Annotated in this window: 56 protein-coding genes and 1 pseudogene (1 of these 57 cut by a window edge); 33 read left to right on the plus strand and 24 right to left on the minus strand. The window is 69.0% G+C overall.

The annotated features are described in order from the left end of the window. The first annotated feature begins 111 nt into the window (after positions 1-111). Together Aco04nite_RS30180 and Aco04nite_RS30185 are read left to right on the plus strand one after the other, a co-directional pair. Positions 112-954, plus strand: a complete 843-nt coding sequence (locus Aco04nite_RS30180) for a transglutaminase family protein (RefSeq protein ID WP_244876409.1) — start codon at positions 112-114, stop codon at positions 952-954. Continuing rightward, on the plus strand, positions 954-1,460 hold the full coding sequence (locus tag Aco04nite_RS30185; RefSeq protein WP_213000635.1) for a TetR/AcrR family transcriptional regulator: 507 nt from the start codon (positions 954-956) through the stop codon (positions 1,458-1,460). The genes Aco04nite_RS30180 and Aco04nite_RS30185 overlap by 1 nt, the downstream gene beginning before the upstream one ends. A gap of 18 nt (positions 1,461-1,478) precedes the next feature. Here the strand turns inward: Aco04nite_RS30185 and Aco04nite_RS30190 are convergent, their stop codons facing one another. After that, positions 1,479-3,221, minus strand: coding sequence for an acetyl/propionyl/methylcrotonyl-CoA carboxylase subunit alpha (locus Aco04nite_RS30190; RefSeq protein ID WP_213000636.1), 1,743 nt, complete (start codon positions 3,219-3,221; stop codon positions 1,479-1,481). 68 nt (positions 3,222-3,289) lie between these two features. Here Aco04nite_RS30190 and Aco04nite_RS30195 point away from each other — a divergent pair, with 68 nt between their 5' ends. Genes Aco04nite_RS30195 through Aco04nite_RS30205 form a run of 3 tightly spaced genes read left to right on the plus strand, consistent with a single transcriptional unit; the run spans position 3,290 to position 5,550 of the window. Next, complete coding sequence (locus tag Aco04nite_RS30195) at positions 3,290-3,838, plus strand: PadR family transcriptional regulator (RefSeq protein WP_244876410.1); 549 nt, start codon at positions 3,290-3,292, stop codon at positions 3,836-3,838. A gap of 33 nt (positions 3,839-3,871) precedes the next feature. Then, positions 3,872-4,801, plus strand: a complete 930-nt coding sequence (locus tag Aco04nite_RS30200; RefSeq protein ID WP_213000637.1) for an ATP-binding cassette domain-containing protein — start codon at positions 3,872-3,874, stop codon at positions 4,799-4,801. After that, on the plus strand, positions 4,801-5,550 hold the full coding sequence (locus Aco04nite_RS30205) for an ABC transporter permease (RefSeq protein ID WP_213000638.1): 750 nt from the start codon (positions 4,801-4,803) through the stop codon (positions 5,548-5,550). The genes Aco04nite_RS30200 and Aco04nite_RS30205 overlap by 1 nt, the downstream gene beginning before the upstream one ends. Before the next feature lie 284 nt (positions 5,551-5,834). On the opposite strand, the gene Aco04nite_RS30210 is transcribed toward Aco04nite_RS30205, so the two are convergent. Continuing rightward, positions 5,835-6,038: a hypothetical protein gene (locus tag Aco04nite_RS30210; RefSeq protein ID WP_213000639.1), complete on the minus strand. Its 204-nt coding sequence runs from the start codon at positions 6,036-6,038 to the stop codon at positions 5,835-5,837. A 63-nt stretch (positions 6,039-6,101) separates the two neighbouring features. Further along, complete coding sequence (locus Aco04nite_RS50385) at positions 6,102-10,133, minus strand: serine/threonine-protein kinase (RefSeq protein WP_498370768.1); 4,032 nt, start codon at positions 10,131-10,133, stop codon at positions 6,102-6,104. Positions 10,134-10,234: 101 nt separating this feature from the next. Here Aco04nite_RS50385 and Aco04nite_RS30220 point away from each other — a divergent pair, with 101 nt between their 5' ends. The 6 genes from Aco04nite_RS30220 (at position 10,235) to Aco04nite_RS30245 (ending at position 14,967) form a co-directional block, all read left to right on the plus strand. Then, complete coding sequence (locus Aco04nite_RS30220; RefSeq protein WP_213000640.1) at positions 10,235-10,420, plus strand: acyl-CoA carboxylase subunit epsilon; 186 nt, start codon at positions 10,235-10,237, stop codon at positions 10,418-10,420. 127 nt (positions 10,421-10,547) lie between these two features. Then, on the plus strand, positions 10,548-10,958 hold the full coding sequence (locus Aco04nite_RS30225) for a hypothetical protein (protein WP_213000641.1): 411 nt from the start codon (positions 10,548-10,550) through the stop codon (positions 10,956-10,958). Then, positions 10,958-12,454 (plus strand): hypothetical protein, encoded by a 1,497-nt coding sequence (locus Aco04nite_RS30230; RefSeq protein ID WP_213000642.1) that lies wholly within the window; start codon positions 10,958-10,960, stop codon positions 12,452-12,454. The genes Aco04nite_RS30225 and Aco04nite_RS30230 overlap by 1 nt, the downstream gene beginning before the upstream one ends. Continuing rightward, on the plus strand, positions 12,451-13,578 hold the full coding sequence (locus Aco04nite_RS30235) for a S8 family serine peptidase (RefSeq protein ID WP_213000643.1): 1,128 nt from the start codon (positions 12,451-12,453) through the stop codon (positions 13,576-13,578). The genes Aco04nite_RS30230 and Aco04nite_RS30235 overlap by 4 nt, the downstream gene beginning before the upstream one ends. A gap of 23 nt (positions 13,579-13,601) precedes the next feature. Continuing rightward, on the plus strand, positions 13,602-14,210 hold the full coding sequence (locus Aco04nite_RS30240) for a Maf family protein (RefSeq protein WP_213000644.1): 609 nt from the start codon (positions 13,602-13,604) through the stop codon (positions 14,208-14,210). Between the two features lie 58 nt (positions 14,211-14,268). Then, positions 14,269-14,967, plus strand: coding sequence for a M50 family metallopeptidase (locus Aco04nite_RS30245; RefSeq protein ID WP_213000807.1), 699 nt, complete (start codon positions 14,269-14,271; stop codon positions 14,965-14,967). A 133-nt stretch (positions 14,968-15,100) separates the two neighbouring features. Here Aco04nite_RS30245 and Aco04nite_RS30250 read toward each other — a convergent pair whose 3' ends face one another. From Aco04nite_RS30250 to Aco04nite_RS30260, 3 genes are all read right to left on the minus strand, one after another. Beyond that, the gene (locus Aco04nite_RS30250; RefSeq protein ID WP_213000645.1) at positions 15,101-16,666 is read right to left on the minus strand and encodes an acyl-CoA carboxylase subunit beta; all 1,566 of its coding nucleotides are present in this window, start codon (positions 16,664-16,666) and stop codon (positions 15,101-15,103) included. 1,879 nt (positions 16,667-18,545) lie between these two features. Next, the gene (locus tag Aco04nite_RS30255) at positions 18,546-18,815 is read right to left on the minus strand and encodes a hypothetical protein (protein WP_213000646.1); all 270 of its coding nucleotides are present in this window, start codon (positions 18,813-18,815) and stop codon (positions 18,546-18,548) included. A gap of 553 nt (positions 18,816-19,368) precedes the next feature. Beyond that, positions 19,369-19,602, minus strand: coding sequence for a hypothetical protein (locus Aco04nite_RS30260; protein WP_213000647.1), 234 nt, complete (start codon positions 19,600-19,602; stop codon positions 19,369-19,371). Positions 19,603-20,070: 468 nt separating this feature from the next. On the opposite strand from Aco04nite_RS30260, the gene Aco04nite_RS30265 reads away from it, so the two are divergent. From Aco04nite_RS30265 to Aco04nite_RS30275, 3 genes are read left to right on the plus strand one after another with little or no spacing between them, the layout of a single operon-like run. Continuing rightward, a complete protein-coding gene (locus Aco04nite_RS30265) occupies positions 20,071-20,598 on the plus strand; it encodes a hypothetical protein (protein ID WP_213000648.1) in 528 nt (175 codons plus the stop codon). Positions 20,599-20,624: 26 nt separating this feature from the next. Next, a complete protein-coding gene (locus Aco04nite_RS30270) occupies positions 20,625-21,491 on the plus strand; it encodes a biotin--[acetyl-CoA-carboxylase] ligase (protein WP_213000649.1) in 867 nt (288 codons plus the stop codon). Between the two features lie 4 nt (positions 21,492-21,495). Next, positions 21,496-22,104 carry a PH domain-containing protein gene (locus tag Aco04nite_RS30275; protein ID WP_213000650.1) on the plus strand — a complete coding sequence of 203 codons (609 nt, stop codon included), beginning with the start codon at positions 21,496-21,498 and terminating at the stop codon, positions 22,102-22,104. Here the strand turns inward: Aco04nite_RS30275 and Aco04nite_RS30280 are convergent. The 3 genes from Aco04nite_RS30280 to Aco04nite_RS30290 all read right to left on the minus strand — a co-directional run bounded on the left by Aco04nite_RS30280 (position 22,031) and on the right by Aco04nite_RS30290 (position 24,061). Next, positions 22,031-22,594: a GtrA family protein gene (locus tag Aco04nite_RS30280; RefSeq protein ID WP_203838336.1), complete on the minus strand. Its 564-nt coding sequence runs from the start codon at positions 22,592-22,594 to the stop codon at positions 22,031-22,033. The genes Aco04nite_RS30275 and Aco04nite_RS30280 overlap by 74 nt on opposite strands. Before the next feature lie 62 nt (positions 22,595-22,656). Then, a complete protein-coding gene (locus tag Aco04nite_RS30285) occupies positions 22,657-23,295 on the minus strand; it encodes a GtrA family protein (RefSeq protein WP_213000651.1) in 639 nt (212 codons plus the stop codon). Then, complete coding sequence (locus tag Aco04nite_RS30290) at positions 23,276-24,061, minus strand: sigma-70 family RNA polymerase sigma factor (protein WP_213000652.1); 786 nt, start codon at positions 24,059-24,061, stop codon at positions 23,276-23,278. Before Aco04nite_RS30290 ends, Aco04nite_RS30285 begins: the two co-directional genes overlap by 20 nt. A 284-nt stretch (positions 24,062-24,345) precedes the next feature. On the opposite strand from Aco04nite_RS30290, the gene Aco04nite_RS30295 reads away from it, so the two are divergent. From Aco04nite_RS30295 to Aco04nite_RS30310, 4 genes are all read left to right on the plus strand, one after another. Continuing rightward, on the plus strand, positions 24,346-26,151 hold the full coding sequence (locus tag Aco04nite_RS30295; protein ID WP_213000653.1) for a phosphoenolpyruvate carboxykinase (GTP): 1,806 nt from the start codon (positions 24,346-24,348) through the stop codon (positions 26,149-26,151). 76 nt (positions 26,152-26,227) lie between these two features. After that, complete coding sequence (locus Aco04nite_RS30300) at positions 26,228-27,085, plus strand: hypothetical protein (protein WP_213000654.1); 858 nt, start codon at positions 26,228-26,230, stop codon at positions 27,083-27,085. Then, complete coding sequence (locus Aco04nite_RS30305; RefSeq protein ID WP_213000655.1) at positions 27,082-28,200, plus strand: NAD(P)/FAD-dependent oxidoreductase; 1,119 nt, start codon at positions 27,082-27,084, stop codon at positions 28,198-28,200. Before Aco04nite_RS30300 ends, Aco04nite_RS30305 begins: the two co-directional genes overlap by 4 nt. A gap of 32 nt (positions 28,201-28,232) precedes the next feature. Beyond that, entirely contained in the window at positions 28,233-29,003 is a 771-nt protein-coding gene (locus Aco04nite_RS30310; protein WP_213000656.1) for an isoprenyl transferase, read from the plus strand. Positions 29,004-29,061: 58 nt separating this feature from the next. On the opposite strand, the pseudogene Aco04nite_RS49170 reads toward Aco04nite_RS30310, so the two are convergent. Further along, positions 29,062-29,847 (minus strand): annotated as a pseudogene (locus Aco04nite_RS49170) (EamA family transporter); the annotation flags it as partial. A gap of 68 nt (positions 29,848-29,915) precedes the next feature. Between Aco04nite_RS49170 and Aco04nite_RS30320 the strand changes: the two are divergent. After that, positions 29,916-30,776, plus strand: coding sequence for a LysR family transcriptional regulator (locus Aco04nite_RS30320; RefSeq protein ID WP_213000657.1), 861 nt, complete (start codon positions 29,916-29,918; stop codon positions 30,774-30,776). A 67-nt stretch (positions 30,777-30,843) separates the two neighbouring features. Here the strand turns inward: Aco04nite_RS30320 and otsB are convergent, their stop codons facing one another. Further along, a complete protein-coding gene (otsB, locus tag Aco04nite_RS30325) occupies positions 30,844-31,656 on the minus strand; it encodes a trehalose-phosphatase (RefSeq protein WP_213000658.1) in 813 nt (270 codons plus the stop codon). Positions 31,657-31,913: 257 nt separating this feature from the next. Between otsB and phoH2 the strand changes: the two genes are divergently transcribed. The 4 genes from phoH2 (at position 31,914) to Aco04nite_RS30345 (ending at position 35,973) form a co-directional block, all read left to right on the plus strand. Continuing rightward, positions 31,914-33,326 (plus strand): RNA 5'-3' helicase PhoH2, encoded by a 1,413-nt coding sequence (phoH2, locus tag Aco04nite_RS30330; protein ID WP_213000659.1) that lies wholly within the window; start codon positions 31,914-31,916, stop codon positions 33,324-33,326. Between the two features lie 313 nt (positions 33,327-33,639). Further along, positions 33,640-34,368: an aggregation-promoting factor C-terminal-like domain-containing protein gene (locus Aco04nite_RS30335; protein ID WP_213000660.1), complete on the plus strand. Its 729-nt coding sequence runs from the start codon at positions 33,640-33,642 to the stop codon at positions 34,366-34,368. Between the two features lie 75 nt (positions 34,369-34,443). Continuing rightward, positions 34,444-35,217: a S1 family peptidase gene (locus tag Aco04nite_RS30340; protein WP_213000661.1), complete on the plus strand. Its 774-nt coding sequence runs from the start codon at positions 34,444-34,446 to the stop codon at positions 35,215-35,217. 90 nt (positions 35,218-35,307) lie between these two features. Next, positions 35,308-35,973: a rhomboid family intramembrane serine protease gene (locus tag Aco04nite_RS30345; RefSeq protein ID WP_213000662.1), complete on the plus strand. Its 666-nt coding sequence runs from the start codon at positions 35,308-35,310 to the stop codon at positions 35,971-35,973. Here the strand turns inward: Aco04nite_RS30345 and Aco04nite_RS30350 are convergent. After that, positions 35,960-36,928, minus strand: coding sequence for a DMT family transporter (locus Aco04nite_RS30350; RefSeq protein WP_213000663.1), 969 nt, complete (start codon positions 36,926-36,928; stop codon positions 35,960-35,962). The genes Aco04nite_RS30345 and Aco04nite_RS30350 overlap by 14 nt on opposite strands. Beyond that, entirely contained in the window at positions 36,925-37,959 is a 1,035-nt protein-coding gene (gene glpX / locus Aco04nite_RS30355; RefSeq protein ID WP_203838349.1) for a class II fructose-bisphosphatase, read from the minus strand. Before glpX ends, Aco04nite_RS30350 begins: the two co-directional genes overlap by 4 nt. Positions 37,960-38,062: 103 nt before the next feature. Here glpX and Aco04nite_RS30360 point away from each other — a divergent pair, with 103 nt between their 5' ends. Both Aco04nite_RS30360 and Aco04nite_RS30365 read left to right on the plus strand, forming a co-directional pair. Then, positions 38,063-38,602, plus strand: coding sequence for a DUF4245 domain-containing protein (locus tag Aco04nite_RS30360; RefSeq protein WP_213000664.1), 540 nt, complete (start codon positions 38,063-38,065; stop codon positions 38,600-38,602). A 73-nt stretch (positions 38,603-38,675) separates the two neighbouring features. Beyond that, the gene (locus Aco04nite_RS30365; protein WP_213000665.1) at positions 38,676-39,500 is read left to right on the plus strand and encodes a hypothetical protein; all 825 of its coding nucleotides are present in this window, start codon (positions 38,676-38,678) and stop codon (positions 39,498-39,500) included. Positions 39,501-39,503: 3 nt separating this feature from the next. On the opposite strand, the gene Aco04nite_RS30370 is transcribed toward Aco04nite_RS30365, so the two are convergent. From Aco04nite_RS30370 to Aco04nite_RS30385, 4 genes are read right to left on the minus strand one after another with little or no spacing between them, the layout of a single operon-like run. Beyond that, the gene (locus tag Aco04nite_RS30370; protein ID WP_203838352.1) at positions 39,504-39,707 is read right to left on the minus strand and encodes an exodeoxyribonuclease VII small subunit; all 204 of its coding nucleotides are present in this window, start codon (positions 39,705-39,707) and stop codon (positions 39,504-39,506) included. Continuing rightward, positions 39,704-40,927: an exodeoxyribonuclease VII large subunit gene (gene xseA / locus Aco04nite_RS30375; protein WP_213000666.1), complete on the minus strand. Its 1,224-nt coding sequence runs from the start codon at positions 40,925-40,927 to the stop codon at positions 39,704-39,706. The genes Aco04nite_RS30370 and xseA overlap by 4 nt, the downstream gene beginning before the upstream one ends. 58 nt (positions 40,928-40,985) lie before the next feature. Further along, the gene (locus Aco04nite_RS30380) at positions 40,986-41,534 is read right to left on the minus strand and encodes a hypothetical protein (protein WP_213000667.1); all 549 of its coding nucleotides are present in this window, start codon (positions 41,532-41,534) and stop codon (positions 40,986-40,988) included. Positions 41,535-41,562: 28 nt separating this feature from the next. Next, the gene (locus Aco04nite_RS30385; RefSeq protein WP_213000668.1) at positions 41,563-42,024 is read right to left on the minus strand and encodes a hypothetical protein; all 462 of its coding nucleotides are present in this window, start codon (positions 42,022-42,024) and stop codon (positions 41,563-41,565) included. A 22-nt stretch (positions 42,025-42,046) separates the two neighbouring features. Here Aco04nite_RS30385 and Aco04nite_RS30390 point away from each other — a divergent pair, with 22 nt between their 5' ends. Continuing rightward, positions 42,047-43,093 (plus strand): 4-hydroxy-3-methylbut-2-enyl diphosphate reductase, encoded by a 1,047-nt coding sequence (locus Aco04nite_RS30390; RefSeq protein WP_438874956.1) that lies wholly within the window; start codon positions 42,047-42,049, stop codon positions 43,091-43,093. A 312-nt stretch (positions 43,094-43,405) separates the two neighbouring features. On the opposite strand, the gene Aco04nite_RS30395 is transcribed toward Aco04nite_RS30390, so the two are convergent. Next, positions 43,406-44,206: a hypothetical protein gene (locus tag Aco04nite_RS30395; protein WP_213000670.1), complete on the minus strand. Its 801-nt coding sequence runs from the start codon at positions 44,204-44,206 to the stop codon at positions 43,406-43,408. Between the two features lie 54 nt (positions 44,207-44,260). Between Aco04nite_RS30395 and Aco04nite_RS30400 the strand changes: the two genes are divergently transcribed. Beyond that, complete coding sequence (locus Aco04nite_RS30400) at positions 44,261-45,460, plus strand: DNA recombination protein RmuC (protein ID WP_213000671.1); 1,200 nt, start codon at positions 44,261-44,263, stop codon at positions 45,458-45,460. Positions 45,461-45,463: 3 nt separating this feature from the next. On the opposite strand, the gene Aco04nite_RS30405 is transcribed toward Aco04nite_RS30400, so the two are convergent. Genes Aco04nite_RS30405 through valS form a run of 3 tightly spaced genes read right to left on the minus strand, consistent with a single transcriptional unit; the run spans position 45,464 to position 49,164 of the window. Further along, positions 45,464-46,006: a hypothetical protein gene (locus tag Aco04nite_RS30405; protein WP_213000672.1), complete on the minus strand. Its 543-nt coding sequence runs from the start codon at positions 46,004-46,006 to the stop codon at positions 45,464-45,466. Between the two features lie 5 nt (positions 46,007-46,011). Next, positions 46,012-46,587: a hypothetical protein gene (locus Aco04nite_RS30410; RefSeq protein WP_213000673.1), complete on the minus strand. Its 576-nt coding sequence runs from the start codon at positions 46,585-46,587 to the stop codon at positions 46,012-46,014. A 45-nt stretch (positions 46,588-46,632) separates the two neighbouring features. Then, the gene (gene valS, locus Aco04nite_RS30415) at positions 46,633-49,164 is read right to left on the minus strand and encodes a valine--tRNA ligase (protein WP_213000674.1); all 2,532 of its coding nucleotides are present in this window, start codon (positions 49,162-49,164) and stop codon (positions 46,633-46,635) included. A gap of 117 nt (positions 49,165-49,281) precedes the next feature. On the opposite strand from valS, the gene Aco04nite_RS30420 reads away from it, so the two are divergent. Next, entirely contained in the window at positions 49,282-49,707 is a 426-nt protein-coding gene (locus Aco04nite_RS30420; RefSeq protein ID WP_213000675.1) for a DUF3307 domain-containing protein, read from the plus strand. On the opposite strand, the gene Aco04nite_RS30425 is transcribed toward Aco04nite_RS30420, so the two are convergent. Next, positions 49,681-50,184, minus strand: coding sequence for a methylated-DNA--[protein]-cysteine S-methyltransferase (locus tag Aco04nite_RS30425; RefSeq protein WP_213000676.1), 504 nt, complete (start codon positions 50,182-50,184; stop codon positions 49,681-49,683). The genes Aco04nite_RS30420 and Aco04nite_RS30425 overlap by 27 nt on opposite strands. After that, complete coding sequence (locus Aco04nite_RS30430) at positions 50,184-51,602, minus strand: DNA-3-methyladenine glycosylase 2 family protein (protein WP_213000677.1); 1,419 nt, start codon at positions 51,600-51,602, stop codon at positions 50,184-50,186. Before Aco04nite_RS30430 ends, Aco04nite_RS30425 begins: the two co-directional genes overlap by 1 nt. Before the next feature lie 100 nt (positions 51,603-51,702). Between Aco04nite_RS30430 and ychF the strand changes: the two genes are divergently transcribed. Together ychF and Aco04nite_RS30440 are read left to right on the plus strand one after the other, a co-directional pair. Next, positions 51,703-52,788, plus strand: a complete 1,086-nt coding sequence (ychF, locus tag Aco04nite_RS30435; protein WP_203838376.1) for a redox-regulated ATPase YchF — start codon at positions 51,703-51,705, stop codon at positions 52,786-52,788. Positions 52,789-52,832: 44 nt separating this feature from the next. Beyond that, a complete protein-coding gene (locus tag Aco04nite_RS30440; RefSeq protein WP_213000678.1) occupies positions 52,833-53,003 on the plus strand; it encodes a hypothetical protein in 171 nt (56 codons plus the stop codon). Between the two features lie 16 nt (positions 53,004-53,019). Here Aco04nite_RS30440 and Aco04nite_RS30445 read toward each other — a convergent pair whose 3' ends face one another. Beyond that, positions 53,020-53,511, minus strand: a complete 492-nt coding sequence (locus Aco04nite_RS30445; RefSeq protein WP_308161705.1) for a Uma2 family endonuclease — start codon at positions 53,509-53,511, stop codon at positions 53,020-53,022. A 136-nt stretch (positions 53,512-53,647) separates the two neighbouring features. Here Aco04nite_RS30445 and Aco04nite_RS30450 point away from each other — a divergent pair, with 136 nt between their 5' ends. The 3 genes in view from Aco04nite_RS30450 to Aco04nite_RS30460 are tightly spaced (at most 33 nt apart) and all read left to right on the plus strand, a layout consistent with a single transcriptional unit that may run on beyond the window. Further along, positions 53,648-53,992 (plus strand): VOC family protein, encoded by a 345-nt coding sequence (locus tag Aco04nite_RS30450; protein WP_213000679.1) that lies wholly within the window; start codon positions 53,648-53,650, stop codon positions 53,990-53,992. Positions 53,993-54,020: 28 nt separating this feature from the next. Next, complete coding sequence (locus Aco04nite_RS30455; RefSeq protein ID WP_213000680.1) at positions 54,021-54,488, plus strand: hypothetical protein; 468 nt, start codon at positions 54,021-54,023, stop codon at positions 54,486-54,488. A 33-nt stretch (positions 54,489-54,521) separates the two neighbouring features. Next, a protein-coding gene (locus tag Aco04nite_RS30460) for an MFS transporter (RefSeq protein WP_213000681.1) crosses the window boundary here: on the plus strand, positions 54,522-54,769 show its 5' end (the start). Its footprint extends 1,048 nt past the window's final position; 248 of the gene's 1,296 nt are visible here — the first part of the coding sequence; the start codon lies at positions 54,522-54,524; its stop codon lies beyond the right edge, outside the window.

The following is a 54,769-nucleotide window of genomic DNA, read 5'->3' on the forward strand; positions in this document are numbered from 1 at the left end:
CATGACCGATTGCACCGAGCTTCGCCGCCCGGAAGTGGCGGACGGCCGTGACGGCGAGGGCCATGAGGGCATGCCGGAAGAGGGCACAGCATGACTGTTGATAGTTGGCGGTTGAGGGTTCAGCACAAGAGTGGGTTCGATTACGCGGGGGCGGTGTCGTCGTCGTACAACGAGGCTCGGATGTGGCCGCGTAACGAGACGCATCAGGCGGTGCTGGATGCTCGGGTGGAGGTGTGGCCGCCGGCGCGGACGTATCGGTACGAGGACTACTGGGGGACCGTGGTTACGGCGTTCGACGTGCATGCGAGGCATGAGGCGCTGACCGTGACGGCTACCTCGACGGTGGAGACGTTGCCGCCCGGGGATCTGATCGAGCCCGGTGAAGGTGCCTCGTGGGCGGATCTCGCGCGGCCCGAGAGCGTGGATCGGTGGTATGAGCTGCTGCTGAGCTCACCGCGTACGGTGATGAACGAGGAACTGAGCTCGATCGCCGCGGACATCCGTGCCGCCCATGCCACCCCGCACGCCGCAGCGCTCGCGGTCTGTGAATTCGTCCGCGGCGAGGTGACCTATCAGCCTGGCTCGACCGGGGTGCAGAGCGACGCCGTGCACGCGTGGAAGCAGCGCAAGGGCGTCTGTCAGGACATCAGCCATCTGACCGTCGGGCTGCTGCGCGAGATGGGGCTGCCCGCGCGCTACGTCTCGGGCTATCTGCATCCGTCGTCGGCCGCGGCCATCGGGGACAGCATCGTCGGGCAGAGCCATGCCTGGGTGCAGTGGTGGGTGGGGCGTTGGACGGCGTTCGACCCGACGAACGGCATCCCGGTGGGGGAGCGGCACGTCGTGGTCGGCCGCGGCCGCGAGTACGGCGACGTGCCGCCGTTGAAGGGCGTCTACGCGGGTCCCGGCAGCACCGGGCAGGACGTGGAAGTCACCATCACCCGGCTGCGCTGATGGCGTACCACCACGGCGATCTGCGGCGGGCGTTGCTGACCGCGGCGGCCGAGGCGATCGTCGAGTCCGGGCCGGCCGCGCTGAGCCTGCGGGACCTGGCCCGGCGCGCGGGGGTCTCGCACGCCGCGCCGACGCACCACTTCGGCGACAAGAAAGGCCTGCTCACCGTCCTGGCGACCGAGGGCTTCGAGGAGTTGTCGGCCGCGCTCAACGCCTCGTGGGAGCGCGACGGCAGCCTCCTGGAGTTGGGCGTCAGCTATGTCCACTTCGCGGTCACCCACCGGGCGCATTTCGAGGTGATGTTCCGCCCGGACCTCTTCCACGACGAGGATGCCGGCCTGGTCGCAGCGCGCGGCGAGGCGCGGGGTGCGCTCAAGGAAGGCGGGCTGAGCGGGTGGTCCATCGCGCACGGCTTCGCCACGCTCTGGAACAGTGGCGCTCTTTCCCACCTCACGGGTACGCCCGAAGCGGCCGCCCGTGAGGTGCTCTGTCAGCTGTCGCCCTGATCTCAGTGCCGTCCCGGGTCAGCCGCCGGCCTGATCGATCGTGCACACGGTCGTCCCGGCGGTGATCGTCGCGCCGACCTCGACGGACAGTCCGTTGACGGTGCCCGCGCGGTGCGCCTGCAACGGCTGCTCCATCTTCATCGCCTCGACCACGACGATGACGTCACCCTCGGCCACGGTGTCGCCATTGGCCGCCGCGACCTTGACGATCGTGCCCTGCATCGGAGCGGTCAGCGCTGCCGCACCTCCGGGGGCTTTGGTCTGGGCGACGGCTCGGGCGCGGCGGGGAGCGGGGGCTGCTTTGGGCGTACCCCTCGTGGGAAGCCGCACCTCCAAGCGCTTGCCGCCCACCTCGACCACAATGGTCTCCCGGGCTTCCGGCTCGACCGGGGCGGAAGCGCCGGTGAAAGCAGGGACCCCGCCCGCCCACTCCGTCTCGATCCATCGGGTGTGGACGGTGAACGGCTCGGCCGTGAATGCGGGATCGCGCACGACCAGCCGGTGGAACGGCAGCACCGTGGCGATGCCCTCGATCACCGTCTCGTCGAGCACCCGCCGGGCCCGTTCGAGCGCCTCCTGCCGGGTGGCACCCGTGACGATGATCTTCGCGAGCATGGAGTCGAAGTTGCCGCCGATCACGCTGCCCGCCTCGACCCCCGCGTCCACCCGGACGCCCGGCCCGTGGGGCCAGGTCAGCGTGGTCACCGTGCCCGGCGCGGGCAGGAAGTTGCGACCGGCGTCCTCGCCGTTGATGCGGAACTCGATGGCGTGCCCACGTGGCGTCGGGTCCTCGGTCAACCGGAGCACCTCGCCGTCCGCGATCCGGAACTGCTCGCGCACCAGATCGAGCCCGGTGGTCTCCTCGCTGACCGGGTGCTCGACCTGCAGCCGGGTGTTGACCTCCAGGAACGAGATCGTGCCTTCCTGCCCGACGAGATACTCGACCGTCCCCGCGCCGTGGTAGCCCGCCTCGCGGCAGATGGCTTTCGCGCTGCGGTGGATCTCGGCGCGCTGTGCGTCGGTGAGGAACGGTGCGGGCGCCTCCTCGACGAGCTTCTGGTGCCGGCGCTGCAGGGAGCAGTCCCGCGTGCCGACCACGATGACGTTGCCGTGCGTGTCGGCCAGGACCTGCGCCTCGACGTGCCGCGGCCGGTCCAGGTAACGCTCCACGAAGCACTCGCCGCGCCCGAACGCCGCAACCGCCTCCCGGGTCGCCGACTCGAACAGCGCCGGGATCTCCTCGAACTCGCGTGCCACCTTCAGCCCGCGACCGCCGCCACCGAACGCCGCCTTGATCGCCACCGGCAGCCCGTGCTCCCGGGCGAACGCGATGATCTCCTCCGCGTCGCCCACCGGCTCGGCCGTACCGGGCACGAGCGGTGCACCGGCCCGCTGCGCGATGTGCCGCGCGGTGACCTTGTCACCCAGGTCACGGATCGCCGTCGGTGAAGGACCGATCCAGATCAGGCCCGCATCGAGTACGGCCTGAGCGAACTCGGCGTTCTCGCTGAGGAACCCGTAACCGGGGTGAACCGCGTCAGCCCCGCTCCGAGCGGCGACTTCCAGCAGTTTGTCGATCCGCAGATAGGTGTCGGCAGCGGTCTCCCCGTCGAGCGCATACGCCTCGTCGGCGAGGCGGGCGTGCGGGGCGTCCCGGTCGCTGTCGGCGTAGACGGCGACACTGGCCAGGCCGGCATCGGCACACGCCCGGAGGACACGGACGGCGATCTCGCCGCGGTTGGCGATCAATACCTTGAGCACGGACCTGAGCCTATCCTCAGGCGCCCCACTTCGCGCGGTAGTCAAACTTGCCTATTACGCTGACCCGTATGTCCGCTACCCGCATGATGATTCTCGGTGTCGTCCAGTGGATGCAGCCCGTGCACGGTTACGACGTGCGCCGCGAGCTGCTGAGCTGGAGCGCCGACAAATGGGCGAACGTCCAGCCCGGATCGATCTACCACGCGCTGCGCAAGCTGGCGGAGGAGGAGTTGCTCCGCGAGGTGAAGACCGAGCAGGTGGGGGCGCGGCCGGCGCGGACGACGTACGAGATCACCGACAAGGGTGTCGCCGAGTTCGACTCCCTGCTGCGTGGCACATGGTGGAACATCTCCGCCGCGCCCGACCCGTTCCTGGCCGGTTTCTCGTTCCTTCCCGCGCTGCCGCGCGAGGAAGCCGTCGCGGCTCTGCGTAACCGGGCGATCCAGCTGGAGGCCGGCAATCAGCAGCTGCGGGCAGCCATCGACGCCGACTGGGCCAAGAACAAGCCGATCCATGTCACGTGGATGTGGGAGCTGGCCATGGAGCGCGCCGCTGCGGAGGTCGCCTGGTGCAGAAGGATCGCCGGGCACCTCGAGTCCTCTGTTAATCAAGTTTGACTAGTAAGACTTGAATAATCTACGCTGCTCCGCGTGATCAAAACGCTAGGTTTGCGTAAGTCGTTCACAACCCGCCACGGCACCGTCGACGCTGTCCGCGGCGTCGACCTCACCGTCGACGAAGGCGAGATCTTCGGCTTCCTCGGCCCCAACGGCGCAGGCAAGACCACCACCCTGCGCATGCTCGCCACCCTGATGAAACCCGACGGCGGCGAGGCGACCATCGCGGGCGTCGACCTGCTCGAGGACCCTGGCGAGGTGCGGCGCCGCATCGGGTACGTCGCGCAGGGTGGCAGCACCCTCGACGACTCCACCGCTCGCGAGGAACTCGTCCTGCAAGCCCGCCTCTACGGCGTCAGCAAGTCCGAGGCCCGCGCCCGCACCGCACGGATCCTCGACAGCTTCCAGCTCACCGAATACGCCGAGCGCAAGTGCAAGACGTACTCGGGCGGCCAGCGTCGCCGCGTCGACATCGCGCTCGGCATCATCCACGAGCCCAAGATCGTCTTCCTCGACGAACCGACCACCGGCCTCGACCCGCAGAGCCGCGCCCACATGTGGGACGAGGTCCGCCGCCTGCGCGACGAAGGCATGACGATCTTCATCACCACGCACTACCTCGACGAGGCCGACGCCCTCTGCGACCGTATCTCCATCATGGACAACGGCGCGATCGTGGCCTCCGGGACGCCTGCCTCGCTCAAGAAAGAAATATCCGGAGATGTCGTACGGGTCGGAGTGGCTCTACCCGCTGCCGCCGCCGCCGCGCTCTCGGATTTTCCACGCGTCGAGCTTCACGACGACAGTGTGCGTCTCTACGTCGAGGACGGCGCCACAGCCATCCCGCTGGTCATCCGCGCCCTGGACAGCGCCGGGGTCGCACTCGGCACGATCGAACTGCACCGCCCCAGCCTCGACGACGTCTTCCTGACCAAGACCGGCCGATCCCTGCGGGAGAACTGATGCTCCGCGACACCTGGTTGATCTTCCAGCACCAGTTCAAGGCCCTGCTCCGCAACCCGGTCTGGATCCTCGTCGGCGTCTTCCAGCCGGTGATGTACCTGCTGCTCTTCGCCCCACTGCTGAAACCCGCGCTGGGAGTGCGGACCAACGCCGAGGCGTACGAGATCTTCGTCCCGGGCCTGCTCGTTCTCCTGGCGATCTTCGGCGGCCTCTTCCAGGGCTTCGGCCTGATCGCCGAACTCCGCGCCGGCGTCATCGAACGATCCCGCGTCACCCCCGTCAGCCGGCTCGCCCTGCTGCTCGGCCGCTCCCTGCGCGACACGGTGTCCCTGCTCGCCCAGGCAGTGATCATCACACTGCTCGCGCTCGCCTTCGACCTGCGGGTCTTCATCGGCAACCTGCTGCTGGCTTACCTGATGCTCGCCCTGATCTCGCTGATGACCTCAGCGGTCTCCTACGGGGTCGCACTCGCCGTGAAGAGCGAGGACGCACTCGCCCCGCTGATGAACACGGTCGCCCAGCCGGTCCTGCTGCTGTCGGGCATCCTGCTGCCGCTCACCTACGCCCCGGGCTGGCTGCAGGGCATTGCCGACTGGAACCCGTTCTCCTGGGCGGTCAACGGGGTGCGCGCGCTGTTCCGAGGGGATCTGGGCGCGCCGGCGGTCTGGCAGGGGCTGGCGATCATGGCGGTCCTGGCCGCGCTCGCGGTCGCCTGGGCCGCCCGGCTGTTCGCCCGCAGCATCCGCTGACCCTGCGTGCGTGCGGGCGTGTGACCCTGCGTGCGGGCGTGCGGGCCGGGCCGGGCCGGGCTTGGACCGGGCTGGGCTTGGGCCGGGCCGGGCTGGGCTGAGTCGGGCCGGGCCGGGCTGGGCTGAGTCGGGCTGGGCTGAGTCGGGCTGGGCTGAGTCGGGCTGGGCTGAGTCGGGCTGGGCTGAGTCGGGCCGGGCCGGGCCGGACGGGCTGGGCTGAGTCGGGCCGGGCCGGACGGGCTGGGCTGAGTCGGGCCGGGCCGGACGGGCTGGGCTGAGTCGGGTCAGGCGCGGCGGCGGGCCGGTTGGGGTTGCGGGGTGGCTCGGCGCTGGGTGATGAGGACCGCGGCGGCCGCGAGCAGGCCCGCTCCGGCCAGCGTGAGCAGGAAAAGGACGGGACCGGCGGCGGCCGCGAGCAGAGCCACGTCGGCGATTGCGACGAGCATCCAAAGGGCGAGCGCGGGTTTGGTTCCGTGTCGGCGAAACATTCGTGCACCTCCATCCGTGGTGAGCGATGAACTACCCGTTCATCGCTCACCTCATGCATGGGGTCACGACTGCGGCTTGAATCCCTTGTAGATGTTCTGCAGATCCGCCTGCGAGGCGGCCCAGTCGCCGGGCGTGACGTACCAGTTGATGCTGTACGCCTTCTTCGGGCTGGTCAGGAAGTTCCGCTTCACGGCATGCTGCTTGTTACCGCTGGACGTCGTGTAGAAGAACTCCCAGTCCGCGGCCTTCTGGAAGTAGTCGACCGACTGCAGCTTCACCCGCGAATAATTCTTGTACGTCCCGTTCGACCGCGACGCCTCCTGCTGCTGCCAGTCCGCGAGCGGATCGGGCTTCGGCTGATCGGTCTGCGCGATGATCAGCAGCCGGTTGTCGCCCCGGAAGTAGATCTCGTCCCCCCGAACCTCAGCCGACCAGTCGCTGGGCAACGGCACAGTGAACCCGGTACCGGAGTTCCCGTAGGTCTTCCATCCCGCCGGCAGCGTGAACGTCCCACTGCTGCTGGCCGGCGCCGACGTCGGCGCCTTACTGGTAGGAGTGGTCCCAGGCGCGGCAACCGGAGCACTGGTAGCCGCCGAAGTGGGCGCCGCCCCACCAGGAGCCGAAGCCCCACCGGACTTCTGCGGCGACACAGCCGCAGCGGTCGGCACAGGTGCGACCCCGCCACCACCCGCGGCCTTCTCATCGTCGTCACCCCCGAAAGCCTTCGGGATCACCAAAATGAGAAGCAGCACCACAACAGCAAGGATCCCCACCCCGATAACCGTCTGCTGCCGAGTGAACGTAATACCGAAAACCGTCACCCCCCGCCGCCCAGCCGAAGGCTCCCGCAACATCATCGGCTGCCACGCCGGCCGGCTCGGCATCCCCGGCGCCCCCGACACGGGAGCTCCCGACACAGGCGCCCCAGAAACCGGCGCAGTCCGACGCGGCGGCTTACTACCTTCCACCGAGTCATCTGACGCCCGACTCGCCTGGCTAGGAAGGTTGCTCGGCTGAGGAAGCACCCTCGTCCGATTCCCCCCGAACTCATCCACCGGCTTGACCACGGTCGGTTCCCCCGCCGCGTCCCGCCGGTCAGCAGCACTCGCACTCCCAGCAGCACTCGCCCCGGCCACCGCACTCGCCCCGGACGAAGCGCCGAACCCGATCCCTGCCCCGCCCTTGCCCGCCGAATCCCCCTGGCTCGCCGCGCCAGCCTTGCTAGCCGAGTCGCTCTGGCTCGCCGCGCCGGCCTTGCTAGTCGAGTCGCTCTGGCTCGCCGCGCCGGCCTTGCTAGCCGAGTCGCTCTGGCTCGCCGCGCCGGCCTTGCTAGCCGGGTTGCCGTCGTTTGCCACGTCGGCCTTACTAGCCGGGTTGCCGTCGTTCGCCGTGCCGGCCTTGCCTGCGGCCCCGCCTTCGCTAACCGTGCCAGCGTTACTTGCCACGCCGGCCTTGTTGGCTGCGTCGCTGGCATTACCGGCCTTGCTTGGCGCGCTGGAACTGCTTGCCGTGGTAGCCGCGCTACCCATACCAACCGCGCTGGCTGCATCGGCAGGGCTTGCCAAGTCGGCTTTGCCCGCAGCACCTGACGCGTCGACCATCGTCGGCTCATCGGTGGTGCGCAGCGGCGCAACCGCAGTCGGCCCGTCCTCGGCGCCCAATTCATCCGCGGCTTCGCTACCCGCCTCAGCTACGGCTCGATCACCCGGCTTGCCCGGGGTGCCTGGCAACACCTCGGCGCCCGGCTCCCCTCCGACCCCCAGCTTGTCCTCAGCGCCGAGCCCGCCCTGAGCACCGCCTTGGCCCTTGGCATCGACCTGGTCCTGAGCGCCGAGCCGGTCCTGAGCACCGCCTCGGTCCTGAGCACCGTCCTGGTCCTGAGCACCAAGTTCGTCCTTGGCGCCGAGCTGGTCCTGAGCACCTACCTTGTTCTCGGCACCCGGGTCGTTCTGAGTTCCCAGCCTGTCCTGAGCAGCCAGCTTGTTTTGAGCACCGAGCTCGCCGAGTTTGTCCCTGGCGCTCAGGTCGTTGTCGACGAGGGGTTCTTCGTGGGCAACCCGGTCGGTCCTGGCGCTCGGGTTGTCTTCGGCGCCTGACCCGTCGGTGGGCTGCTGCTCGGCCCCGCCTTCGCCCGCGGCGTCGGCTTTGTCTGCGATGCCGGGCTCACTCGCGGCATCGGTTCCGCTGTCGGTTGGCTCAGCTTCGACGTCCGAACCGGCAAGCGTCTTGTCACCCGTGCCGGTGACCGTATCGGGTGTGGCGTTCGCCGCCTCGCTCGATGTGTCCAGGTCGGCGCTTGTCACCGCAGCGACCGAAGCGGCCTGGCTCCCGCGAACCTTCTTACCGGACGCCTTACCCGCACCTGCCCGCACCGCGGTCGCAGCCGGCTCGGAACTCGGGATGTTGCCCGGCGTTTCGGTGTCCCCGGCGGGCTCGGTGGCGGGCGGCGTGGCGGTTTCGGCGTCCGGGCCGGCGGCGTCCTGCTTGACCGCAGCATTGTCCGGCGCGGCATCCGCCACGAGAACGCTCTCAGCGTCGTCGGGAGTTGCCTGCGGACCAGCCTTGAGAACCGTGTCCGCATCGGGGACAGCATCCGGGGCTGACGGCGTACCCGTGGATGGGATCGGGGTGATTGCTGTGGGGGTGCTCTCGGGAGTTAGCGCTGGAGCGGAGGCCGCTGCCTGGGGTGCCTTCGGCTGCTGGGGCGGCGCAGGCTGCTGGGGTGGCGTCGGCTGTTTGCGGGCGGCTGCCACCTCGGCGGCTGTGAACGAGCCCAGGGCCGGGCCGGCGCCGCGCATGGTGGCGTCGAGGCCGGATTCGGGGGGCGTTCGCTTGGCTTTGGGCGTACCTGTGTGGTCGACCGCTGGTGAATCCAGGCGGGTCGCGTCCAACGGGGTTTTGGGGTTGTCGATGCGGGTTTCGGCCGGACGCGGCGCGCGACCGACGCTGGCCTTGCCCGGCGCGAAGATCGGGCGGCCCTGCTGGTTCTCGGCGGCCGGTGGCGTCGCCGCAGCACGTCCCTGCGGAGCCGACGCCGAACCACGACTCGGCGGAGTTGCCACATGACCCGGAGGAGTCGCAGCGGCGCGACCAGGCGGCGTAGCCGTTCCACGACTCGGGGTGACAGGCCCCGGGGTGACCGGAGGAGTCGCCGGCGGGCGCGGGCCGGGCACGACAGGCGCATTGGCCGCCGCACCGGGCACGACCGGCGGACGTTCGCGGCCCACACCGGGGCGGCGCATCGTCGGGCTCATCGGGAAGCTCAGCTTCGACCGGCGGCCCGCGGCGCGCAGCAGCAGCCGCTCGGCTTCCTCGGCGTTGATCCGATGCGAGGGATCCTTGCGCAACAGGCCGTTCAGCACCGGCTTCAGCGGGCCTGCGTTACGGGCCGGCGGCGGGTTCTCGGTCGCCAGTGCGGCAAGGGTCGCGATCGCCGACGGCCGCGCGAAGGGAGAAGCCCCCTCCACCGCCGCGTAGAGCGTCGCCCCCAAAGACCAAAGATCAGCGCCGGGTCCGGCTGTGCCGTCCCGAGCACGCTCCGGAGCAATGTACGCGGGGGAGCCCAGCACCAGTCCCGTACGAGTGACGTTGGGGTCACCGGGCACCGTCGCGAGCCCGAAGTCGGTGAGCACGACGCGGCCGTCCTCGCCGATCAGCACATTGCCCGGCTTCACATCACGGTGCACGACGCCGGCCCGGTGAGCAGCCCGCAACGCGCCGAGCACACCCAGCCCGATCTCCGCCGCCCGGATCGGATTGAACGGCCCGTCAGCAGCCAAAATGTCCTGCAAAGACCGCGACGGGACGTACTCCATCACAATCCACGGATCAGCATCCGTACGCAGGACGTCGAAGACACGCACCACGTTCACGTTGTTGAGCCGGGCAATCGCCCGAGCCTCACGCAACGAACGCTCACGCATCTCCTGCCGCTCCTCAGGCGTCAGCCCGGGCGGCGGCACGAGTTCCTTGATCGCAACATCACGATGCAGGACGACATCGGTCGCCCGCCAGACACGACCCATCCCGCCCTGACCGAGCGGCGCGACGAGCCGGTAACGATCAGCGACAACAAGCGGGGGGGAAGTAGACATCACGCAGAAAATACCCGGTCATGTCGAGCCGCAGCGAATCGATCAGCCGAGTGTGGGATCCGTGTCACCGCGTAACCGTCTCAGGACCGTACGCTTGATCAATGGACGAGGAACCGCTGGTCAACGTCGTACACGGAGATCCCACCCCCGCAGAGCTCGCCGCCCTGGTCATAGCCCTGACCAGCACAACACCCCCCACCCACCCCCATTCCCCCAGCCTCTGGACCCGCCGAGCCCGCCCAACCCCAAGATCGGACTCCTGGCGCGAATCGGGCCTCCCCCTCTGACTCCCCCTCCCGCATAGACAGGTCTCGGTACGGCCGCACCTGCCCCACCCCCGGACACGGGGTCGAAACTTGCAGGCCGCACCGTCTACCCTCGAAGCAGATTCGTACGCTCGGGGGAGGGACTCGGATGATTCCTGAGGAGGATCGCGGGCCGGCTTGGCTCAGCGACTACGGCAGCATCGAAGCCGACATCCAACAGATGGAAGACTTCGCCAAGGGCCTCAAGGCAGAGGTCGCGGACGGCTACGCCCCGCATGCCAACCAGGTCGCCGAAGTGATGATGCAGGACCTGCCTGATTCGCTTCCCCTCTTCACCGAGCTGGGCGACTTCATGGCCGAGCACAACAAGGTCAAGAATGTGACGCTCGCAAACACCCTCAACTTCGGTACCGGCACCGGCCAAGCCGCAGCCGCAGCGTCGAAGATCAGCGAGGAATATCGCTCCTCCGACGCGTTTGCGCACGCAACCGTGAAGGACGTCCAAGTCGCCTTCATCAAGTCGGAAACCGGCTCCCAACTGCTGGATGAGGAAAACTGATGCTCACAGCTGAGGGCGGCAGCGGCGGCTACGGCGGCACGAACTGGAACGACAAGGACGTCCGCGCCATGTGGTCCGCAATCGAGGGCCACGACACCGACGCCTACTTCAACGTCGTCACCAAGGGCTGGCAGGCAACCGCCGAACTGATCGGTCAGCACATCTCCAACGTCCAGGATTACCGCGACAACCTTGCCGTAGCCTGGCCGCCTTCAAAAAGCGCGGCCTCAGCCGCCTACATCGAACGCCTCAACGAACTGCTCAAACACCTTGACCAGACGCTGACCGCGACCTCCACAAACATCACAGCGGTCCGAGTGGTGATGCAGGACCTCGCCGTCGCTCAAATCCAGCTGAAGCCGATCCTCGAGCAGTACGAAGCAAACGACAAGCTCAACCTCGCCTGGCAATCACAGCAAAACTCACCCAGCCCGACCCCAACCCCCTCACCTTCTCCTTCAGGCGCCAAGCCCACCCCGCCGGTTTCATCAGCAGAGCAAGAGAAGCTGAATTACCAAGCCCGCTCAATCATGTTCAACCTGAGCAGCACGGTAATGAGCAGCCACGCCTCTCTGCAGGAACCGAAGGCCTATATGCCCGGGAGTGGTGTAGACATTGGTGATTCAGGCGAGAAGCGCGAAGACAACAATGGGACCGCCACACTCGGTGCACCGTTTGTTTCTTCCACCGGCGGGAGTTCAGGAGACAGTCCCCGCTCGGTCGGCTCTACCCCGAACTCGTCCCATGCCGTTTCGCCGGTTTCGCCAACGGCAACCGTGCCGGGGGCTCAGCACCCCGTTGTTTCGACGCCGGGAGTCAATCCCGTCGTTACGACCCCGGGCTCAGGTCCTGTCCTTGGCGGCGTTGGACCAGGTTCAGTCCTGACTCCTCCCGGCGGTGTCTCGGCGCCCTTGCCGGGCGGACTGCCTGCGTCTGGAGCACTGCCCGGAGTGTCCGTGGGTGGTTTGCCGGGAGTCGTCCCGACCAGTGGCTTTCTCCCCGGAGGCGGAGCTATTGCGCCTGGTGGGTTGGTAAAGCCGGGCGCGCTCGGGGCGCCCGCTACGCGCACCGCAATGCCGTCTGGTGGTGTGATCGGCGCAAGGCCAGGTAGCGGAGTTATCGGCCAGATGCCAGGTGCGGGAGGTTCGCCTTCCCGCCTAGGGGGTTCCGGGCGCGTCAACCCTGTGGGCGGAGTTATCGGTCAGCAGGGTTCGACTCCTGGCGCTGGAGCTAATGGGCGGACAGGCGCTGCTGCAGGCGGCCGGCAGGGGGGCGGGGTTCGGTCTGGAGGACCCCAGGGAGCCACCCGTTCTGGTTCAGGCAACATGCTTGGCCAGCATGGTCGGTCGGCTCGTCGTAACGATGATCATGATGAGATGAGCCATTGGGACCCGGATAATCCGTGGGTCACGGACGAAGGCGTTGATCCTGTGTTGATGCCCTCTGCCGAGGCGGGTCCCGTTGATCCTGGACCGGCTATCGGTTACCGGAGATGATTCGACGACTTTCTGCTGCTCTTGCAGTGGCGCTGGCTTTTGCTGGCGCCGCCGTTTTCGGCAGTCCTGCCTACGCCGGAGGGATCCGAGATGAGCAGTGGCACCTCACTTACTTGAAGATCGCAGAAGCGCAGCGGATCAGTTCGGGCAAGGGGGTCGTGGTTGCCGTTATTGATACCGGAGTCAATGATCATCCTGATCTGGCAGGCAGTTTGCTCAACGGCGCCGATTTTGTTGTTCGGGGCGGATCGGGTCAGAACGATCCAGAGGGCCATGGTACTGCTGTCGCCGGGTTAATAGCCGCGCACGGTAAAGGCGGAAATGGGGCTTTAGGGATTGCGCCTGATGCTGAGATCCTCCCAGTCAGAGTCATGCGAAAAGGTCTAGACTATATCGACATCGGCTCCGGTGTTGATTATGCAATCTCTCACGGCGCCAAGGTAATCAATATATCGTTGGCTGTTAATGGAGTTGACCCGAAGGCGCTTGCTGCTGTCGCGAAAGCAGCGAAGGCTGATGTCGTAATCATTGCCGGCGTAGGCAATAGGCCCGAGGCGACAAGCGTGATGGCGCCTGCGAAGCTGCCGGGTGTTGTAGGTGTCGGCGCCACCGATAAGTCCGGAGAGCTTGCCAAGGTGTCGGTCACTGGAAGCGGTGTTGATATCGCTGCGCCTGGTGTAGATATCGCGAGTATCAGCAATGACGGTATCTATATCGATAACGCTGACGGAACCTCGTACTCCTCGGCGATTGTTTCCGGTGCTGCGGCTCTGCTGCGGAGTAAGTATCCGGAGATGAGTGCCAAGGAAGTTGTCGAGCGGCTGGAGTCGACTGCAGTCGACAAGGGTGCGCCTGGTGTAGACGACAAGTACGGGCACGGGGTTTTGGACATCGTTGCTGCGCTCGAAGCTGGTGGGCCTGGTGGGAGTGCGCCGTCCGCGAGTGCGACCACTTCTGCGAGCGACCCCTCCGCTGGTGCCTCGGGATCTGCGGCTCTGCCGGAGGCGGAAAATTCCAGCGGCAGTGGTTCGGGTCTGCTGATCGGCGGTGTGGTGCTCGTCATTCTGCTGGGCGCCGGTGCTCTCTTCTTTGTTCTTCGGGCCAGGTCGCGCTCGACTTCCTAGTCGCGCCCGGTACCTTCCCCTTCATGCCTCGTCTTGTACTAGCTTCCGCCAGCCCCGCGCGGCTTGCTCTGCTCAGAGCGGCCGGCCTGGATCCCTCAGTTCAGGTCAGCGGCGTGGATGAGTCGGTGGTGAAGACCGACGACGCGGCAGAACTCTGTCTGACCCTGGCGCGGATGAAAGCCCAAGCCGTAGCCGCCGACCTCCCCAAAGAAGAAGGCACCCTGATCCTGGGCTGCGATTCGGTCCTGGCCTTCGACGGGGAGATCCTCGGTAAGCCTTCAGGCGAGGATGACGCCAAGGCGCGCTGGCGGGCCATGCGGGGGCGGGCCGGCGTGCTGCACACCGGTCACCACCTGATTGACCAGGGCAGTGGGCAAAATGCCGAGGCCGTGGGGAGCACCATCGTCCATTTTGCGGATGTGAGTGACGCCGAGATCGAGGCGTACGTGGCCACGGGTGAGCCGCTTTATGTTGCTGGAGCCTTCACTATTGATGGGCGTGGTGGGTTCTTCGTGGAGCGGATCGAGGGGGATCACGGGAACGTGGTGGGGTTGTCGTTGCCGCTTTTGCGGCGGTTGTTGATGAAGTTCGAGGTCAGTGTGGGTCAGTTGTGGGGCAAGTCCACAAGCTGATCCGCTACGCTTCCGCGCTGTGGCGATCGAATCGGTGAATGACCTGTGGGACACGCTGATGGGCGCCCAACCTGATCCTCCTGGCCTGCTGGTGCTCGTTACGGCGGTGATCGGGCTGGTTGTTGCCAGTTTCCGGCCGTTGTGGCGGGTTGCTCGCAATGCCGTGACGATTGCTCATGAGGGTGGTCATGCGCTTGCGGCGTTGCTGACCGGGCGGAAGTTGCGCGGGATCCGGCTGGAGTTCGATACGTCGGGGTTGACGCTTTCGGCGGGGCGGCCTACCGGGCCGGGGATGATGTTCACGTTGCTGGGTGGGTACATCGCGCCTTCGCTGGTGGGGCTCGGCGGGGCGTGGTTGCTCGGGGGGAACCGGATCACGCTGCTGTTGTGGCTGGTCGTGGTGCTGCTGCTGCTCATGCTGATCAACATTCGGAATGTGTTCGGTGTGGTGTCGCTGGTGGTTACCGGGGCGATCGTGCTCGGGGTTTCCTGGTACGCGACGCCACAGGTTCAGGCGGCTTTCGCGTACGCCGGCGTCTGGTTCTTGTTGTTCGGTGGGGTTCGGCCGGTTTTCGAGTTGCAGAAGTTGCGCAGCCGCGGGCGGATGCCGGAGTCCGACGCCGATCAGCTGGCCGGGGTGACGCGCATTCCGGCGCTGTTCTGGGTCGGGGTGTTCCTGGTCGTCGACCTCGCGGCACTGGTCGTGGGCGGGTTCATGCTCGCCGGCCAGTGGTTGCCAACCATCAGCGCCACATAAACCAAAGCCGCCCGACCCAAGCCGCCCGACCCAAGCCGCCCGACCCAGGCCGCCCGACCCAAGCCGCCGGAAAAGGCCGCCCAGGGGCAAGGCCGCCCAGGGCAACCCCCACAAATAAAGCAGCAGCAAAAGGCTAGAGCGGAATGTTGCCGTGCTTCTTGGGCGGCAACGTCTCACGCTTGGTCCGCAGCATCCGCAGAGCCCGCGTGACCTGCGCCCGCGTCTCGGACGGTTTGATGACCGCGTCGACATAACCGCGCTCGGCGGCGATGTACGGATTGGCGAGCGTGTCCTCGTACTCCTGAATGAGCGAGGCCCGCAACGCCGCCGGGTCCTCCGCCGCGGCCAATTCGCCGCGGTAGAGAATGTTGACGGCACCCTGCGCGCCCATGACGGCGATCTGCGCGGTCGGCCAGGCGAAGTTCATGTCCGCGCCCAAGTGCTTCGACCCCATGACGTCATACGCGCCGCCGTACGCCTTACGCGTGATCACGGTGACTTTGGGGACGGTCGCTTCGGCGTACGCGTAAATGAGTTTGGCGCCGCGCCGGATGATGCCGTCCCATTCCTGGCCGGTGCCGGGCAGGAAGCCGGGGACGTCGACGAAAGTGAGCACAGGCAGATTGAAGGCATCGCAGGTACGCACGAAACGCGCGGCCTTTTCCGAAGCCGCAATGTCGAGAGTGCCCGCGAAGTGCATCGGCTGGTTCGCGACGACACCGACGGGGCGCCCCTCGACCCGGCCGAAACCGATGACGATGTTCTGCGCGTACAGCGGCTGGACCTCGAGAAAGTCCTCGACGACAGCCTCGACCACGGTGTGGATGTCGTAGGGCTGGTTCGCGGAGTCCGGGATCAACGTGTTCAGATCAAGGTCCGCTTGGTTCGCAACAAGAGAGGCGGGCTGGTCGAAGGTGGTCGGTTCGTCGACGTTGTTGCTCGGGAGGTACGCGAGCAGTGCGCGAACGTAGTCGATCGCGTCCTCCTCATCGCTGGCGAGATAGTGCGCGTTCCCACTGCGGGAATTGTGCGTACGCGCACCGCCGAGCTCTTCCATCCCCACGTCCTCGCCGGTGACCGTGCGGATGACGTCCGGCCCCGTGATGAACATGTGTGACGTCTGGTCGACCATGACCGTGAAGTCGGTGATCGCGGGGGAGTACACGGCACCCCCGGCGCAGGGGCCCATGATGAGCGAGATCTGCGGGATGACGCCGCTTGCTCGTACGTTTCGGAAGAAGATGTCGGCGTAGAGACCGAGGGCGACCACACCTTCCTGAATGCGCGCGCCGCCGGAGTCGTTGATGCCGATCACGGGGCACCCGATCTTCATGGCGAGGTCGAGCACCTTCACGATCTTCTCGCCGAACACCTCACCGAGCGAACCGCCGAACACCGTGAAGTCCTGCGAGAAGACGCACACCTGCCGCCCGTCGACCGTCCCGTGCCCGGTGACCACGCCGTCGCCGTACGGCCGGTTGCGGTCGAGCCCGAAGTTTGTCGAACGGTGCCGGGCGAGCTCGTCCAGCTCCACGAAGGAACCCTCGTCGAGCAGCAACTCGATTCTTTCGCGCGCGGTTTTTTTGCCCTTCGCGCGCTGCTTGTCGATCGCCCGATCGGAACCGGCATGGGTGGCCGCCTCGGCCCGGAGTGCCAGGTCGGCGAGCTTCCCGGCCGTGGTGTGAATGTCGGTCGTCACTGCCCAGCACCTCCAGTAGCCACATCTTCACCACTCGCCGCGCCGGGAGCGAGTCCTGAGGTCACGCTCCGTGTCGCGGCGCTGCTGATGATCGTATCCAGCCCCGCGCGGCACCGCGCTCCCGCCAGTCGTCGGTACGCGTGCGTTTCGTTCCTAATGCACCATTCGTTACAACCCCCGTGACGACATGGATGACCCCCGTCGGGGTGGCGTTGATCGTCGGTGGCATCACCACGCTCATCGTTTTCCGCCGGGCTCTCTTCGGGCTCGGCCGCACCGAAAACGCGGCCGGCGGCCCCACGGAGCTGGGAGAACATGCCCGGCGCCGCAAGGCCGACGATCCGCGGGGTGCGGCCCGCCGCACGGAAGGCTCAGCCGCGAACAAACGCGCAGGTTCCGAACCGGTGAGCGGGCCGGACCATGTCGCCACACCCATCCGCCAGCGCAACGGCCGCGCAGCAATCGCGATGGCCGGCCCGGTCGTCCCGGGCCCCCGCACCTCCAGGGAACTCTGGCCGACCACGAGCCCCGGCCCTGCATCATCCGAACGATCAGCAGCTCAGCACCCTTCCCATCCCACCGACCGCACCGAAGGGCAGCCTCCGATGTGGCCTGCGAGCCAACCCGACGAGCACTGGACCAACCACCCCGACGAGACCTGGCCGCCTGAGCAGCCCGACGAGGCGTGGACCGAGCCCCAACACCTCGAAACCCCACACATCGAACCCGATCGTTTCCCCCAGTGGCCGGCCCGCACCAGGCCGGCAGACCCCTCACCGGTCAATCTCTCAGCGACCGAACCGGTCACCCCTCAAGATCCCTTTTCAGTACGCCCGGAGCGCACCGAATCCCGCCACGGCGACCGAGTCGAAGGCTGGATCCGACCCCACTACCGCGAAGACTCACCATCCGGCGACTACTGGACCCCGATCCCCGAAACCAGCTACGGCTGGCCAACCCCGGTAGAACGCCTCCCCGAACTCTCCCCCTCCACCCCCGACCACGAATCCGAACCAACCCTCGTAGTCCCCTCCTGGCCCCCCACAACCCCCAACACCCCCACAGCCACCCCCCACACCCGCCCGCCGTCCTCCACCCCCACCCCGCCCATCCAGCCCCTACCCCAACACCGCCACCCCGCCACCCCACCCTCCAGCTACCCGCCCACCTCACCCGCGACCTCCCACTTCCCGTCCGACTCACCCTCAGACCCCGCCTTCCCACCCAGCCCGACCACCCCCGCCCGCTACCCCACTGCCTCATCCCCGGCCACCGACCATCCACCGCCCTCTTCTCCGTCCACCTCCTACTCGCCCGGCTCGCCCTTCGACGCCGGCTACCGCGCAGGTCCGTCTTCAACGGCCGGCTTCACCCCCGGCTCGTCCTGGGAGGCCAGCTCCCCGACCGATTCATCCTGGGAGGCGGGCTCTCCGACCAGCCCGTCTTCAGAGGCTGGCTTCACCCCGGGCTCGTCCTCAGAGGCTGGCTTCACCGCCGGTTCGTACCCGGAGGCTGACTTCCCGACCGGCTCGTCCTCGGTGGCCGGCTACCCGATGGGACCGCTGTCGGATGCCGGGTACCCGGACCGCCCGGACGCCGGATTCTCACCCGGCTCCCCTTCGGCCAGCCGCTATCCCACTGATCAATCAGACGACGCGGGTTATCCGGCCGGCCCCGGAAACTCCCGGTTCCCGGCGGACTCCTACTCAGATCCCCGGCACCCGTCCGAACCGTCCACCGCCAGCCAGAACCTGTCCGGACCGTCCACCGGCAGCCGGAACCCGTCCGCGCCACGCGCCGGCAGCCGGAACCCGTCCGCGCCACCCTTCGGTACCCGTCCGCCTGCCGTCCGTCCGCCGGTGGCCACGTCCAGCATCCGTCAACCGATGGACCACCCGCCGGCGAACCGAGGTCCGGCATTCCCCCAGGCCACCAATCGCCAACCGGTGGCGCCACCGCCGATGAACCGCCCCCCGATGGCCCCGGCTCCCGTCAACCGGGCCCCGGTCGCGCCGCCTCCCGTTTCCCACCGTCCCGCGGCTACGCCGTACGCCGGTGACTCGCTGCAGAACTCGCCGTCGTCCGGCTTCTTCTCACCCGTCGAGAACGAGATCGCGCAACCCGGCGAGGAGCCGAAATCGCGATCCACCCGGGCCGACCGTCCCAAGCGCGGTAAGGGCAACGCCGGTAAGCGTGGCCGCAACGCCGCACCCGGGTCCGCCACCGAACCGGACCCGACCGGCGAGCCGCGCTCCGAAGAGGAGCAACGACCCCGCGGCGCCAAGGCCAAGCCGCGAACGATCGCAGGCCAGCTCGTACGGCGTACGTTGGGTGCGGCAGCTCGGTCGAAGCCCATCCCGGACTCACCGCCGGAGGTCGATCCGACCTCTGCGGTGACACCATCCGAGGCAACGCCGCCTTCTGCCGAGAGCACCACCGAGCCGGACGCCGCTACGGACAAAAAGCCCGCAGAAGACGTGGCAGCCGAGAAGCCGAAGAGCGAATCAGCCGCGCCGGCGGTCAAGGGCGGTCTCCCGCAGTGGGCCACCGAGGGCTGGCACGCCCCGAGCTTCGCCCGTCTGGAGCAAGCCCGAAAGGAAGCCCAGGCCACACCACCCGCCGACCCCTCCCCGGCGCAGCAGCCCGGCCCGGCGTCCCTGCTGCCCCAACCGGCAACAGCCCTGTACCTCCCGCAAGCGGGATCAGCCCCGCACCGCCGCCAGATCACCGCCGTCCCCCACCCACCCCAGCCCGACGCGGTCCAGCAACCACCCGCGCCGCTCCAGCAACCTCGAACGGGTTCCGCGCGTCAGCACCCCCCGGCCGCCGTAACCCAGCGCCTCCAGATCAGCCCGGCCCAACTCGGCCGAGCCCTCCAGCGCCCCGACGCCCACCAGGGCACCCAGCCACCCCAGCACCCCACCCCGCCAACCCACCCACCCCGGAACCCCCCGCCCGGCCAGGGCGTCCGGAACTCCCCGCCCGGCCAGGGCATCCGCAACATCCCGCCCGGCCAGGCGCCCCGAAGCAATCCGGTAGGTCAGCCGCCCCGGAATGCTCCATCAGGTCAAGCGTTCAGGAACAATCCGGCAGCTGGTCAGGCGCCGCGGAACGCTCCACCCGGCCAGGGCGGCCAAGCACAGTGGAACGGCCCACCCGGCCAGGGAGGCCAAGCGCAGCGGAACGCTCCGGCAGGTCAAGGACAGCGGAACAATGCGACCGGTCAAGGACCCCGGAACATTCCACCCGGCCAAGCTGACCGGAACATTCCGGCGGGTCAGTCGCCGCGGACCAATCCGGCCGGTCCGGCGTTCAGGAACGCACCAACCGCGTCGGCACCCTGGGCTGCCCCGGTAGAACCGTCCGAGGGACATGACCAGCACCCGCCGACAGGTGGCGGGTCGATGCACGAGCCCGCCAATGGCAGGCCGATGCAGCGGCCACCCTACGAAAGGCCGGCTCCCGACAAACAGGCTCACGACAAACAGGCTCACGACGGACAGGGCTACGACAAGCCAGGCTACGACAGGCGGGACTACGACAGGCCTGGCTACGACAGGCCGGGCTATGGCAGGCAGGACTTTGGCAGGCAGGACTACGACAGGCCGGCTTACGACGCCGGCCGGGGCAATCCGGCCGTCTATCGGGATGAGAGCCGCAGTGCTGGCCGGGGGGCGTATTCGGGGCGGGAGGAGAGTGCGGAAGGGCCGATCTGGACTGTGCCGGATCTTCCTGATGCGGTGCTTCCCGATTTGAGCTGGGCGCCGGGGGAGCCGCCGGTTCGCCGCCAGCGGAGTGCGACCGATGCGCCCACGCAGATGCTGCCGGAGATCGGGAACCGGGGGCGGCGGCAGGCTGATTCGTCGAGCACGGTTTATGTGAGCCGGCATGCGGCTGATCCGAGTAGTGGGGCCGGTGCCGGGGCTCAGTGAAAGTGCTGGCCGGATAGGGTGAGGGAATGGTTTCCTCGCCCTATTCCGACCTTACTCGGCCGCCTCTGGGCGTCCGGGCTCTGCAACGGGCTCTGGTTGTTCCGGGTGGGGTCTGGCAGCGCCTTGATGTGGTGGGGGAGACCGGGTCCACCAATGCCGATGCTGCGCGGGCTGCGCTCGATGGGGTGGCTGAGGGGCTTGTTGTTGTTGCTGAGCAGCAGGTTTCCGGGCGGGGGCGGCGGGACAGGCAGTGGGTTTCGCCGGCTCGGGCGGGGTTGACGCTGAGTGTCGTGTTCCGGCCGGGGGTCGCTGTCGCGGAAAGAGACTGGCCGGCCGCGCCGCAGCGCACGTGGGGCTGGTTGCCGCTGCTCGCGGGGGTGGCGCTGCGGGAGGCCGTGCAGCGCGTCGCCGAGGTGGACGCCGGCCTGAAATGGCCCAACGATCTTCTGACGAGAAGCGACACCGCGTGGGGGAAAGCGGCCGGGATTCTGGCTGAGGTCTCGGGGGATGCCGTGGTGGTCGGGATCGGGCTGAATGTCAGCACCCGGTCCGAGGAGTTGCCGGAGACCAACGGGATGCCGGCGACCTCGTTGCTGCTGTCCGGCGCGAAGAGCACCGACCGTGACCCGCTGTTGCGTGCCCTGCTGCGTAGTTTCGGCCAGTGGTACACGGGCTGGCGGGAGGCCGGTGGCGACGCGGAGATGTGCGGGCTGCTCGCTGCTTATCGAGAGGGGTGCGCCACGATCGGCCGGGAGGTCCGGGTGCTGCTTCCGGATGGCGGCGAGCTGGTCGGCACGGCTGCGGATGTCGATTCCGACGGGCAACTGATCGTTCGTACGGTTACGGGCTCCGAGCGGCGTGTGTCGGCTGGGGACGTCCTGCACGTACGCTGAGGCCGTGCCTTTTCCGGACGACGTCCTGACCGATGAGGAGGAGGTCGTCCTCCATCTTCACCCGCATGCGCGGGCCGCGGTGCTGCCGATCGTGGTGCTGGCCGCCGCCCTGGCCGTGATGATCATGGTGTGGGTGATGTTGCCGCCGAACACCGGTGGGCTGATCGGCGTCTGCGTGGTCGGCGCGGTGGCGTTCTACGTGGCCGTTCGGCGCGGGGTGTGGCCGTTACTGGTGTGGCGGACGACCCATTACGTGATCACCGATGAGCGGATCCTGCTGCAGGACGGGGTCGTGGCCCGGGAGCGGCGGGATCTGCCGCTCAACCGGATCAACGACCACGTTGCCACCCAGTCCCTGCTGGACCGGATGCTGGGGTGCGGGACGCTCACCGTGGATTCGATCGGGGAGCGCTCCGCCGTGCTCGCGTCGGTGCCTCGGGTGCAGCAGGTGCAGACGACGCTCTACGGACTCATCGAGACCGACCGCGAGCTGCGGCCGGACGACGACGACGAAGCGGAAGTGCGGGAGGAACCGGTGGTCACACAGCGCGGCGTTGCGCGTCGATCTCCTGGGCGATCTCCGCGTCCAAGCGGCCCTCCGACTCGGCGCTGAGCTCGGCCAGACCGGCTGCGACGTCCATGCCGGCGACGCTGGCCTCGTGACCGTCGACCGCGGGCTTGAGGAAGACGAACGTCCGGTAGGCCCAGAAGCGGAACACCGTGGCGACCGCGATGCCGAGCAGGGTGACGCCCATGAACAGGACGGCGTCCTTCTCCTCGCTGAGACCGAAACCGTACTTACCGATGCCGACGGCGCCTGACTGGATCACCATGCCCGCGAGGTTGAAGCCGAAGAACAGCGTGTATTCGCGGCGCAACGCGGTGCGGGTGTGGTTGCGGTAGGTCCAGAAGCGGTTGGCGAGGTAGGCCAGCGTTGTCGTGACGACGGTGGCGATGATGCTCGCCTTCACGGCGCCGATGGGCAGCAGTGCCCAGGTGATCGCCATGTAGAGGAGCGTGTTCGCTGCACCGATAACGCCGAACGCCAGTGCCTCGGGGGCGAGGTGGCGGAGGCGTTCCGACAGCGGGCGGGCTGAAGGCATTGGGCAACCTTAAGGGGGGAAGGGATAAGACGACGAACCGAACCGGAAGCTGGGGTTCGTCGTCACATTCGCCGGACGGCGCTCGGCGCCGTCTTGTGGGTGGGGCGCGTCGCCATCTTCGCGGCCGGCGGGGCCGGGTCTGCAGGGGCGGCCGCGGGGGCCGGAGCCGGGACCGGGGCCTCGCCGAAAACGAAGCGGCGGTACGACCAGAATCGGAAAAGGGTGCCCACGGCGGTGCCGACCAGCTGGCCGGAGATGTTGTCCGCGAGCGGGGTCTGGAACTCGGGCCAGATGGAGCCGAGCCCGTAGTGGCTGATCGCCAGGCAGGCCAGGCCGATGCCCAGGCCGACGCCGTTGAGCAGGAAGAACACGGTGTACTGGCGGGCCATGCCGGTGTGCTCGCGGTGCCGCCAGGTCCAGTATCGGTTGCCGGCGAAGGCCACGGACGTGGCGATCAGGGTGGAGCCGGTCTTGGCGAGCAGCGACTCGGCGCCGGTCTGCAGCAGCACGTTGAAGATGACGAGGTCGATGGCGAACGCGATGCCGCCGACGGTGCCGAATTTGCCGACCTCGCGCACCAAAGCCCCGAAGCGTGCCCGCAGAGCGGGCAGGATCGTGGCAGCAGGCACAGCCCCGAGAGTACCGGCGTCAGTCACCCGCTGCTGTTTTCGTGAGCGACTCTTAATCCGCGGGGGTCGCATGGTTCCGTTGTCTGTACGGTCGGTAGTGACGCTGGTTGATTTCGGTCACCTCCGCCAGCCGGGCCCGGCACTCCGCGCACCACGCCACGTGAGCCTCAAGGCGCACCGAGTCACGATGCGCGAGCCGGCCCCGGACCCGGCCGCCCAGCCGGTCGCCGACCCAGCGGCACTCGGGCGGGTCGGCCACGGCGACATGCTGCTGGAGGTAGAGCCGGCGCAAACCCTCACGCGCGCGGTGGGCGAGCACGGCGACGGCGTTGGGGGTCAGGCCGAGCTGTGGTGCCACCTCGGCGGGGCTCGCGCCTTCTATTTCGGTACGCCAGAGCACGTCACGCCACCTGGCCGGCAACGCGTTGTACGCCCGAGCCGCGTACGTCCGCTCGAGCCGTTCCAGCGCGGGGTCGAGAAACGGCTGCCCCTCGTCGTACCGGGTCAGGTCATCGGTGAACTCGAGCCGGCGGTCCCGGCGTGCCCGGTGATAGAGGACGTGCCGCAGGGTCGTGTGCAGGTAGGCCCGGAACGCCACGATGGGACCCCGCCCGGCCCGCAGCGTGGCGAGCACCTTGGCGAACGTCTCGGCGACCAGGTCATCGGCGTCCGAGGGATCGGTGACCAGCCCGTAGGCGAACGCGCGCGCCGCCGACCGGTGCCGCTGGTAGAGCAATCCGTAGGCGTCGGTGTTACCCGCCCGCACCGCAGCCAGCAACTCGGTGTCAGCGTCATCGGCCGACGAGCCTGACAAGCCCGAGCCTGCCGGGTTCGTCATTCCTGCCTCCTGAAGCGGGGGGACCGAGAGGAAAGACCCAAGTACCAGCCAGCTTATGCCCTTTTGTCCACTTTGTGAAAGTGGGAGCGCTCCCTGCTCAGAGCTGCGCTAGGAAGCGAAGAATCAGTCGCTAATGAGCATGACGTCTGAAGATTGTGTGGTCTTCCACAGGATTGGCCGACGAAACCAACGTTTTATCGGCTTAGGCTGACGTGATCCCCGTTACGAGAGGGCCGGACAACCGGCCTGATTCGTCACAGGTCATACCGACCGGAGGGAATCACATGTCCAGCCATCCCACACCGCACGCCCGACTGCGCGCCTGGGTCGACGAGACCGCGGCGCTCACCCGGCCCGACCGCATCGTCTGGTGCGACGGCTCCGACAAGGAATGGACGCGCCTCACCGACGAGCTCGTGGCCGCCGGCTCCCTCGTCCGACTGGACCGCGCCCGCCGCCCCAATTCGTTCTGGGCCCGCACCGACCCCGGGGACGTCGCCCGGGTCGAGGAACGCACGTTCATCTGTTCCGCCGATCCCGCCGACGCCGGCCCCACCAACAACTGGATGGCGCCGGCCGAGATGAAAGCGACGATGACCGGGCTCTACGGGGGCTGCATGCGCGGACGCACGATGTATGTCGTCCCGTTCTGCATGGGCCCGCTCGACGCGCCGAACCCCATGTTCGGCGTGGAGCTGACCGACAGCGCCTACGTCGTGGCCTCGATGAAGATCATGACGCGGATGGGTACGACGGTGCTGAACGCCATGGGTGCCGACGCCGACTTCGTCCCGGCCCTGCACTCCGTCGGTGCGCCGCTCGCCGAGGGCCAGGAGGATGTCTCCTGGCCGTGCAACGAGACGAAGTACATCTCGCACTTCCCGGAGACCCGCGAGATCTGGTCATACGGCTCCGGCTACGGCGGCAACTCGCTGCTGGGCAAGAAGTGCTTCGCCCTGCGGATCGCCAGCGTCGCCGCCCGCGACGAGGGCTGGCTCGCCGAACACATGCTGATCATGAAGCTGACCTCACCCGCGGGCCGGGTCCGCTACGTGGCCGGCGCGTTCCCCTCGGCGTGCGGCAAGACCAACCTGGCGATGCTCCAGCCGACGCTGCCGGGCTGGAAGGTCGAGACCGTCGGTGACGACATCGCCTGGATGCGGTTCGGCGAGGACGGGCGGCTCTGGGCCACCAACCCCGAGTTCGGCCTCTTCGGCGTCGCGCCGGGCACGGATCAACACACCAATCCCAATGCGATGCGTACGCTCGCCCGTGGCAATTCGGTGTTCACCAACGTCGCACTGACCGACGACGGCGACATCTGGTGGGAGGGCATGGGTGAACCGCCCGCGCACCTGACCGACTGGAAGGGCGAGGACTGGACCCCCGATTCGCCCGGCCCGTCCAGCCATCCCAACAGCCGCTTCTGCACGCCCATCAGCCAGTGCCCGATCCTCGCGCCGGAATACGACGACCCGCGCGGCGTACCCATCGATGCGATTCTCTTCGGTGGCCGGCGCCGGACGACCGTGCCCCTGGTCACCGAGGCCCGGGACTGGGTGCACGGCGTCTACTTCGGTGCGACGCTCTCGTCGGAGACCACTGCGGCGGCGGTCGGCAAGGTCGGGGTGGTGCGCCGCGACCCGATGGCGATGCTGCCGTTCATCGGCTACAACGCCGGCGACTACTTCAACCACTGGATCGAGATGGGCAAGGCGGCGTCCGGCGACGCGGAGCTGCTGCCGAAGATCTTCTACGTGAACTGGTTCCGCCGCGGTGACGACGGCCGGTTCCTCTGGCCCGGGTTCGGCGAGAATTCCCGGGTGCTCAAGTGGATCGTCGAACGCCTGGACGGCGAGGGCGAGGCGATCGAGACGCCGATCGGGCACGTGCCGACGCCCGAAGCGCTCGACCTGACCGGACTGGATCTCGACGAGGCCGACGTGCGGGCCGTGCTGAGCGTCGACACCGACGAGTGGCTCGCCGAGATCCCGCAGGTCGAGGAGTGGTTCGCCAAGTTCGGCGACAAGCTCCCGGCCGTGCTCTGGGCCGAGCTCGACGCGCTCAAGTCCCGCCTCAACGCCGCGTGATGCCCCGCGCCCGCCTTGCGTCGCTCTCACGCGCGACAACGTTCGAGGCGGGCGCGGTCTGGGTACCTTCACGGCCATGACGACAGCCGCCGTGTCCGGGACCGTTGATTACGGGCGACCGGTTGCTGTCCGGGTGCTGACCGGGCTGCTGGTCGCGACGGCTGCGGCCACCGCGGGGGTCGAGCTCCTCAATTACTGGTACGCCACCGAGCACGGCTTCGGGCTCGCCGTCCGAACAGGCTGGGCTCTGCTGCGTACGGTCGGCTGGCTGATCCTGATCTGGCATGTGCGCCGCGGCAGGGCAGCGGCCCGTCCCCTCGGTCTGATCCTCGCCGTCACCACGATTTTCGCCGTCGGGCGCCTGCTCGTCCCGCGCGAAGGCACCCCGCCGACCGCCGGCGTGCTCGGGTTCGCCGCGCTGACCGTGCTCTGCGTGAGCGTGGTGGTGATGCTCTACCGGCATCCGGCCGTGCAGGAACACCTGGTCCGGCATCCCAACAAGATCGTGCTGACCCGCGACGGCTTCGAATGGCGCGAGGCGACCCCGAAACGCCCGCCGCTCGCCGCCTGGGCGATCACCGCGCGGGTCTCGTCCTTCACCTACAGCCCGCTGATGCTCGTGCCCGCCCTGATCTCGGTCAGCGAGCTCGGCTCCCGGCCCGAATGGCTGCTCGCGGTCATCTTCTGGTTCGCGGCCGGCATCGGCGTCAGCTACGCGGTCCTCCTCGCGACGTACTTCCTGCTCAAGGGCAAGCCGTGGGCCCGCGCGCACCTCATCTGGATCACCATCGGGTCCCTCGTCATCGACCTGCCGCTCTGCTACCTGTTGCTGGGCACCGACGGCCTGATCCGGGACGGGTCCCCGCTGGTCGCCGCGTCCCTGCTGACCGTCTATTCGTTGTGGCGCGTGGCGCGGGTCGAAAAAGCCGCATGACCTATGACGTGGTGATCGTCGGTGCGGGCCCCGCGGGCTCGGCCGCCGCGATCGCCGCGCGACGGGCCGGAGCCTCGGTGCTGCTGCTCGACCGTTCCGCGTTCCCGCGCGACAAGGTGTGCGGGGACGGCATCGCGGCCGAGGCGTTCGACGTGCTCGACGAGCTCGGCGTCACCGGCATCGCCGACGGTTTCCCGCCGATCGGATCCCTGCGCCTGGTCGCGCCGAGCGGTGCCGAGGTGGCCCGCCCGCTGCCCCGCCCGGCACACACCATCCCGCGTCTCGTGTTCGACGAGCTCCTGGTCGAGGCGGCGATCGCCCACGGCGTGGAGCTGGGCCGGCATTCGGTTCGTGAGTTGCGACACGATCGTGGCGACGTGGTTCTCGACGGGCGGATCAGGGCCCGGGTCGTCATCGGCGCGGACGGCGCGGGCTCTGTCGTGCGGCGGTGGCTCGGGCATCCGGTCAACCCGCCCGGGCATCTGGCGATCGCGATCCGGGGCTACGGGCCCGCCACGGGCGGCGAGCAACTCATCCGGACGACGGGTGCGCGCTGGCCCGCGTACGCGTGGTCGTTTCCGCTCGGGGACGGCACCGCCAACATCGGGTACGGCGAGGTGCTGCGCGGGCGTGCGCTCACGAAGGCGTACCTGACGGGTCGTCTTGCCGATCTGCTGCCCGGCAGCGTCCCCACCGGGATGCGGGCCCACCACCTGCCTCTTTCCACCCACCGCCCGGCGCCCGCCCGCGGCCCGGTGCTGCTCGCCGGTGACGCACTCTCCCTGATCAACCCGTTCACCGGAGAGGGAATCTTCTACGCCGTGCTCTCCGGCTCGCTGGCCGGGACCGCGGCGGCCACCGGTCCGGAGCGGGCCGCCGCGGGATACACCCGGGCGCTGCGGACCCGCCTCGGCCGGCATCTGCGGCACTCCGGAACGGCGGCGCTGCTCACCAGGCAGACACGGGTGGTCGACGCCGCGGTCCGCGCCGCCCGCCGGGACGGCCGGGTTTTCCGCCGGATGGTGGATCTGGGCCTCGGTGACGGGGTCTTCGATCTTCGGACGATCGGCCGGATCGGGGCCGAGATGCTGCATTTCGCCCAGCCGCCCTCTTGAGCCTGAGCGTCCGGTCGCTAGGCTTGGCCGCGATGACTCTGCGGTCCCTGGTCTACTCCCTGTACGAGCGGCGACTCGCCGGCAAGCTGGCCGGCAAGCCGGTGCCTCAGCACGTCGGTGTCATGTGTGACGGCAACCGGCGCTGGGCCCGCGAGATGGGTTTCGTCGACCCCAACGACGGCCACCGCGTCGGCGCGGTGCGCATCAAAGAGCTGCTCGGCTGGTGCGACCAGGCGGGGATCGGGCACGTCACGCTCTACCTGCTCGCCACCGACAACCTCCAGCGCCCGGCGGCCGAGCTCGACCCGCTGGTCACGATCATCGAGGACCTGGCGACCGAGCTGGCCGAGGAGGGCAACCCCTGGCGGCTGCGCATCGTCGGCGCGCTCGACCTGCTGCCCGCGCACACGGCCGCCGTCCTCAAGGCCGCCCAGGAGAAGACCCGCGACCGCACCGAGGGCGTCGAGGTCAACCTAGCGGTGGGCTACGGCGGGCGGCGCGAGATCACCGACGCGGTCCGCTCGCTGCTGCACGAGCAGGCCGCTGCGGGTCGCTCGCTGGAGGAGCTCGCCGAGATCCTCGACGTCGAGCACATCGCCGAGCACCTCTACACCCGCGGCCAGCCAGACCCCGACCTCGTCATCCGGACAAGCGGGGAGCAGCGGCTGTCGGGCTTCCTGCTGTGGCAGTCGGCGCACTCGGAGTTCTACTTCCACGACGCCAACTGGCCCGACTTCCGCCGGACGGATTTCCTGCGGGCACTGCGCTCCTACGCGAGCCGTCAGCGTCGCTACGGCGCCTGAGGTCTTCCCCGCGCCGGCGCGACGGCAGGTTGCTCACCCCCAGGACGCTGATGACGATGGCGATACCGGCCCATTCGTGCGCGTGCAGGTCCTGACCGAGCAGCAGCAACCCGAAGACCGCGGCGAAAACCGGATGCACGCTCATGAACATGCCGAAGACCTGCGCGGGAACGGTACGCAACGCGATCAGGTCCCCCGCATAGGGCAGCGCGCTCAGCACACCGGCGACGGCCGCCCACCCCAGCGCCGCCCCGGTCATCCTGCCCTGTATGAGAAGGATCACTGCAACGGGTAGGTAGCCCATCGCGGAGAGCGACGTTGCCACGGCCAACCCCTCCACCCCCGGCAGTCGAACCCCGATCAAACGATTGAGCAGGATGTACGCCGCCCAGCAACCGGCCGCCACCAGCCCGCACGCGATTCCCACGTAGTCGCTGGACGCCCCGGGCAGCACCAGGACGTAGACCCCGGCCCCGGCGGCAACGGCACAGGCCAGATCTTTACGCGTACGCGACCCGAGCAGTGCCACCGCCAGCGGCCCGAGCACCTCCAGCGTCACCGCCAGCCCCAGCCCGATCCGCTCGACAGCCGAGTAGAGGCTCAGGTTCATCACCGCGAACACACCGGCGAGCAGCAGCGTCGGCCACCACTGTGACCAGGTGAAACGGCGCGGATCGGGGCGGGCCATGGGCAACAGCACGGCGGCGGCGACGAGCTGGCGTACGGCGACGACGCCCGCCGGTCCGACCGCGGCGAAGGCGTGCGCACCCGCCGCGGCGCCGGCCTGATTGGCCGAGGCGCTGGCGAGCATCGTGGCGATGCCGGTCAACCGGCGTGATCTCATGCTCTCAGCCTCGGTCGCGGGCTTCCCGAAGAGAAATACGTCCCACGCCGCACTTATACGCTCTACGTATGGATGTACGGCTGGGGCAGCTCCGAGCGCTGGTGGCGGTCGCCGACGCGGGCACCTTCACCGACGCCGCGATCCCGCTCGGCATCTCGCAGGCCTCGGTGTCCCGGACGATCGCCGCACTGGAGAGGGAGCTCGGCGCCCGGCTGGTCCGGCGCACGACCCGGCACGTGGAGCTCACACCGACCGGCCTGCGCGTGGCCGCGCAGGCGCGCCGGATCCTGAGCGAGGTGGCCCATCTGGCTCACCTGGTCGCCGATCGTGGCGAGATCCGGGTCGGTTTCTCCTGGGCCGCCCTGGGCCGGCACACCCGCCGCCTGCAGAAGGAGTGGGCCGCCGCGCATCCCGCTCATCCGCTGGTGTTCGTGCAGGTCAACGACGTGTCAGCGGGGCTGAGCAGTGACCAGGCCGACGTCGCGGTGATTCGCCACCCGTTCGGCGACCCCCGCTTCGCCACCGCCGAGATCGGCAGGGAAGCCCGTTACGCCGCGGTCGCCACGGACAGCTCCCTGGCCCGGCGCCGAACCCTGCGCGTCGAGGACCTGGCCCGCTACACCGTGGCGATCGACCAGCGCACCGGCACGACGTCGCTGGACCTTTTCCCGCAGGACGCCCGGCCCGGCACGATCCGGGAAACCCTCGGCATCGACGAATGGCTGACGCTGATCGCCGCAGGTCAGGCAGTCGGGATCACCGCCCAGGCGACAGCGCACCAGTATCCCCGCCCAGGCGTTGCCTACCGGGCCCTGCGTCAGGCCCCGCCGATCTCGGTACGCCTGGCGTGGTGGCGCGACGACCCGCCTGCCGATCTGGACGAACTGCTGACGCTCGCCCGCCGGCTCTGGACCGGCCCGGCCGCCTGAGGCTGACCGCCGGGACGTGCTTGCCCGCCGGCCCCTCGTGGGCCGGGCGGGCGTGGGCAGGCGCTGGTCAGCGTGCGAGGACGGGGAGAGCGTCGGCCAGGAAACGGGCGACGTCCTCGGGGGAGTCCAGGGTGAGGTCGGCCGCGCTGGAGACCTCGGCACCCGTTTCCGGGTTGGCCACCGCAACGGCGACGCCGAAGAATGCCGGATCGACGGCCTCCCGGGCCCGCAGCGCGTCGAACGCCTTGATGTCGGACATGTCGTCGCCGAAATACCAGGCGCAGCCCGCGCCCAGCACCGCGTCGCTGATGACCATGCCCTTGTCCTGGTCGACCGGGGGCTTGAGCTCCACCACCATGCGACCGCCCTGGATCCGCAGGCCGACGCGTTCGGCCTGCTCGTGACCCCAGCGCTCGACCTCCCCACCCAGGTGAGGCACGGTCCGGTAGTGCAGGGCGACCGAGAGGCGTTTGTATTCCACATAGACGCCCTGCGGCAGCTCCGCCTTGGCCCGCTCGGCCAGCTCGGCCATCGCGGGCACCCACGGCAGCGCGGCAGGCTCGGTGACGACGTCGCCGTCGTGCCAGACCTCCAGGCCGTAGAGACCATAGAGGTCCACATGCTCCAACGACCCGAAACGGGACCGCAGGAAGCTCACCGGCCGGGCCGACACGATCGCCACCCGGGCCACCCGCGATGCCAGCTCCTCGAGCACGCCCAGAACGGAGGGGACGGGCTGCGAGGCATCCGGATCGTCGGTGACGGGCGACAGAACGCCGTCGAAATCAAAGAAGAACGTTGTCTCCGTAGCGCGCGAGGCGGTGAAACGCAATGCCTCGTCGGCGCTGAGGGGGTGCGCGGGGCGCGAGGTCTCAGGCACGAAACCCAGCGTACCCGCCGTACGGCGCGATGCATCCCGGCGCGACCTTCCTGGAATTGGCGTATGTCGCGGGTACTACCGCGGGGGCTAGTTGACCGCTAGCGTTCTAGGTATGGCACGGGGTTCTCCCGGGCCATCCGATAGCCCGGACCTGCGACAAGTGCGCCACGGGGCCAGCACCCGACCCCGTGAAAGTGACGGGCGCCGGACGTGGCGGACCGCGGGCGGCCGGGTTGCACGCCCGCTGGAGCAGGCCTGTGACATCTCGCCGTAATGACGCCGGGGAAACGCAGAAGATCCCGGCCGCCAAAGACTCCAGCAGCCGCGCCTCCTCGGGGCGGCGTTCCCGAGACCGGCACGCCGACGCGGAGCCCGCTCCAACCGGCAAGGTCTTCGTGCTGGACACCTCGGTCCTGCTCTCCGATCCGGGCGCCTTCCGGCGGTTCACCGATCACGAGGTGATCGTGCCGCTGGTGGTCATCTCCGAGCTCGAGGGCAAGCGAAACCATCCCGAGCTGGGCTGGTTCGCCCGTCAATCGCTGCGGATGCTCGACGAGCTGCGGATCAAGCACGGCCGGCTCGACCAGCCCGTGCTCTGCAACGACGAGGGCGGCACGCTGCGGGTGGAGCTCAACCACGCCGACCAGAGCGTGCTGCCGCAGGGGTTCCGCAACGATTCCAACGACACCCGGATCCTCTCGGTGGCTCTCGGGCTCGCCGCGGAAGGTCGCGACGTCACGCTGGTCAGCAAGGACATGCCGCTGCGGGTCAAGGCCGCGGCGGTGGGTCTGACCGCGGACGAATACCTGCACGGCCAGGCCAGCGATCCGACCTGGACCGGCATGGCCGACCTCACCCTCGACGAGGAGGAGGTCAACAGCCTCTATTCGGGTGACGAGCTCGAGCTGGAGGCCGCGGAGAACCTGCCGAGCCACACCGGCCTGGTCATCCATTCGGCCCGGGGTTCGGCGCTGGGCCGGGTCACCCCCGACAAGTCGGTCAAGCTGGTCCGCGGCGACCGGGAGGCGTTCGGCCTGCGGGGCCGCTCGGCGGAGCAGCGCATCGCCCTCGACCTGTTGACGGATGACTCGATCGGGATCGTCTCGCTCGGTGGCCGCGCGGGCACCGGCAAGTCGGCGCTCGCGCTCTGCGCCGGCCTGGAGGCGACGATGGAGCGTCAGCGCCACAAGAAGGTGATCGTCTTCCGTCCGCTGTACGCGGTCGGCGGCCAGGAGCTCGGCTATCTGCCGGGCAGCGAATCGGAGAAGATGTCGCCCTGGGCGCAGGCGGTCTTCGACACGCTCGGGGCGGTGGCGCACGCCAACGTCGTCGAGGAGGTCATGGCGCGCGGGCTGCTCGAGGTTCTGCCACTGACCCACATCCGCGGCCGCAGCCTGCACGACGCCTTCGTGATCGTCGACGAGGCGCAGTCGCTGGAACGCAACGTGCTGCTGACCGTCCTCTCCCGGATCGGTCAGGGATCGCGGGTCGTGCTGACCCACGACGTCGCCCAGCGCGACAACCTGCGGGTCGGCCGGCACGACGGCGTGACGGCGGTGATCGAGGCGCTGAAGGGCCACCCGATCTTCGCCCATGTCACCCTGACGAGGTCCGAGCGTTCACCCATCGCAGAGGTCGTCACCGATCTGCTGGAGGAGATCCCGCTCTGACCCTGAGTCATCGTGAGGCGGGCGCCCGGGCAGGGTTCCCGCCTCACGCCATGCTTAGAGTCAATTACTCAAAGTCACTCAGCCTACATCGTACGGGTGAGTCGGATGGAGTTGATTCACCCCGTTTTAATGTTAAACATCCTGTGATTCATTTCACAAGGTTGCATTCTTATTTCACATCGCCTTCACGGTGAGCCATGGTGGCTGGCGAGCATGAATGGCGTGGGCCGCCCGGTCGGAGATCGATCGCGGGCCATGCTGACCGGCTTGACGGGCCGGTCGCGTCCTTGCCCCCTACGAAGGGAAACTCTTCGTGAATCGGCTCTGGAGCCGGGTCGGAATCCGTGTGGCCTCTGTGGGACTGCTCGTTGTGGGCACGATCGGCGGGGTCTACCTCGGCCAGAGCCGGGATGTCCAGCAGCAGGGGGCGCAGGCGCAGCTTGTCGTCCAGGCGGACGTGAGCACGGAGTTCGACGAGATGTCGTTGCTCAAGGAGCGCCACAGCCAGCACGCGGCCGCTCGGGCATATCAGCGTGCGGCGGAGGGTGACGCGGCCTCGAAGGTCGCCACCGACGCCAAGAGCGCCGCCAGCAAGGCGCTCACGCAGCAGACCAAGGCGATCGAGAAGAAGGAAGCCGAGGAGAAGGCCGCGGAGGAAGCCGCCGCGAAGTCGTCGTCCTCGTCCTCCTCCGGTTCCTCGACGACTGAGGTGGGCCCGATCCCGTCCTCCTGCAGCGAGTTCAGCGGCAACCGCGCCACGGGTTGCGCACTGATGCTCGACGCGGGCTTCGGGATCGACCAGTTCCCCTGCCTGAACAAGCTGTTCAACCGGGAGAGCGGCTGGAACGAGAAGGCCAGCAACACGAGCTCGGGTGCGTACGGCATCCCGCAGGCCCTGCCCGGCAGCAAGATGGCCTCGGTAGCCTCCGACTGGGAGACCAACGCGGCCACCCAGATCAAGTGGGGCCTCGGTTACATCGAGGGCCGCTACGACACCCCGTGCGGCGCCTGGGACCACTCGGAGAGCGTCGGCTGGTACTGACAGACTTGCGATAAAGGGGTATGCGCTTCGGCGCGTACCCCTTTTTCCGGTCTTTTGTGGTGGTCAAATGTCGGGATGTTCCGGAAAGTCGCCCTCCTGCTCGTGCTCGGGACCGTCCTGGCGGTGAGCCCGGTCGGCGCGTCCGCCCAGGACAAAGCCCGCGTCGTCGTCGGCGGCATCCTCGCGCCCGACGGCCGGTTCCCCTGGATGGTCCGGCTCTCCGTGGGGTGCGGCGGCGCGCTGACCGCGCCACGGGTCGTCCTCACCGCCGCGCACTGTGTCGGCAAGACCGGCCCGAACGATCACATCGAGGCCGTCGCCGGCGTCGCCGACCTGCGCTCCGCCGACCGGGTCACCGCCCACTCGGTCGAGGTCGTGCGGGCCCCGAACTTTCGCGACGAGACCCGCGGCGACGACTGGGCACTGATCAAACTGGACCGGGAACTCGACCTGCCCACGCTCGAGTTGGGGCGCGCCGCGAACGAGAAGGGCCCGTTCACGATCGTGGGCTGGGGTCAGACCAGCGAGAGCTCCGTCAAGCAGGAGAAACGCCTCCGGTACGCGAGCGTGGCGATGATTCCCGACGCCGCGTGCGCCAAGGCGTACCGCAAGATCGGTGTTTCCCTGGTCCGGGACGAATCGCTCTGCGCCGGTAAGCCGGGCGTCGACACCTGCCAGGGCGACTCCGGCGGCCCGCTCGTGGGGGTGAGCGGGCACCGGTGGATCCAGGTGGGCATCGTCAGCTGGGGACTCGGCTGTGCCCGCGAGGAGTATCCGGGCGTGTACACCCAGCTCTCCAAGTTCCGGCCGGCGATCAAGAAGCTGACCGCACAAATGAGTGCACCCTAGGGTGGCGGTCGGGGTAGTCGGATCGGCTGAGCGTGCCTGATCGAGCACGGGAAGTTGGCGACAGTGGCGGCCATCGGTAACCATCGGAGGATGAGTTACCCGGGGCCCGAGAGCGACGCGAGCACCAAATTCGGCACCGAGGCGTTCTTCGCCTCGATCGGCCGAGCCTTCGTGGTGATGTGCGCGGTTGTCCCCGTGCTCTTCCTCATCGAGGCGATCGACCGGGGGCTGGGCGCCGGCACGCTCGACATCGCCGGCGGGATCATCCCCCGCCGCATCGACGGGCTCGACGGTGTCATCTTCAGCCCGTTCCTGCACGCCGGCTGGGACCACCTCTACGGCAACAGCATCCCGCTGATCCTGGTCGGGACGTTCGTGCTCGCCGGTGGCACCCGCCGGTTCCTCTGGTCGACCCTGCTGATCGTGCTCGTCAGCGGGTTCGGGGTGTGGCTCGTCGGCGACCCGTCCAGCGTCGTGGTCGGCGCCAGCGGCGTGGTCTTCGGCTATCTCGGCCTGCTCTTCGCCCGCGGCTTCGTCGAGCGCAGCTGGTGGAACCTCGCCGTTGCGGCCTTCATCGGGCTGCTCTACTGGTACCAGATCTACAACATCCTGCCCACGAACGAGGCGATCTCGTGGCAGGGGCACCTGTTCGGCCTGCTCGCCGGTGTGGTCGCGGCGGTAGCGTTCCGGCGCCGGCGGCCCCGGCCGGTCCCGGCGCTCTACGACCCCACCACGACCACGCTCACCGATATCTGAGCTTCCGAGGCAGCACAGCCACCCCCACCGCGATCAGGGTGAGGCCCGTGCCCACGACCGTGTGCCAGCCGGGGCGGCCGGCGTCGCCAGGGACCACCTCGTCCAGCAGGAGCGCGCCGGTGACCTGGCCGGCGATCATGCCCAGCCCGAGCAGCAGGACGCCCGTGTAGCGCACGACCGCCGCGCCGACGGCGATGAACACGATGCCCAGGCTGCCGCCCACGTAGAGCCACCACGGCCCGTGCGGCAGGTGCGCCGGGAAGCCCCGGAACAGCACCGACACCGCGAATGCCAGGACGAGGACACTCGTACCCATCACGAAGTTGACCAGGCCCGCGACCAGCGCACTGCCCGAGACCACCCGCACGTGGCCGTTGACCGCCTGCTGCCACGCGATGCCGATCCCGGCCAGCAGCGGCAGCACGGCCAGGGCCAGGGCGCTCGGATGACCGATCCGGTCGGCCACCGAGATCAGCACGGCGACGACCGTCAGGACCGCCCCCGCCAGCCGCGGGACGGTCAACGGCTGTGGACCCGCGGGGCCCGCACCCGCCCGGTCGACCATCAGACTGCTCGACGACTGGCCCGCCACCAGGGCCACGATGAAGACCGCCACGCCGAGTGTGGGCACGGTCAGACCCTGGGTGGCGACCAGGAAACCGCCGCACATGCCGCCGATGCACTGCCACGGGCGGATGCGCTGCTCGTGGAGGCCGTCGCGCAGCCTTCGCAGCCCCGACCGGCCCGCCGGGAGCAGCGGCACCAGCACCGCGAGTACCACCAGCCCCGAGCCGAACGAGATCAGGGCGGCGCCGATCGGGTCGTCCAGGCGTACGGAAAGCTCGCCGTTGATCCTGGACTGCACGCTGAGCGCGACCCCGGCGACCACCGCGAGCACGACGCCGGCCGCGCGCCGCCCGGTGGTGACCGCCGGCGGCGAGACGGTCTGGGTCACACGGACTCCGGCCAGACCGCCGGCAGGTGACCGTCGAAGTCGACCGAGGAGTAGAGCTTGAGCTTCTCCAGCCGGTGGTACGAGTCGATCACGCGGATCGTGCCGCTCTTGGAACGCATGACGATCGACTGGGTGTGCGCGCCGCCGCCCCGGTAACGCACGCCCTTGAGCAGGTCGCCGGAGGTCACGCCGGTCGCCACGAAGAAGCAGTTGTCGCCGGTGACCAGGTCGTCGGTCATGAGCACGCGGTCGAGGTCGTGCCCGCCGGCCAGCGCCTTCTCCCGCTCGGAGTCGTCCAGCGGCCAGAGCTTGGCCTGGATCGCCCCACCGAGGCACTTCAGGGCGCACGCGGCGGTGATGCCCTCGGGCGTGCCACCGATGCCCATCAGGACGTCGACGTCGGATTCCTCGCGGGCCGCGGCGATGGCACCCGCGATGTCGCCGTCGGAGATGAACCTGATGTTGGCGCCGGCCGCCCGGACCTCCTGGATCAGGGCCTGGTGCCGGGGTCGGTCGAGGATGCAGACGGTGACGTCGGAGACGTCGGAGCGCTTGGCCTTGGCGATGCGGCGCAGGTTCTCGGTGGCCCCCGCGTTGATGTCGATCACGTCGGCGCAGTCCGGGCCCACCGCGATCTTCTCCATGTAGAAGACCGCGCTCGGGTCGAACATCGCACCCCGCTCGGCGACCGCGAGCACGGCCACCGCACCCGGCATGCCCTTGCTCATCAGCGTGGTGCCGTCGACGGGGTCTACTGCGACGTCGACCTCCGGACCGGTGCCGTCACCGACGCGCTCGCCGTTGAACAGCATGGGCGCTTCGTCCTTCTCGCCCTCGCCGATCACCACGACGCCCTGCATCGGGATCGAGTTGATCAGCTTGCGCATGGCATCGACCGCGGCGCCGTCGCCACCGTTCTTGTCACCGCGGCCGACCCAGCGGCCGGCGGCCATGGCGGCGGCCTCGGTGACTCTGACGAGATCGAGGGCGATATTGCGGTCCAGGTCCTGGGGGCTTGCTGCAGCGGGCATGGCGGGGGCCTCCTCGCGACGGTGCGGGGGATTCGGATGTCCCGATCCTCACACGTCGACCTGCGCCAAGTCCCGCGCACGCGACATGGTTAACAATGGAGAGGTGTCCAGCACCGAAACCCCGGCCCCGAGCACGCGCGGTGACCGCAGGCCCCGCGACATGGCCTTCTCGCTCGCCATCCTGCTGATCCCGATCGCGCTGCTGCTGCTCTTCTACCGGTTCGTGCTGGACGGCGACAAGCCGGCGACCGCCGATCCGAAGCCCGCCCTGCAGGAGGCCCGCAACGCGGCGTTGTTCGAGGTCGCGGAGCCGCAGGGGCTCGGCAAGGACTGGCACCTGCAGACCGCCCTGTTCCGCCGGGGGGATGGCGGGGGCACCCTGCGCCTCGGCTACGTGGACCCGGGCGACAAGCCGCTGCAGCTGGTCGAGAGCAGCGTCGCCACCGCGACCCTGATCCCCGCCGAGCTGGGCAGCTCGCCCAAGGCGACGGGCACGATCCGCTCCGGCGCCCGCGCCTGGCAGAAGTACGACGCCCGCAAGGGCGAGGTCGCCCTGGTGCTGATCGAGAAGGGCCGGACCATCATCGTGGTCGGCTCGGACCGTTCGGAGCACCTCGAGGAGCTGGTCTCGTCGTTGCCGTAACGGGGCAGCGCGACCATTGACGATCCCTTAGGCTCCCGCAGTCCCGTTCGAACTGCCTCCGGAGTAACCCTTCATGAATCGACGGTTCGCCGCCGTTCTCGTTCCCCTCCTCGGCCTCAGCCTCGCCGCCTGCACCGACGACCCCCCGACGATCGGGTCGTCGACCTCGGGGATCAAGGCGGGTAACTACACGTTCACCACCACCCTGCCGGGCGACAGCGTCGCCAAGGGCGTCGTGGACTCCCCGAGCCACGCCGCGTCGGTCGACTTCGAGACGCTGGTCGACAAGGACGCCAAGGCCACGATCAGCTACCGGGTGGTCGGCACGGACCGCTTCGTGAAGATCACCACCGGCGCGAGCGAGGCCAACGAGCAGCTGGAGGCGCTCAGGGCGCTCGGCGGCACCGGCCCCGACGCCGAGAAGTTCAACGAGGGCGTGCAGGCCACCGCCGACATGTTCAGCGGCAAGAAGTGGCTCAAGCTCGACCTGACGAAGGTCAAGGCGGAGGATCTGCAGCTCAACGCCGACGATCCGGACGTCGCGGGCGTTGCCGCGCTGCTCGCCGGTGCGACCACCACGAAGGGCGATGACAAGAGCATCACCGGCACCGTCGACCTCACCGGGATCAAGGGTGACTCCCAGATCCTCGGCAAGAGCGCCTTCGAAGGACTCGACCCCACCCAGGGCAAGGCGATTCCGTACGTTGCCACGCTCGACAAGGACGGCCGGCTCACCAAGCTCGTGCTGGACATGCCGAAGGTGACGAACACGCCGGCCGGCAAGTGGACCGTCGACCTCACCGGTTACGGCTCCTCGGCCAAGCCGGAGGTCCCGCCGGCCGCCGAGGTGGACGACGCGCCGGATTCGGCCTACGAGATGCTCAACGGCGAAGGCTGAGCCTCACTGTTCCGGGCGGGCTGCCCGGGCCGTCTCGATGCGGTCCCGGGCGCCGTCCAGCCAGCGCTGGCAGACGTCGGCCAGCTTCTCGCCGCGCTCCCACAGCGCCAGGGACTCCTCCAGCGAGGCCCCGCCCTGCTCCAGCTTCTCGACGACCGTGGCAAGCTCGCCGCGGGCCTGCTCGTAGCTGAGTTTCTCGTCGCTCATCCGTGCTCCTGTACTTCGGTGCGCAGCTCGCCGTCCGCCAGCCGTACGCGCAGAACATCTCCCGCGGCGACCTCGTCCGCGGCCCGGACCACGTGGCCGTCGGCACGCTGAACGATCGAGTAGCCCCGCTCGAGGGTCGCCTTGGGGGAGAGCGCCCGCAGCCGGGCGAGCGTGTGCCGCAGCTCGTCGTCGGCCCGGCGCAGCCTGTTCTCCAGGCTCCGCGTGGCCCGGTCACGCAGCTGCCCGACCTCGCGTTCCCGCTGGTCGACGAGGGTCTCGGGGCGGGCGAGGACGGGCCGCGAGCGCCACGCCTCCAGCCGGTGCCTCTCCCGGTCGAGCTGGGTTATCACCGCCCGGTCCAGCCGCCGCCGCGCCTGGGTGATCAGCTGGGTCTCCTCGTCGAGATCCGGCACGATCCGTTTCGCGGCGTCGGTGGGGGTGGAGGCGCGCAGGTCGGCGACATAGTCCACCAGCGGCGCGTCCGTCTCGTGCCCGATCGCGCTGACGACGGGGGTGCGGCAGCCGAACACGGCCCGGCAGAGCGCCTCGTCGGAGAAGGGCAGCAGGTCCTCCACGCTGCCCCCGCCGCGGGCGAGCACGATGACGTCGACGGTGTCGTCGTTGTCCAGGACCTTGAGCGCGTCGATGATCTGGGGCACCGCGGTCGGCCCCTGCACCGGCACGTTGATCGTGCGGAACTCCACACTCGGCCAGCGGCGGCGCGTGTTCATCAGGACGTCCCGCTCGGCGGCGGAGGCCCGGCCGGTGATCAGCCCGATGCGCTGCGGCAGGAACGGCAGCCGGCGCTTGCGGTCCCGGGCGAACAGCCCCTCGGCGGCGAGCAGTTTCTTCAGCCGCTCCAGCCGGGCGAGCAGCTCACCGAGGCCGACCTGGCGGATCTCGTCGGCGCGCAGGCTCAGCGAACCACGTGCGGGATAGAACTCGGGCTTGGCGTGCATGGTGACCCGGGCACCCTCGGTGAGCCCCGGGGCTCCCGCGTCGAGCACGTCGCGATGCGCGGTGACGGTGAGGCTGAGGTCGGCCGAGGGGTCACGCAGGGTCAGGAAGACCACGCTGGCACCGGGGCGTCTGCTGATCTGGGCCACCTGGCCGTCCACCCACACCCAGCCGAGGCGGGCCACCCAGGCGCCGACCTTCTGGCTCACGACCCGGACGGGCCACGGCTCGTCGGCGGTCGGTTTGGCGTCGGGCTCCGTCACCCGGACCACCCTACGGGCTCAGCCCTCGCCCTCCCCCAACCCGGCCACCTTGTCGGGCTCAGTGCTCCCCGTCGTCCTCCAGGCCGGCCACCCGTCGGGTGAGGGCGACGGTGAGCAGGACGACCAGGCCCAGGTATCCCCAGAAGAGCAGGTCGGCGATCAGGTGCTGGCTGTCGATGTGCCATCGGGAGCCGGCGTCGCGCGCCAGGATCGTGAACGGGTATCCGTGCCGCTCGCTGAACGCCGTCATGCAGCAGACGGTGTCGTTCGCGGGGATCGCGCTGACCACCACCCCGGCGACCATCACGGCCGCCCCGACGACATAGCCCAGGATCCCCGGGCGGGCGCCGATCCAGGCGAGCGAGACCAGCAGGACCCCGCCGACCAGGACGATGAAATGGAAGAAGACGTACGCGCCGTCGGGCGTGCCGTCGGAGCGGTCCAGCTCGACGAGCAGGTTGAGCACGGCGATCGCGATCGAGAACCAGCCGACGATCAGCCGCAGCGCGGCGCCGAAGGATCCCCACAGGCCGGGGCCTTCCTCGTCCTCCTCGGGCTCCGCCGCCGGGTGGTCGGTGGCGGGACCCACGTTGCCAACGGCGCTCATCGCCCGAGTATCGCGCCCGGCAGTCCGGTCACGTGCGGAAACGCCGCTTGTTGATCACTGCGGCGACCAGCAGTCCCGCCATGGCCCAGAAGTACAGGTCGCCGAGGACGTGCAGGAAATCCGGCACCTCCCAGCTGGCCTTCGCCGCGAGATCCTGGGCGGCATCCGACATCTCGGCCGACGCGCCCTTGTTCAGCCACTCGTACGGCCAGCCGCGCCACGTGTTGAAAGCCCACATCCCGGACAACTGGGACCGTACGGCGAGCAGCCCGGCCGCCATGCCCACCAGCGTCACCACGGTGGTGATCACCGCCGTCGGGACCAGCGGCAGCGCGACCCGGTGCGGCATGAGCAGCACCAGCCCGGCGGCGGCCAGCACCACACCGACGATCAGGTCGCGGACGAAGCCGTCGAGGGTGAGGTTGAGCAGCAGCCAGGTCAGCCCGAGCACCAGGGTGACGGCGCCGAGGAAGATCCGGAGTGCGCGCATCGCGACTTTCTACCAGGTTGTGGTGCTCATCGCTGCCCGCGGATTCCTGGCCGGTTGCACGTACCATTGCCGGGTGACTTCTGCGAAGCGTGTCCTCCTCGCCAAGCCCCGGGGCTACTGTGCCGGCGTCGACCGCGCGGTCCAGACCGTGGAGGAGGCGCTCACCCTCTACGGCGCCCCCGTCTACGTCCGCAAGCAGATCGTGCACAACAAACACGTGGTGAGCACGCTCGAAGCCCGTGGCGCGATCTTCGTCGAGGAGAACGAGGAGGTGCCCGAGGGCTCCACCGTCGTCTTCTCCGCCCACGGCGTCGCCCCCGAGGTCCACGAGCAGGCCCGCGCGCGCAACCTCAAGGCGATCGACGCGACCTGCCCGCTGGTCACCAAGGTCCACCACGAGGCCAAGCGGTTCGCGAGCGAGGACTACGACATCCTGCTCATCGGTCACGAGGGCCACGAGGAGGTCATCGGTACGGCCGGCGAGGCCCCCGCCCACATCCAGCTGGTCGACGGCCCCGACGACGTCGAGAACGTCGTGGTCCGTGACCCGTCGAAGGTGGTCTGGCTCTCCCAGACGACCCTCTCGGTCGACGAGACCATGGAAACCGTCGCCCGGCTCAAGACCAAGCTCCCGCTGCTGCAGTCCCCGCCCAGCGACGACATCTGCTACGCGACCTCCAACCGCCAGCACGTCGTCAAGGAGATCGCCCCCGACTGCGACGTCGTCATCGTGGTCGGTTCCACCAACTCCTCCAACTCGGTCCGCCTCGTCGAGGTCGCCCTCGGCGCCGGAGCCCGCGCGGGCCACCTCGTCGACTACGCCTCCGAGATCCAGGACGAGTGGCTCGAGGGCGCGTCGACGGTCGGCGTCAGCTCAGGCGCCAGCGTCCCGGACGACCTGGTGATGGAGGTCCTCGCGTTCCTCGCCGAGCGCGGCTTCGGCGAGGTCACCGAATACACCACCGCCGAGGAACGCCTCACCTTCTCCCTCCCCCAGGAGCTCCGCCGCGACATGAAGGCCGCCGCAGCAGCCCGCGAGCTGGCAGCCGCCGCAGCCGCCCGCGCCTGACCGGGCCTGCATCTGGCCGGGCAGCCTGGCGTGGCCCGGGCTGCGTCTGGCCGGCTATTGCTTGGTGAGTTCGTCGACCGGGGATGCCCTGAACGCAGAAGCGCCGCCGAGGTTGTCCTCGGCGGCGCTCTTGTCTGTTCGTGCCGGCGTTCCAGTGGCCGTGAGCCTTTGATTCACCGCAGTAGCCGGCGACAGCAGCAGGATCTAGCACCGGGCACGAAGTTGCGCTGAACCCCGCATTTCCGCAACCTTCTGCGGCGTTAGGTGCATCTAGCCCTGCGGCCGGAGACAGGAAACGAGCGACTCAGGAGACTAGAAGTCTCCGCCGCCGAAGTCGCCCCCGCCGAAGTCCCCGCCGCCACCGCCCCAGTCGCCGCCACCGCCGCCGAAGTCCCCGCCGCCGCCGCTGAAGTCGCCGGCCTGGTCGACGCCGCCCTGATCGCCGCCGCCGTTGAAGTCACCCGCGGCGTCCTGGAAGCCGTCCTGGTAGCCGTCGCCATAGCCGACGTCGCCGAAGCTGGGGGAGAAGAGCGCGTCGAAGATCAGCATGCCGCCGAGGACGCCGGCTCCGGCGCCGAGAGCGGTTTTCCAGACGGGTGTGGAATACCAGCCGGCGGGCACCGGGCGGCCCTGGACGCGGCCGCCGGGGTAGTAGTAGGGCGTGTCGGTGCCGGGCTGGGGGCCTGCCCTGTACTGGTGGCCCTCGACGGTGACCTCACGCTCGGTGGTGAGCTGGCCGGCGCCGCGGGAGCTGCTCAGCGGGGGGAGCTCGGGGCCGGGGTCGATGCCCATCGCGGTGCGGGCGGCGCGGACGTAGGCGAGGCCTTCGAGGGCGGACTCGCGGGCGAGCTCGAACTGCTTGACGGTCTTGGCCTGCTGGAGCTGGCCGCCGGCGGCGTTGTAGCGCTCGCCGGCGTCGGACAGTGCCTGCCGGGCCGCGGGGTCGTCGCCGTGCAGGTTGAGGACCTGGCCGCCGAGTCTTTCGTACCAGCGCTGGGCCTCGGCGCGGGCGTCGTCGAGCTGCCGCTGCTCGCGGGCGGCGCTGCCCCGGCGCCAGACCACGACGAGACCGACCACGATCAGGATGAATACCAGCAGCAGAAACGCCTTCATGTATCAAACGGTACCCGTGCCGGGAAAGTCGTACCCCTCTGGCAAGCTCGCACCGTGACGTTCTCGACGCTCGCTGTGGTGATCCTGTGCTTGGCGGTGGGTGCGGCGCTGGGGTGGCTGGCCGCCCGGCTGCGCGCCGCCGCCGACATCGCCCGGCTGGAGGCTACGGTCCAGGCCGGTCGCGACGGTGAGCAGCGGCTGGAGCAGTCCATGCGGGCACTCTCCTATGAGTCCACCGCGCAGTCCCAGGAGGCGGTCGCGCGGGCGATCGCGCCGCTGCACGAGGTGTTGCGGCACTACGAGCAGCGGGTCGCCGAGCTGGAGCGGGACCGCGTCGACGCCTATTCGGAGCTGCGCGAGCAGGTGCGCGCGATGGGCCTTGTCTCGGGCGAGCTGCGTACTGAGACGAAGCAGTTGGTGGCCGCTCTGCGCGCGCCTCAGGTGCGTGGCCGGTGGGGTGAGCATCAGCTGCGCCGCATCGTCGAGGCCGCGGGTCTGCTCGAACACTGTGACTTTGCTGAGCAGGTGACGTCAACCACCGACAAGCAGGGGGTACGCCCCGACATGCTCGTCCGGCTGCACGGCGGCCGCTCGGTGGTGGTGGACGCGAAGGCGCCGTTCGACTCGTACCTGTCCGCGATGGAGGCCCGCGACGAGCGCACCCGCGACGGCCACCTCGACCAGCATGCCCGGGTCCTGCGCGGGCACGTCGACGCGTTGTCCGCGAAGGCGTACTGGACCGCGTTCGACCAGACCCCCGATTTCGTGGTGCTGTTCGTGCCGGCCGACCCGTTCCTCGACGCCGCCCTGCAGCGCGACCCGACGCTGATGGAGCACGCCTTCACCCGCAACGTCGTGCTGGCCACCCCGGCGACGCTGATCGCGCTGCTGCGGACGGTGGCGTATTCCTGGCGGCAGGAGGCGCTGGCCCGCAACGCCGTCGCGGTGCACAGCCTGGCCCGCGAGCTGTACGGGCGGCTGGCCACGCTCGGCGACCACGTGGGCAAGCTCGGCTCGTCGCTGAGCGGGGCGGTCACCGCGTACAACAAGGCTGTGGGTTCGCTGGAGTCCCGCGTGCTGGTCAGTGCCCGCAAGCTCGCCGAGATGGGCGTCTCGGACGACGAGCTGCCGATCCCCGCCCAGGTCGAGGTCGCGCCCCGCCAGCCCCAGGCCCCCGAGCTGTTCGAGGACGACCGCCCGCCGCGCCCGAGGCCCCACGCCCCGAAACTGTTCGAGGACGACGCAGCAAGATAGGCCTCAGTTGGGGAGGTGCCGGGCGAGTTCCTTGCGGAGCGCGCGCGGGCCGGGCCACACCTGGGTCAGGTCGGCGGTGAACGCGGGCGAGCCGTCGGGTTCGTCGTGCAGCACCGGCCAGCCCTCGTCCGCTCCGGCGACGGGGTGCACCCGGTCCAGGTCGACCGGGGTGACGTCGAGCAGGGTGCGCAGGCCGTCGCGGCGCCACGTGACGTGATCGATGTCGGGCCAGGCCAGCAGCACCGGGTCGCTGCCCTCGGCCGCCAGCTCCAGCCCGCCCGACGAGGCCCGGATCCAGGTCCGCTGCGCCGAGCGAGCTGTCAGCGCATAACCCCCGGCCGCCAGGAACGCGATGACCGCGGCCTGTGCCAGCGTCGACCACCACGGATCCATCGGCGCCCCGAGCAGCAGCGCCACAACCGGTGACACCGCCACATAAGCGACCAGCAACACCGTGAACAACACGCCGAACGTCCGCCACGGCGACGCACGGAACAGCACCGTGTCGGCGGCAGGCGCCTCGACCTCCTCCGGCGGCATCGACATGCCCCCTATGCTGCCGTGTCCCCGCCCTCCGCAGGTCCCGGTTGGCCAAGTCCGTAGCGCCGGCTGCGCACCGTGCTGAGCCACGTGACCACGGTGACATACCCGAAGGCGATCACCCCGCCGAGCAGGAGGGAGTCTGCCGGTTCGAGGCCGCCGCCGATGATGTTCAGAACGAAACTCCCCACCACGAGCGCCGTCGCGACGGTCAGCAGCCACGGCGCCCAGGAGTTGCGCCGGTTGTGCGCGGCCGCGTCACGAGCCAGCGCGTCGACGCGGGGATCGGCGGCGTGACCGGTCTTGAAGGCGCGGGAGACGGCACGCTGGGTCGTCACATCCGCGCCCTGCAGCAGCGCCGGGTTCCTGGCGACGCGCCTGAACGTGTAGACGGGCAGCAGGGCGAGCGCCAGCAGAAACGCCAGCGGGACCAGGAGCACGGGTGACGACGTCAGGAAGACGCCGACGAGCAGCGCCACACACCCCAGCCCGGCGAGCACCGCGAACACCACGCCGAGCAGGCGCAGGCGGCGGGTGGCGCGGGCGCGGAGCAGGTCCCGGTCGGGAATCACGTCGTCGACGGTCATCACCGGGACCTACCCCGCGGAAAATTCAACTACACATTGGACGGTTCAGAACGCGCAGGCGATGACGAGTTCGGGCGTACGGTCCGGGAGCATGTCGAGTTTGCCGATCCGGCCGGCGGCGCGCAGGTCGGGCTCGACCAGGGCGAGTCGTTCGAGCAGGGCGGCTGGGCCGAGGGCCTCGGCGAGCGGCACCTCCGCCTTCATCGACAGTTTGCGGTCCGACTTGGCGCGGCGGACCTGGCGCAGCGCGTCGCCGGCCAGGTCGAGCAGGGCCGCGTCACCCTCGGGGGCCACCCGGGTCAGCTCGTACGTCGTCGGCCAGGTCGCGCGGTGCACCGAGCCGTAGCGCCACCACGACCAGATCTCCTCGGTGGCGTACGGCAGGAACGGCGCGAACAACCGCAGCAGCACCGAGAGCCCGGCCGCGAGCGCCGCCCGCGCGGAGTCACCCTCGGGGCCGGTGGCGTAGGCGCGATCCTTGACCAGCTCGATGTAGTCGTCGCAGAACGTCCAGAAGAACGCCTCCGTCGTGGTGAGCGCGGTCGTGTGGTCGTACGCGTCGAAGGCCTCGGTGGCAGCGGTGACGACCGTGGCGAGCCGGGTGAGCATCGCCTTGTCGAGCTCGACCGTGACCGGCTGCCGCAGCGCCTCCGCGGCACCCAGGCCGAGCGCGAACTTCGACGCGTTGAGCAGTTTCGTCGCGAGCCGCCGCCCGACCTTGATCTGCGCGGGGTCGAAGGCCAGGTCCGCGCCGGGCCGCCCGTTCGCCGCCCAGTAGCGCACCGCGTCGGAGCCGCTCTGCGCGAGCAGGTCGAGCGGGGTCACGACGTTGCCCTTGGACTTGGACATCTTCTTGCGGTCCGGGTCGAGGATCCAGCCCGACTGGACCGTGGTCGACCAGGGCAGCGTGCCGTGTTCGAGGTGGGAGCGGACCACCGAGTAGAACAGCCAGGTGCGGATGATCTCCTGGCCCTGCGGGCGCAGGTCCATCGGGAAGACCCGCTTGAACAGGTCCTCGTCGGTGCCCCAGCCGCCGACGATCTGCGGGGTGAGCGAGGACGTGGCCCAGGTGTCCATGACGTCAGGGTCGGCGGCGAAACCACCGGGGACGTCGCGCTGGGACTCGTCGAAGCCCGGGGGACACTGCGAGGAAGGGTCGACCGGCAGCGAAGAAACGTCCGGTATGAGAAGCTTGTCGTAGTCCGGCTCGCCAGCGTTGTCGAGCCGGTACCACACCGGGACGGGCACGCCGAAGAACCGCTGCCGGCTGATCAGCCAGTCGCCCGTGAGCCCGCCGACCCAGTGGTCGTAGCGGTGCCGCATGTGCTCCGGGATCCAGCGCAGGTCGCGGCCACGCTGCAGCAGCTCCTCGCGCAGTCCCTGGTCACGGCCGCCGTTGCGGATGAACCACTGCCGGCTGGTGACGATCTCCAGCGGGGAGTCGCCGCGCTCGTAGAACTTCACCGGGTGCTGGATCGGCCGTGGCTCGCCGAGCAGGTCGCCGGTCTCGGTGAGGATCCGGACGATCTCGCGCCGGGCGGCGTTGACGGTCAGCCCGGCGAAGTCGCGGTAGGACGCCTCGGAGACGCCGGCCGGGCGGTCGGGCAGGAAACGCCCGTCGCGGCCGAGCACCACGCGCGTCTCGAGCTGCAGGTCACGCCACCAGATGACGTCGGTCAGGTCGCCGAACGTGCAGACCATCGCGATGCCGGTGCCCTTGTCGGGATCGGCGAGCTGGTGCGCGTACACGGGGACTTCGACGTCGAAGAACGGCGTGCGGACGGTCTTGCCCACCAGCGGGTGTCCCGGCGCCGTGACCAGCGCCACGCAGGCGGGAAGCAGCTCGGGCCGGGTCGTGTCGATCTCGACCGGCCCGTCCGGGCCGTGGAAACGCAGCCGATGGTACGCACCCGGCCGCTCCCGGTCCTCGATCTCGGCCTGCGCCACCGCCGTGCGGAAACCCACATCCCAGAGCGTCGGAGCCTCAGAGGTGTACGCCTCCCCGCGCGCGAGGTTGTCCAGAAACGCGCGCTGCGAGACGGCCTGGGACTTCGCCCCGATCGTCGTGTAGGTCATCGCCCAGTCGACGGACAGCCCGAGGCGCCGCCACAGCGCCTCGAACACCTTCTCGTCCTCGACGGTCAGGACGTTGCACAGCTCGACGAAGTTGCGGCGGGACACGGCCACGGCCGGCTTGGGCGGCGTCGCGGGGGCCTGCCACTGCGGGTCGTACGGCAGCGACGGGTCGCAGTAGACGCCGTAGACGTTCTGCACCCGGCGCTCGGTGGGCAGGCCGTTGTCGTCCCAGCCCATCGGGTAGAAGACGGTCTTGCCGCGCATCCGCTGGAAGCGCGCGATCGTGTCGGTGTGCGTATAGGAGAAGACGTGCCCCATGTGCAGCTCGCCGGATACGGTGGGCGGAGGGGTGTCGATGGCGTATACGTCGGCGCGCTCCTTGGAGCGGTCGAACGCATACGTGCCCTCCTCCTGCCAGCGGCTCGCCCACTTCTCCTCGAGGCCGTCCAGGGACGGTCGCTCGGGGAGACCGGCGCGCGCGGTCCTACCCGTATCAGTCATGTGGCCGAGAGTAGAGCGGTCATTGCCGGTCTGCCAGCGGGATTGCCGGGGCGCCGCGATACTCTCCATCTCCGCCCGCAGCCGGGGCGGGCGGGCAGCGAATGGGTGGGGGCCTTCATGCCGGATGCGGTTCTCGTCTTTGTGGTTTCCGTGACCACGCTGATGGCGGCGCATCAAATCGGCGACCATGTGCTGCAATCGGACAAGCAGGCCGCGCACAAGGCCGATCCGGGGTTGCACGGCTGGGTCTTCATGGCGCAGCACGTCGGCATCTATCACGTGGTCGCGATCGCCATGGTGCTCATCGCGTTCGTCGGGCTCGGCATCGACATTCCCGTGCGCGGAATGGTCGCCGGAATCGGGTTCTCGGCGATCAGCCACGCGTTTCTGGACCGCCGCTGGCCGGTCCGCTTCCTGCTCACGCGGTTGGGCTCGCCGACGTTCGCCGTCATGCAGACCCCGGTCAACGGTATGTACGTCGCCGACCAGGCCCTGCACTACGGCTGCCTCTGGATCTCAGCGCTGCTGATCGCGCGCCTCTAGAGCCAGCAGCGCCGCCTTCACGTCGACGCCCCAGCGATATCCGCGCAACGTCCCGTCCGTTCCGAGGACCCGATGGCACGGCACGAACAACGCCACGGCATTGCGGGCGCACGCGGCTGCTGCAGCCCGGATCGCCGCGGGCCGGCCCGCCAATTCGGCATACCCGCGATAGGTGAGTGGCTCGCCCGGCTTGATGTCGCGCATCACCTGCCAGGCATGCGCCATGAACGGCCCGGAAGTGTGCTGTTCGACCGTTACCGCGTCGATCGCGGTCAGATCACCGGCGAAATACGCACGCACCGCCTCGCCGACCGCTCCGGGATCGGCTCCCGGCCGCGTTTCCTCCCGCAATTTCTCGTGTACGAGCGGCAGCAGCTTTTCGACATCCGCGGTGAACCCGGACGCCCGCACCGCACCGGCGTCACTGACGACGTACGTGAACGGACCGGCGGGGGTCTCGAGGGTCGTGGAAAGCATCAGGCGGACCTCCAGAGTCGCATCAGAGCGTAGGAGCGCCACGGCCGCCAGCGTTCGGCGTGCGCCCGTAGCGCGGTGGGGGTGTGCGGCAGGCCGAGCGCCTTCGCGCCACGGCGGGCCGCCAGATCGGTCTCGAGCAGCACATCGGGGTCACCCATCGCCCGCATCGCGATGTAACCGGCCGTCCACGGCCCGACCCCGGGCAGCTCCAGCAGGCGGGCGACGGATTCCTCCCGGTCGGTGCCCGGGTCCAGCGTCAGCTTGCCGACGGCGACCGCTTCCGCCAGCGCACGCACGCTCTCCCGCCGCGCGACCGGCATCCGGAACGCCTCATCGGGCAGCTCCGCGATCGCCTCCGCGGTGGGGAACGGGCGCAGCTCCCCGTCCTCGACCGGCGGGAGGAGCCTGGTCAGCGTCGTGCGCGCGCCGGACACCGACACCTGCTGGCCCACGATCGCGCGCACGGCGAGTTCGAGGCCGTCGGCCGCGCGCGGTACGCGTACCCCCGGATCGGTGTTGATCTGCGCGGAGAGCGCGGGATCGGCAGCCAGCGTGCCATCGACGGCGACCGGATCCGCGTCGAGGTCGAACAGCCGCCGGCACCGGGCCACGGCCGGGGCGAGATCCCGCAGGTCAGTGAGGCGCAGCGTGGCGGAGACAAACCGATCACCCGGGCTCAGCGTGACGGTCGCGCTCCCGTGCGGCAGATTCAATGCTCGTCGGTACGCCGGGACGTCGCACTCCTCCACCCCCGGCAGCGCCCGCGCGGCGAAGTACTCGAGCAGCGCCTTCGAGTTCAGCGGAGCCCGGTACGCGAGCCGCAACGTGATCGTCCCCGCTTCTGCTCGACCGGCTGCGGGTCGGTGCTCGCGCAACTGGCTGGGCGAGCGCGCGTACACCTCCTGAATCGTGTCGTTGAACTGCCGCACACTGCCGAAACCCGCCGCGAAAGCGATCTCGGCGAGCCCGACGTCGGTCGTCTCGATCAGCACCCGGGCGGTCTGCGCCCGCTGCGCCCGGGCCAGCGCGAGCGGCCCGGCCCCGAGCTCGGCCGTGAGGATCCGGTTCAGATGACGATCGGTGTAGCCGAGCCGTCCGGCCAGCCCCGGCACGCCCTCCCGATCGACGACACCGTCGCCGATGAGCCGCATCGCCCGCCCGACCACATCGGCCCGCACGTCCCACTCGGGCGACCCGGGCGCGGCATCCGGCCGGCACCGCCTGCAGGCCCGGAACCCGGCCCGCTGAGCGGCCGCGGAGCTGGGAAAGAACGCGACGTTCTCCGCTTTCGGCGTGACGGCGGGACACGACGGCCGGCAGTAGATCCCGGTCGTCCGCACAGCCGTGTAGAACCACCCGTCGAACCGCGGGTCGCGGCTGTCGACGGCCCGGTAACACCGCTCGAAGTCCAGCTCCATGCGCTCAAGTCTGCTTTACAGGGTTCGGTTCGGCTGGCGGGAATCGGACATGGAGGTACGTCGGCCGTGCTTTTTCGCGCCGCCCGTAGACTGGCTTGTCGTGAGCCTCACCATCGGGATCGTCGGCCTGCCCAACGTCGGCAAGAGCACCCTTTTCAACGCCCTGACCAAGAACGACGTTCTCGCCGCGAACTACCCGTTCGCGACGATCGAGCCGAACGTCGGTGTCGTGGGCCTGCCCGACGAGCGGCTCACCGCGCTCGCGGAGATGTTCGGCAGCGAGAAGATCCTCCCCGCACCCGTCTCGTTCGTCGACATCGCCGGCCTGGTCCGCGGCGCGTCGAAGGGCCAGGGCCGCGGCAACGCGTTCCTCGCCAACATCCGCGACGCGTCCGCCATCTGCCAGGTCGTCCGCGCGTTCTCCGACCCCAACGTCCTGCACGTCGACGGCAAGGTCGCACCCGGCGACGACATCGAGACCATCAACACCGAGCTGATCCTCGCCGACCTGCAGACGGTCGAGAAGGCGCTGCCCCGCCTCCAGAAGGAAGCCAAGCTCAAGAAGGACAAGCTGCCGGCCGTGGCCGCCGCCGAGGCAGCGTTCAAACTGCTCGACGAAGGCACCACGCTCTACGCGGGCGCCGCAGCAGCCGGCATCGACCTGGAACTCCTCGCCGAGCTCCACCTGCTCACGATCAAGCCGTTCATCTACGTCTTCAACGTCGACGAAGCCGAACTCGGCAACGAAGCGTTCCTCAACGAGATGCGCGCCCTCGTCGCCCCCGCCGAAGCCATCTTCATGGACGCCAAAATCGAGTCCGAGCTGATCGACCTCCCCGACGACGAAGCCATGGAGCTCCTCGAGTCCACCGGCCAGACCGAACCGGGCCTCAACCAGCTCATCCGCGTCGGCTTCAAAACCCTCGGCCTCCAGACCTACCTCACCGCCGGCCCCAAAGAATCCCGAGCCTGGACCGTCCCCGTCGGCGCCACCGCCCCCGAAGCCGCCGGCGTCATCCACTCCGACTTCCAGCGAGGCTTCATCAAGGCCGAAATCGTCAGCTTCGACGACCTCACGGCCGCCGGCTCCATGTCCGCCGCCAAAGCCGCCGGCAAGGTCCGCATCGAAGGCAAGGACTACATCATGAAGGACGGCGACGTCGTCGAATTCCGCTTCAACGTCTGACCGGCCACCTTTTGGGCATTGCCATACCGCAGTACGGTCGCGGTATGGCGAAGAACCGAGCCCGGGCCCTTCTACCCGGACCCGAGAGACCGGAACCGGTCGTGGTCCTTGACGAGTACCTGGCGGACTACGAGCGCCGCAATGGACCGGTGTCTGAGCAGACCCGTCAGCGGGCGCGGCAGGTCTTCGACGAGGCGCTTGCCGAGGAGGTGTAAGTCCCTCCGGCTGAGCTCAGCTTTTGCGGCCGGGGACCAGGCCGTCCAGGTCGAGCTCGATCGCGAACGGTACCGAGATGCGCAGCTCGCGGCGGTGGATTCCGGTCGATGCGTACGACCGGGTAAGCCGGTCGAGTTCGTAGGCGTGCACGACAGGCAGGCCGTCCTCTTCCTCGACCCTCCAGTAATGCGGGATCCCAGCGCACGCGTATTTGACGAGCTTGACCGTCCGATCGCGGTTTGCGGACTCCGGCGATTCCACCTCGACGACCAGAAGAACCTGGTCGGGCGTGAAGAATGTGCGGTCCGGGTCGTAGTCCCCTGTTGTGGCGAGAACGTCTGGCTCGACGCGATTTCGCTTGTCGAGCCGGATGGTGATCTCTCGGTCGGCCTCGATGCCGGGTGGGGATTGTGTTTTCAGGGCGAGTTCCAGTGCGGTGACGATACGGGCATGCCATAGGCGCTGGGGCGATGCTCTGGAGATGAGTGCGCCGTCGATCAGCTCGATGTGAGGCGGGGCGTCGGGGGAGGTGGTCGAGGTCGTCGGCGTGCCAGCCCTCGGGGCGAGGTGGGCGCATGCGCTCGGTCACTTTTGGACCGTAGCAGTCGGTGACGCGGGGCTGGGTGGGCGCGATACTCGCGGGATGGCTGCGTACGTGAAGAGTGTGACTTTTGATTGTGTTGATGCGTTGGTTGTGGCTCGGTTCTGGGCTGCGGCGCTTGGTGGGGAGGTGGATGAGGGTGCCACCGCGGCTAAGGCGTTTGTGGAGGCTCCGGGGTGGGGCGGCCCGAACGTGTGGTTTCAGCGGGTACCGGAGTCCAAGGTCGCCAAGAATCGCATGCACTTCGATCTGCGGGCGCCGCGGACGGTTGAGGAAGAGGTTGCCAGGCTGGTGGCGCTGGGGGCGACCGTGTTCGCCGTGCACGACGAAAGCGGGATCACGGTGATGCTGGATCCTGCGGGTAATGAGTTCTGCGTGGAGCTTTAGGTCGACGCGTGGGGCTATGTTGCCGGGGATGGAGGCTGAGGCGATGCGGCGTTATGTGCGGGATGTCGGGGCGGCTGCTTTGCAGGGTGTGCTGACCGGGGTGTGGGTTGCTGCCGGGGAGTTGGCGCCTGGGAGGCGGCGGGCTGTTCGGGTTGCTTCGGTGGTGGGGCTTTCGGCGGTTGCTTCGATTCGGGATTGGGCGTTTCCCGAGACGGAGGAGGCTGCGGAGGAAGAGGTCGCTGCGGTTGAGGGTGAGGTCAGCGGGCTGGAGCCGGACGAGGAAGCGTCGGTCGACGTGAAGCGGCTGGTGGTGGGTGGCGTGCTGATTGCTGCTTCGGTGGGGGTCATTGTGGGGCGTAAGCGGTTGGAGCGGCGGTGGTTGGGGCGGCTGGAGCGGGGTGGGCACGCGCATCCTTACCGGGCTCTGGGCGTACGTATGGGGGCTTTGTCTTTCGCCGGGACGTTGGCCGGGAAGGCTGCGCGACGCCGGTTTTGACCTCGAGCCGGGTTTAAGTTTTAGGGTGCGACGGTGATCCTTCGTCCCCCGTTCCTGCTCACCACCGTCGGCTCGTGGTGTCTTGTCTTCCTGGCCGCGTTCGAGGCCATGGCCGTCACCACCGTGATGCCGCAGATCACCGCCGATCTGAACGGCCGCGACCTGTACGCGGTCGCGTTCTCGGCGGCGCTCGCAGCCGGTGTGGTCGGCATGGTCGGGTTCGGCTCCTGGGCGGACCGGCGCGGCCCCACGGTCCCGCTGCTCGTCTCGATCGTCGTCTT

This window comes from Winogradskya consettensis, from assembly GCF_018332715.1.
In the GTDB taxonomy this organism is placed as follows: Bacteria; Actinomycetota; Actinomycetes; order Mycobacteriales; family Micromonosporaceae; genus Actinoplanes; species Actinoplanes consettensis.

What these genes read in the sequence shown, in the direction of transcription:
- Aco04nite_RS30430 (WP_213000677.1), bottom strand. Translation starts at nt 51,602, where the DNA reads ATGGAGCTGGACTTCGAGCGGTGTTACCGGGCCGTCGACAGCCGCGAC.
- Aco04nite_RS30385 (WP_213000668.1), bottom strand. Translation starts at nt 42,024, where the DNA reads ATGCGCGCACTCCGGATCTTCCTCGGCGCCGTCACCCTGGTGCTCGGG.
- Aco04nite_RS30370 (WP_203838352.1), bottom strand. Translation starts at nt 39,707, where the DNA reads ATGAGCGACGAGAAACTCAGCTACGAGCAGGCCCGCGGCGAGCTTGCC.
- Aco04nite_RS30340 (WP_213000661.1), top strand. Translation starts at nt 34,444, where the DNA reads ATGTTCCGGAAAGTCGCCCTCCTGCTCGTGCTCGGGACCGTCCTGGCG.
- Aco04nite_RS30245 (WP_213000807.1), top strand. Translation starts at nt 14,269, where the DNA reads ATGGGCGCCCAACCTGATCCTCCTGGCCTGCTGGTGCTCGTTACGGCG.
- Aco04nite_RS30305 (WP_213000655.1), top strand. Translation starts at nt 27,082, where the DNA reads ATGACCTATGACGTGGTGATCGTCGGTGCGGGCCCCGCGGGCTCGGCC.
- Aco04nite_RS30310 (WP_213000656.1), top strand. Translation starts at nt 28,233, where the DNA reads ATGACTCTGCGGTCCCTGGTCTACTCCCTGTACGAGCGGCGACTCGCC.
- Aco04nite_RS30380 (WP_213000667.1), bottom strand. Translation starts at nt 41,534, where the DNA reads ATGAGCGCCGTTGGCAACGTGGGTCCCGCCACCGACCACCCGGCGGCG.
- Aco04nite_RS30320 (WP_213000657.1), top strand. Translation starts at nt 29,916, where the DNA reads ATGGATGTACGGCTGGGGCAGCTCCGAGCGCTGGTGGCGGTCGCCGAC.
- Aco04nite_RS30455 (WP_213000680.1), top strand. Translation starts at nt 54,021, where the DNA reads ATGGAGGCTGAGGCGATGCGGCGTTATGTGCGGGATGTCGGGGCGGCT.
- valS (WP_213000674.1), bottom strand. Translation starts at nt 49,164, where the DNA reads ATGACTGATACGGGTAGGACCGCGCGCGCCGGTCTCCCCGAGCGACCG.
- Aco04nite_RS30440 (WP_213000678.1), top strand. Translation starts at nt 52,833, where the DNA reads ATGGCGAAGAACCGAGCCCGGGCCCTTCTACCCGGACCCGAGAGACCG.
- Aco04nite_RS30300 (WP_213000654.1), top strand. Translation starts at nt 26,228, where the DNA reads ATGACGACAGCCGCCGTGTCCGGGACCGTTGATTACGGGCGACCGGTT.
- Aco04nite_RS30395 (WP_213000670.1), bottom strand. Translation starts at nt 44,206, where the DNA reads ATGAAGGCGTTTCTGCTGCTGGTATTCATCCTGATCGTGGTCGGTCTC.
- Aco04nite_RS30220 (WP_213000640.1), top strand. Translation starts at nt 10,235, where the DNA reads ATGGACGAGGAACCGCTGGTCAACGTCGTACACGGAGATCCCACCCCC.
- Aco04nite_RS30345 (WP_213000662.1), top strand. Translation starts at nt 35,308, where the DNA reads ATGAGTTACCCGGGGCCCGAGAGCGACGCGAGCACCAAATTCGGCACC.
- Aco04nite_RS50385 (WP_498370768.1), bottom strand. Translation starts at nt 10,133, where the DNA reads ATGTCTACTTCCCCCCCGCTTGTTGTCGCTGATCGTTACCGGCTCGTC.
- Aco04nite_RS30295 (WP_213000653.1), top strand. Translation starts at nt 24,346, where the DNA reads ATGTCCAGCCATCCCACACCGCACGCCCGACTGCGCGCCTGGGTCGAC.
- Aco04nite_RS30240 (WP_213000644.1), top strand. Translation starts at nt 13,602, where the DNA reads ATGCCTCGTCTTGTACTAGCTTCCGCCAGCCCCGCGCGGCTTGCTCTG.
- Aco04nite_RS30205 (WP_213000638.1), top strand. Translation starts at nt 4,801, where the DNA reads ATGCTCCGCGACACCTGGTTGATCTTCCAGCACCAGTTCAAGGCCCTG.
- Aco04nite_RS30225 (WP_213000641.1), top strand. Translation starts at nt 10,548, where the DNA reads ATGATTCCTGAGGAGGATCGCGGGCCGGCTTGGCTCAGCGACTACGGC.
- Aco04nite_RS30290 (WP_213000652.1), bottom strand. Translation starts at nt 24,061, where the DNA reads ATGACGAACCCGGCAGGCTCGGGCTTGTCAGGCTCGTCGGCCGATGAC.
- Aco04nite_RS30185 (WP_213000635.1), top strand. Translation starts at nt 954, where the DNA reads ATGGCGTACCACCACGGCGATCTGCGGCGGGCGTTGCTGACCGCGGCG.
- Aco04nite_RS30365 (WP_213000665.1), top strand. Translation starts at nt 38,676, where the DNA reads ATGAATCGACGGTTCGCCGCCGTTCTCGTTCCCCTCCTCGGCCTCAGC.
- Aco04nite_RS30405 (WP_213000672.1), bottom strand. Translation starts at nt 46,006, where the DNA reads ATGTCGATGCCGCCGGAGGAGGTCGAGGCGCCTGCCGCCGACACGGTG.
- Aco04nite_RS30420 (WP_213000675.1), top strand. Translation starts at nt 49,282, where the DNA reads ATGCCGGATGCGGTTCTCGTCTTTGTGGTTTCCGTGACCACGCTGATG.
- Aco04nite_RS30235 (WP_213000643.1), top strand. Translation starts at nt 12,451, where the DNA reads ATGATTCGACGACTTTCTGCTGCTCTTGCAGTGGCGCTGGCTTTTGCT.
- Aco04nite_RS30280 (WP_203838336.1), bottom strand. Translation starts at nt 22,594, where the DNA reads ATGCCTTCAGCCCGCCCGCTGTCGGAACGCCTCCGCCACCTCGCCCCC.
- Aco04nite_RS30425 (WP_213000676.1), bottom strand. Translation starts at nt 50,184, where the DNA reads ATGCTTTCCACGACCCTCGAGACCCCCGCCGGTCCGTTCACGTACGTC.
- Aco04nite_RS30230 (WP_213000642.1), top strand. Translation starts at nt 10,958, where the DNA reads ATGCTCACAGCTGAGGGCGGCAGCGGCGGCTACGGCGGCACGAACTGG.
- Aco04nite_RS30265 (WP_213000648.1), top strand. Translation starts at nt 20,071, where the DNA reads ATGCACGAGCCCGCCAATGGCAGGCCGATGCAGCGGCCACCCTACGAA.
- Aco04nite_RS30195 (WP_244876410.1), top strand. Translation starts at nt 3,290, where the DNA reads ATGTCCGCTACCCGCATGATGATTCTCGGTGTCGTCCAGTGGATGCAG.
- Aco04nite_RS30450 (WP_213000679.1), top strand. Translation starts at nt 53,648, where the DNA reads ATGGCTGCGTACGTGAAGAGTGTGACTTTTGATTGTGTTGATGCGTTG.
- Aco04nite_RS30210 (WP_213000639.1), bottom strand. Translation starts at nt 6,038, where the DNA reads ATGTTTCGCCGACACGGAACCAAACCCGCGCTCGCCCTTTGGATGCTC.
- Aco04nite_RS30285 (WP_213000651.1), bottom strand. Translation starts at nt 23,295, where the DNA reads ATGCGACCCCCGCGGATTAAGAGTCGCTCACGAAAACAGCAGCGGGTG.
- Aco04nite_RS30410 (WP_213000673.1), bottom strand. Translation starts at nt 46,587, where the DNA reads ATGACCGTCGACGACGTGATTCCCGACCGGGACCTGCTCCGCGCCCGC.
- Aco04nite_RS30270 (WP_213000649.1), top strand. Translation starts at nt 20,625, where the DNA reads ATGGTTTCCTCGCCCTATTCCGACCTTACTCGGCCGCCTCTGGGCGTC.
- glpX (WP_203838349.1), bottom strand. Translation starts at nt 37,959, where the DNA reads ATGCCCGCTGCAGCAAGCCCCCAGGACCTGGACCGCAATATCGCCCTC.